Raw genomic sequence first — 57,671 nt, 5'->3', positions numbered from 1 at the left:
GTTTAATGGGTTCAGCTTTTGGGCTTGGGATTGATTGAATGAGCCGTAGCAATGTTTCGGCATTTGCAACGTCAGTGAGATATTTTTTGCCATCAGCTGCCGCTAATTTCAGTCGGTTACATTTTGTAACCGACTGACTACCTTCTTTTTGTAAGCGATTTTTTAACACCTTCCAATAGTTTCTTGCGGCTTGGTAATCGGGTTGTTGTATCAGGGCTTGGACTACATCTACAACTGAAAAAAACCATGTTTCAGTTTCTTCATCATATAAACGTCTAATGTGGTATTGCTCAAAATTGGCTGGGTTACTTTCCATAAAAATTCCTTATTGTTCTGATACTCTTTTGGGTTGGATTATTACTACATTTTCTTGCTGCATATTTTCAATAAGCTCTGACCAGGCATTTAAAGCCTCCTTTCGCTGAGGCAGCATTTCATTTTTATTGTAAGTAGCCATGATCTTAGGCATCTTGTGTCCTAAACATTTCTCAATCACTACCGGATCAACATGCAATGCCTCACCAAGCTGAGTTGCAAAGGTGCGTCTTAAATCATGTGCTGTCCAGTGGGGGATGCCTACTCGTGATTGTATTCTGATTACTGCTCTTGGCATAGCTCGGTCGGATAAAATACTTTGATCATCTGCGCCTGTAATGACGTATTCTGAATCGCTTTGTGCTTTGAGTTCTCTCAATACCTTTTTAGTCATTTCTGTGAGGTGAATTCTCATGACTATGTTGGTTTTGGTATTTTCGGCTGGGATAGTCCATAAGGAGTTTTCAAAATCGAATTCTGACCATTTGGCTACTCGGATTTCTCCTGTTCTTACGCCTGTAAGTAGGATGATTTTTAGGGCTGCTCGGATCTGAAACGAGGTGCCATGTTCTTCACTGTCGAGAAATTGCCATAGAGTTTTTACTTCATCAAGGGTTAAATAGCGTTCTCTGGGTTTTTCTACGCCGCCTATGTCTCTGGCTCGTATGGTCATGGCAGGATTTAGCAGCATTTCGCCTCGGCTTACTGCATAGTTGAATGCTTGCTTTAATGTACTTAGTACTTTGTTCGCATGAACGGGTGAGCCACGTCCTACAATTTTATCGAGAGCTTGGGTGATTTCTCTTGTTTTTAAGTGTTCCAATTTCTTATTACCCAAGAGGGGAATGATATCTACTTTGATGTGTTGCCAAATTTGCAGCGGTTGGGCGCGGTGTTTTTCAATGTAGTTGGTGTACCAGTGGAGTATCAGATTTTTTACGGTACTTTGGTCTTTCTGTTTTTGTTCTGCGATCTGCTCTTTGGGATTTACTTCGCCATGACGAATATCGCTTAAATCGATAAAACGTTTCTTGGCTTCCGATAAACTCATAGCAGGGTAGTGGCCTATAGTAATGAAATGCCTTTGGCCGTTGATTTTATAACGGTATAGAAATGTTTTTAGTCCTTTGGGGGTGACTCGAATACCAAAACCCCCATCTCTGAATTCTTCATAGCGAGAAGATCTTGGTTTTAGCGATCGAATATAGGCGTCTGTAAATTGTCTTTCCATCATTGCACCACTTAAAAATTAGGTGTACTTCTAGGTGTGCTTTCGTGAGATCTCACATGAAATCGTTTGATATTTTTTGAAGTATAGCACATGGTGAAAATATATAAAATACAATGAGTTAGTGTTACTATTTGATATCAAATGATACCGTTTGAAAACGGTCTTTTTAAGAATGGGGTGCTAGTGGTCGAAGGTTCAAATCCTTCCGTCCCGACCAGTCAAATCAAAGTTTCTAATCCCTCATAAAAGTTTGGTGCTACTCGGTTACCGATACAAATGATACTATCAGTCAGTGAAAACTAATGACTATTAATAACAAAAGTACAAATGTTATCTGATCCTATTATATGTGGAAAATACATACATTATAAAAATGAAAAATTATATGAAGTCATTGGCCAAGCGCGTCATAGTGAAACAGATGAAGAGATGATAGTGTATAGGGCTCTATATCGTTGTGATCAATTTGGGGATAACCAGCTTTGGGTTCGCCCTATGAAAATGTTTTTTGAAAATGTCATTCATCATGGAAAAACAGTTCCTCGATTTAAACGAATAGAATAGCGAGTAGCCTAGTCGACACATCAGTGGCAGCCTGGTTTATCTACTGCTTCAACAAACATAGCTGCATGTCTAATGTTAACTTTTTGGTCAAAGCCACACAGTCTCTCTTAGTTTGAGTCATTAATCACCGGGAAATTTAGAAGAGAAGCAACACGTTTTATAAATGTTATGACTCAACTTTGAATTTCTAATTTGCTAAAATGTTTTTGGTGATCGAGCAAAGCCGGTTGGGTCGTTTGATCCAACAAACTCTTACTTACGAGCAAATAAAAAATGATCCCAGCTACAGTAAACGTTGTTGCGTATGATCCAAATTGGCCTAATGTATTTAACAAAGAAGCGATTCGTCTTCAAAATATTTTAGGTAATTTTCTTCAGGAAATTTATCATATTGGTAGCACAAGTATTCCAGGTATGTCGGCCAAGCCTGTTATAGACATTATGTTGTCGGTTGATAATGTCGATGATATTGATTTAATCGAAGAAAAATTAATTCAATTGAATTACGCACCAATCAGGCGTCAAATTATTCCTCATGTCAGCTTTTTTACAAAGCGACAGGAATCAACGGTAAGTTTTCACCTGCATTTACATGAAAGAGGAAGTCCTCAAATTAAACGTCATGTAAATTTTAGAGATTATGTGATTCAACATCCTAATGTCGCCTATGAGTATGCTGAGCTTAAGAAGCAGCTAGCGAAGGAATTTCCACATGATATTTCTTCCTATGTTTCAGGTAAAGACAGTTTAGTTCAAGCGATTGACAATAAAGCCAAGCAGTGGGATGGACGGAAAAGGAATTTTTTGCTGCCCAATACCGGTTGCGCCTCAAAAGACTGGTCAGATGAAAAACTGGCAAAGGCAATAGAGGCTAATTTAAATGTGCATATGACGCATTTTGCGCAATATTTAACTCAGGTGGAATTAATAAGAGTACCTGGTTTTACAATAGTTAACTCTGGTCTATCAGATGATACTTTTAATTATGTCATTGATGCTGATTTTTCATCAGAGAATGCTGATAGAAAAATCATTGAGGTTACTGATTATTTCATGAAAAAGAATACTCCTTTCTCATGGTGGATTTGTCCGCAGGATAAACCAGAAAATTTGTCAGTTCACTTGGAAGAGCATGGGTACAAAAATACCGAAAATAATTGTGCTATGTTTTTTGATTTAGATACCTGGGATGGTCAAATTGTATCTATCCCTTCGTTAGAAATTGTTCGTGCGACAGATGAGAAAACCCTACATGATTTTGCACTTGTTCTTGCTAATGATGAAAAGGCATTTAAAACCTATTTTTCATGGATTGCATCGATTTTAACGGATGATGACCCCATTGAATATTATGTCGGCTATATCAATGGAAAGCCTGTAGTACGCGGCTTGTCTTGCTATTTTGCGCAAGCAGCGGGCCTTCATTGGTTATCAACAACTCCCGAGGAGAGAAAGAAAGGCTATGGCACTGCAATGCAACAATATCGATTAAAACGAGCCAAAGAACTTGGCTACCATATCGCGGTGTTACAAGCATCAGAGGGGGGCTATTCTTTATACAAGCAATTAGGGTATAAAGAATGCGGTAGTTTTCGTGAGTACAAAAAAACAAAATAGCAAGTAGGGTCGGGTCATTGAACCAACACACTATATTTCTTATTACTATTTAATTTCCAAGGTGCTTGAACTGGGGTGTCAATTTATACTAAAGGAAAAAGGGTATTTCTATATAACTTTGAAAAAAGGTACGGGAAGTTCTAGAACAAGGTTTACGCTATGAAGGTACTATTAAAAAAATCATAGTTATCAAACCTTGGACTTCATCCCACTGTAGTAATTTTGCACTAAAAGTTTTTCAATACACCTTGGTAAAAGGGCGCGCTACTAACCGAGATATCACCCGAAAATGGGTAGTCGAAACTTAGCGCTAAAGTTAAATTAAACCCAATCACGAGGGCCAAACAAATATTAGCCAGGATACGTATTGCTCCACCTTCATGCGCTTTTAAAAGACTCGATAAAAAGACGATAACGATGGCGCCTAAAATTAATGCAGTTCGCAGCTCATTATTGAGTATGCTATGAACAGTAATTAAACGATCGCGACGCTCTTTTAAAAAGGAATCCATGTGGTTTAATATTTGTCGATAATATAATCCTTGCTTTGCTGTTTGAGGCGTATAATTTTGAAACGTTTTTAACATCGCATATACAGCCTTCCATGTTTTATCGCTCTCCTTTCCCAGACGCATTTGCTGCCATTCATCAGTTTGTATTGCGTGTAAATATTCTTTAAGACTGTTCTCCATTGGCGCTCTATCCTTAGGAGGAATAACAGCAAGATAGCGCACGACTACACTTATGTCATCAGCTTCTTGATAGACATTTTTTTGTACGTACAGATAATGATTCCACAGGGTAATAATTACAAAACCCAAGAAAACGCCATATCCACTTCCCATGATATTGAGAATACTATCTGTACTACGAGAATATTCATTATCGACAGATTCTTTAGGTATTAAATAGTATGCAATATAGGTGGCTAAGGCTGAAAATGAAAGCAATAAAACGAGGATAATTAGAAAAAGTTGCCATACGCTTAATACATTAATTATATCACGAAACATAAACTGCCTCCAAGGTATTCTCGGGTTGTTATCATGCAACATGATTTATAACTAAATAATAATACTATAGTTAATTATCTGCCGTGACGAGTATTCTTGATACAAAGGGTAATTACTACCGCTTTTTATTGGCCTGCCCGATAGCTTCAAGATAAAACAAGGGTTTGGGGTATCCTGCATATTCAATTGTCGTAGCCATTCCCCCCATGAAATGATAAAGATTATGACAATGGTTTAGCCAAATACCGGGATTATTGGCATCAAATTGAATTTTAACCGTGCTGTTAGGTTGTACTAATACCGTGTCACGCAGAGCGCCATTTGAAAGTTTTGTCCCATCCACCTCAGTGACTTGAAAGACATGCCCATGAAGATGCATAGGGTGGGACATGGTATTTTTATTGGTGAAGATCATTTCTACTCGTTGCCCTTTTGTAATTCCAAGAGGAATGATATCAGGCCAAGCTTCACCGTTCAGAGTCCAGCGATAACCCTCCATTGTTCCCTCTAATGTATAGTTTAAACTGACATCTGGTTTTTTCTTGGCTAAAGGATTCAATGTGTGGAGTTGTTTTTCCAATTCATAGTAGGAAACACGGCCCAAGGGTTGTGAGGCTTCGGGATTAAATTTGGGAATCGGTAAATTGGCTGTAGCAATAACAAGCCCTGTTTGTTGAACAGTACCTTCGACTTGAGCCAGTATGGGAAAAACACCCCCGCCTTTTGGGATATTAACTAGAATATCAAGTCGGTTGCCAATACCAATAGGGAATTGGCTGCCAGAAATGGGTTTTATCTGTTCCCCATCCACAGCGATTAAACTGCCTTTTAATTTCCCTAAGTTAATTTCAAAATTGGTAGACGCTGACGCATTAATAATGCGAAGTCTTACGGTTTGGCCGGCGGTGACAGGTTTAATTTTTGGATTATCAAGTGTTGCTTTATTCGTAAGAAATGCATCGTATTTAATGTCATCATAATCCGTATCCATTTTCATGCTATCGGATTTGCCCATTTGCATGGGTGCCATAGGTTTATTACGTAACTCTTGAAACAACTTATACGGCTCTTGATAGGTAAAATCCTGCAGAAACATAATAATTTCTTCGCTGTTATCCTTTTTTTTATCGGGTTCATGAATGATAAAAGGTGCTGATAATTGCTGCTGTTCTTGAAAACCCTCGTGTGAATGCATCCAATAAGTCCCTGATTGCACGAGTTTGTATTGATAGGGACGACTTTCTCCTGGCTTAATTGGTGTTTGAGTAACCTCGGGAACACCATCCTGATCATTGGGAACTATAAGACCATGCCAATGAATAGTAATAGGCTCTTTGGTTTTATTCACAACCATGACGTTAAAAAGTTCGCCCTTGGTTCCAAAATAGCCCTCTTGAGTTATTGAACCATCAGGGTATTTGAATAAAAGTTCAAAAGCTTTGGCAGCTTTGCTTTGCCCATTAAGTTGAAATGCTTTGTCCGAGACTTCAATAATAGTTTTGTCTGCTTCAGCTGATGAGGCTTTTTCGGCGATAGCAAAATGTGGAGTTATGGCCAGGGTGAGAATAGAAATAAAAGCCATCAGCAAATAGTGTCTAGTCAATTTCTCCCATGATTCCATATAAGAGAGCCTTAATTTGGGGCTTAATTATTCTAAAAATAGTATAATATGGCACAAAATGACAAATTTATAATCAATTAATAGAAGCACGATTAAAGCGATAGATTTTATTTTTTAGGGGATTTCTCTGAGTGACGTATCCTCATCATCAGCTGTGTTTGCTCCTTTCTCCTCGGTAACAATTGACGCTCGCTGGCTATTTGAACTTGTAGAGGAAAAAAAGCTATAAGGGCTGTACCCTTTAGATAACGTGTTTTGTGCATTTTGAATAAGATTATTCAGTTCTTTCTTTGTACTTGAGTTACCGTATAAACCAAAAATGAATCGTATGAACCAGAAAGTGCTTCGTAACTGGCTAATAAAGAGGAATTCTGGTTTACGGGCCATGTAGGAGGAGCCGTTGAGATCAATTTTAAAGAGAGCTAGTTCTTCGGGTTTAAGTTTATGAATATGGTTTTCTACTACCTGCAGCGTAATATTTTTCTTGGTTTTCAAGGTGAGCGAGTTATCGCTACCTATCGTCGTGATAAGGTCAGATAAATCAGAATAATTATTTACCTGCCATTGTAGATATTGAGAGTTGAATTGATAGGTATGAATATTTATATTCTTTTCCTTCAATAATTCTTCGACTTTAGGGGTCATCTTAGCCCCATTTTGCAGTAAATGCTTTATAACGCAAAAAGGGTCTTTGCTGGGATTCACCTGCTCTGAAAAAGGATCATAGTCAGTTGCATACGCAGCGGCGATATCAATAGGCAATTCTTTCGAGCCATTTTCTCTGCCCACATATCTTAAGTGGCTTTTTTCAAAACGATAATCGCCTAACCGAATTGCGGCATGAAGCGGGGTATCTGTAGAAAAGGGTTGTTGTTGAGCTATATGTTTATAGTGATCGGTTTGTACCTCTAAATCCCTAAGAATTTTATTCTTTACCTCTTCTGCTATCCCAGTGATTTCATTAAGGTGATTCCCTAATTCTTGCATGCAATCGAAAAGGTCTTTTTCACCATCCTCACTCGTTAAATATTGATTAAAATGAGAGGTTGAGAACAAAACAGCTCGTAATTTGGAAACACGTTCCTGCATAGCCTGACTAATCAGATTAATCTCAGAGAGGTCTTGATAATTGGATGATTCTAAATGCATCAAAATCGCATGCCGAACTAACTCATCAGGTATCAGTATACTTTTTAGGAGATGCTTCCATTTATAACGATTAAATTCATCATCGGCTTGCAGCCGTTTAAATGCGTCCCGATCGGCAGAGTTTGAGTAAATTTTGTCATCCCCGATCTTAACAACGAAGCGTCTGCGGGTTGGCCAATAGTAATTTGAGCTGTCTCTAAGATCTGGAAAGTGAAGTAAATCATGCCTGGTAATATTAAAATGATCTTGACGATTGCTTAAATTCTGAAATCTTGAGTCGTAAAAAGAAGTTATACTATCTGTGAGCAATAAGTCATGATCTATCTTAAAGAAGGTAACATGAGGTTTGCCGTCTTTTTCAGTAACATAATACCCTATATTACCTTTATGTAAATCATCTTCTTCCAGAAAATAAGAGCATGTTAGAACACTTGCCAGTGATTCCATGTCAATGGAAAGCCGCTCTTCATCTCTTTCTTTCATTAAATGAGCGAAAAAACCGCCTGGCATCTGGTTTAGAAATCCGAATGAAATGTCGGTTGAGAGTTGAGTAGGACTCGTTAGATCCGTTGCATAGGATGCATCTCTAATCTTATAGAATTTTGTACTTCCAATCTTTTCTCGTTTCGCTATCGACATGGCCATGTTATCTACAGCAGTGCCCACGATTTGGCGAGAGCCATTGATGACAATGTGCTGAGGAGGTGTTAGATGAGGCGCCATAAGAAGACGAGCGAGTTCACTAAAAACAGTTTCTCGAACGGAAGCGATAGGTTTACCGCCCTTGTTTTCCTTATAAACAATAGGTACTTTTTTTTGATTTTGCTCATACTCAACAAATTGTACGGTATGGGCAGATTTTCTAGTAACCTGGCTGCCGTCTAATAAGCCTACAATCTGTTCGTAATTATAGAACTGAACCATTATTTATAAAATTAAACATATGTATGCTTTATATTTAAGCATTTTATTCTTAATTTATTCTTAAGAAAGTGCATTAAATGCGAAAAAAATTTACTTTTTAACCATATTAAGCATCTTTGATGCGAAATTGTGGCAGGAAAGCATTAGGAGTTATGCGAAAATCGTCTCTAAGCTAAAGATTGAACAACGTAATTGCTGTAAACGTTAAATAATGATAAGAAACCTGATTTTATATCTCGAGCCAGCATTTTTTTGGATGCCTCGGTCAAACCAAGGCACCTGGGGTGGTTAACTGTCAATAAAAATAACTCGTATATTCTGACTTATTAATTCGATTAGGTTTACATTATCGAAATCAATATATTTTCTCAGATACTTTCTACGTGCCTTGGCTTGTGCGAGGCATCCAGTTGGAGCACTGACCTTGGTATATATAATTTGGGATGATATCGACCCTTAATCATTTAAAGATGCTATATCAATTACAAAGCGGTAACGCACATCACTTTTTAATACGCGTTCGTAAGCGTCATTAACTTTTTGTATTGGGATTAATTCAATGTCTGAGGTGATATTGTGCTTACCGCAGAAATTTAGCATCTCTTGAGTTTCAGGAATACCACCAATTAACGAACCTGCCAGACTTCGGCGAGCAAAAATTAGAGGTACGGCATTAACTGGGACATTGTCATCTGGTACACCAACTACAACCATAGTTCCGTCATGTTTGAGTAAAGCTAAATATTGATTCCAATCAATACCTGCGGATACAGTACAAACGATCAGATCAAAAGTATTTGCTAATTTTTTAAATGTGGCGGAATCAGATGTTGCATAAAAATGATCAGCGCCAAGTCGCTTACTATCCTCTTGTTTCTTGGTAGAATGGCTAAGAACGGTGACGTCTGCTCCCATTGCATGGGCAATTTTTACACCCATATGACCTAAACCACCTAAACCAACAATCGCCACTTTTTTACCCGGACCTGCGTTCCAGTGGTGAAGTGGAGAGTACAGAGTAATTCCGGCACATAAAAGTGGAGCAGAGGCATCAAGGGGTAAATTGTCAGGGATATGCAGCACAAAATCTTTATTAACAACAATTTGTGTAGAATAACCACCTTGGGTTAGACGAGTGCCATCACGTTCCATGCCATTATATGTAGCAGTGAATCCTTCTACACAAAACTGTTCCAGTCCCTCCTGACAACTATCACACTGACGACAAGAATCCACCATGCAGCCGACACCCACATGATCACCGGCTTTAAAATTGCTAACGTTATTGCCAACACGATTTACAACACCAGTAATTTCATGGCCAGGTACCATTGGAAAAAGAGCACCACCCCATTCATCACGAGCCTGATGAATATCAGAATGGCAAATACCGCAGTAGTGAATATCAATTAATATATCATCGTCGCCAACATTTCGTCGGTCAAACGAATAGGGTTGTAAGGGAGCCTTGGCTGCCGATGCCGCGTAGCCTTTTACCGGAATCATGCGATTGTCCTTATCTTGGGATTTTTGAATTAACAATATTAGGCTTTACGCTTACGTTTTGCAAAGATAAGGCAACAGAAATGGTTATTATTGCTGATAAGTAGTAAAGTACAGCTTTTTGATAAGTTAATTATGGCAAAACTTTATTTTTATTTTGCTGCAATGAATGCAGGGAAAAGTACGGTATTGTTGCAAGCAAGTTACAACTATCGTGAGCGTGGCATGCAGACTATATTGTATACTCCTGCTATTGATACACGTTATGAACAAGGACTTATCCGCTCTCGCATTGGCCTATCAGAACAAGCCTCTGTCTTTAAACCTGGCGATAATTTATTTGAAGCCGTAAGCAAGCAGCAAAAAGAGAAGGCTTATGCTTGTGTTTTGCTAGATGAAGCGCAATTTTTGACCCGTGAGCAAGTGTACCAGCTTACAGAGATTACCGATCGTTTAAAAATTCCGGTGCTAACTTATGGTTTGCGTACTGACTTTCGAGGCGAATTATTTGAAGGAAGCCAATATTTATTAGCATGGGCTGATGAGCTTATAGAACTCAAAACAATTTGCCATTGCGGTCGTAAAGCAACGATGAATTTACGGATTGACGAAGCCGGCCAGGTCATTTCGGAAGGACATCAGGTTTTAATCGGCGGAAACGAAGCCTATGCTGCAACTTGCAGGCTCCACTTCAAGCAGCAGCAGGTAAAATAATTTTTTTGATGAATTGTGCAATAAAGGTACCAATTCGGTACGATTTTTGCTATAATTTGCCGCAATTTTGCGGGGCTGTGCTTAAGGAGTGACGTTGTCTGATTCTATTGCTGTGGATTCCGAGGTAGTTATACTTCGCAGTAGCATGATGGCATGGTTGGTATGTCTATCAGCAGGGTTATTTTTCTTTTACGAATTTTTTCAGTTGAATATCTTTGATGTGATTAATCAGCCTTTGCGAGATGATTTTCACTTGGACGCTGCCCAACTGAGCTGGATGTCGAGTACCTACCTCTGGGCCGATATTTTATTTCTCCTTCCTGCCGGTATTATTCTCGATCGTTTTTCAACGCGCAAAGTCATCTTAACTGCAATGTTAGTATGCGTGATTGGTACGGTCGGTTTTTCTGTGACAAATTCGTTCGCTTTAGCTTGCTTCTTTCATTTCCTTTCAGGAATTGGCAATGCGTTTTGTTTTCTCTCTTGCGTTGTTTTAGTGGCTCAATGGTTTCCTCCTCAACGCCAGGCATTAGTGATAGGTTCTCTAGTGACAATGGCATTTTTAGGGGGAATGATGGCGCATACTCCTTTTGCTCATTTAAATGAATATTATGGTTGGCGTCGTTCATTATTCATTGATGGAGTCATTGGCGCGATATTATTGCTGTGGATTTATTTCATTGTCCAGGATACACCAAATCGTTTTGATAGCCGCAAAAATGAAGAGCAGACCCCTATAATCCCAAGTTTTATGCAAGCTCTAGGTAACCGTCAAAATTGGCTGGCCGGCCTTTATACTTGTTTCCTTAATCTACCGATTATGGTGCTTTGTGCCTTATGGGGTGCCAGTTATTTGCAAACAGTGCATCATTTGCCCGATATGGCTGCAAGTAATGTGATTAGTCTTATATTTATCGGAAGTATTGTTGGTTGTCCTCTTGTTGGTTGGCTCTCCGATCGTCAGGGGCGTCGCAAGCCTTTAATGATTATAGGGGCGATAGCAACCTTACTCACCGTAATTCCTTTATTCATGGATATTTCTTTATCCCAAACTGCACTGAGCGTTCTATTTTTTGGGTTAGGGTTATTCACAAGTACACAGGTGATTAGCTATCCGCTTATTGCAGAAAGCAATTCGTTAGAGCATACAGGAGCCGCAACCGGGATTGCCTCTGTTCTTATCATGGGCGGCGGTGGTGTGGGTCAAGTATTATTTGGTTTACTCATGCAAGATCATGCAGGAGCGTCCACCCAAAATTATGCTGCGGCTGATTTTCAATATGCAATGTGGATGTTTCCTCTTACAGCAATAGTTGCCTTATTGGCGGTACTTTTAACCCGCGAAACTTACTGCAAACGCTAGGATTTAGGAGTTATATATGCAGATGGTTGAAGAATACAAAGAAGACCGACTATCCTCTTCATTACTACCTTGGTTAGTATGTTTTAGTGCATCTCTATTCTTCTTTTATGAGTTTATTCAAGGCAATATGTTTGCATCAATTGCCGATAACATCATGCATGATTTTCATGTCCAAGCTGATAAAATGGCCTATTTATCAAGCATTTATTATTTGTCGAATGTAATTTTTCTCTTTGTGGCAGGTTTTGTGCTCGATCGTTTCTCAACCAAAAAAACAATTTTATTTGCTATGTTTCTGTGTGTGATGAGTACGTTTATCCTCGCTCATGCTCAGTCTTTTTACCTGGCTTTATTTTGCCGGTTTGTTACAGGTATTGGCAGTGCCTTTTGCTTTCTAGGGCCGATTCGCCTTGCTTCACGCTGGTTTCCACCGCAGAGAATGGCGATGGTGACCGGGGCGATAGTCACGATGGCGATGACTGGGGGTATGTTGGCGCAGTATCCATTAACAAGGCTAGTTTCACAAATTGGTTGGCGTGATGCATTAATGCAGGTAGGTTGGCTTGGTACCGCAATGCTAATTTTTATGTCTTTTGGGATTATTGATAAAGCAAAAGTTGCTGGTCATAAACTTAGTCAAAAAATTTCAATTATCGCTGCAGCCAAGAAAGCTTATTTGAATCCTCAAACGCTTCGAGCGGCGTTGTATACCAGTTTAATGAATATGGCCATTGCTGTTTTTGGAGCAATGATGGGCTCCCTTTATCTGGTTCAACGATTGGGTATTGCTAAACAGGATGCTTCTGTAGTGAATACGATGCTGTTCCTTGGAGCAATCATTGGGGGGCCTGTAATAGGGTGGTGCTCTGACAAATTAGGTTTACGTGTGTTGCCCATGAAAATTGGTGGCATTGCTTCGCTAATTACTCTATTGGCTGTTTTGTATGCTCCTGTTTCATTGCCAATAATGAATGTATTATTTTTTCTATTAGGTTTCTTTACTGCATCACAAGTGATTAGTTATGCCTTGGTGGCTGAAAGTAGTTCGCCTTTAATGACAGCTACTGCAGTGAGCGTGGTGTCTATTTTGACTCAAGGCGGTTATATCATTTACCAAAACCTGTATAGCATTTTGTTAATGGGACATGGAGAAATGCAAATGGTCAATGATGTTCCTGTTTATTCCTTGGGTGATTATCAATTTGCTGCTGCCATTTTACCTTTAGGATTAATTCTGGCTTTATTAGTTTTGCTAGGCTTAAAAGAAACACATTGCCGACATATTGAGGAATAAGAATGCCAGGACGTGCTTGCATTTTATTAATGGATTCTTTGGGTATTGGGGCAAGCCTTGATGCACATCGATATGGGGATGAAGCAGCCAATACTTTTGGCCATATTCATCTTGCCTGTAGTGAAAATCGTGCCAATAAAGCAGGATTGCGCAGTGGTGCCTTGCATATTCCCCATTTAACGAAAGTAGGGTTATACCATGCAGCAATCGCCAGCTCCGGTATGCCATTAATAGATCTATCAACTCTCGCTGAACCAACTGGATATTATGGCTATGCCGTTGAACAGAGTTTAGGGAAAGATACGCCAAGTGGTCATTGGGAGTTAGCGGGAGTTCCTGTACTTTTCGATTGGGGATATTTTCCCTATGAAGAACCTTGTTTTCCCAAAAAACTCATCGACGAACTGATTAAAAAAGCGGATTTACCTGGTGTTCTGGGAGAGAAGCATGCTTCTGGAACAACGATCATTGAAGAGTTAGGTGAAGAACATATTAAAACAGGCAAGCCTATTGTTTATACCTCGGCGGATAGTGTATTCCAAATCGCAGCTCATGAGACACACTTTGGCCTACAACGTTTATATGATATTTGCGAAATAGCGCGTGAACTTGTTGACGACTATCAAATTGGGCGTGTTATTGCCAGACCTTTTATAGGTTCGCCAGGTTCATTTACTCGCACTGGCAATCGGCATGACTATGCCACCCTACCTCCTGCCCCTACTTTATTGGATGAGTTGAAAAATGCAGGTAGAGAAGTCATTGCCATCGGAAAAACAGCAGATATTTTTGCTCATCAAGGTATTACACAAACAATCAAGGCAGATGGTAATATGGCATTATTTGATGCCACGTTGGTGGCGTTGAAAACAGCACCTGCAGGGAGTTTAATTTTTACCAATTTTGTTGATTTTGATTCGTCCTATGGTCATCGTCGCGATATAGCAGGCTATGCTGATGCTCTTGAGCAGTTTGATGCTCGTCTGCCGGAGCTACTTCAACTACTGAACGCTGATGATGTGGTGATTATTGCTGCTGATCATGGTTGTGATCCTACCCAGCCTGGTTCTGATCACACTCGTGAGCATATTCCCGTTTTAATGTTTGGTCCGTCTTGTCCCAGTCAATTTATTGGTCGGCGAGAAACCTTTGCTGATGTTGGACAAACCTTGGCAGAGCATTTAGCTATTCAACCTATACTTCATGGTGTATCTTTTATTAATAGTAAGGAAGAGTGATTTGGTAATCACTGATAATCGCTTCACTTATTGGATATCTATGGGAAATTCATGATTTATCCGGCCCCTTTCGTTACTTATTGCGCCGCAGTCGAACTTAAATTGACCTCACTGCGTAAAAGTGTTTTATTCATATTGTGGGAAAGCCAAAAGCCCCTAAAAGCTTATGAAATACTGGATAAATTAATATTGACTAAACAAAATGCAACCCCGCCTTCAGTATATCGTGCGCTGGATTATTTTACTGAATACGGTGTTGTTCATAAAATTGAGTCCATTCAATCTTATACACTTTGTCATGAGCCTGAAAAGCATTTGCCTTCTGAGATTTTAATGGTTTGCAATAATTGTTACCAAGTACAAGAAGTTTACAACAATGCTATTCATGCGTTGGCGAAACAATTAGCCAACGACAATCATTTTCATCTTGGACAAAGCACTATTGAATTCAAAGGATTTTGTGATAAATGCTGTATAGTATTGAAACAAGGCGCTCACAAAGAAGAATAAAATTTTCCTTTTTATCTATTGATTTTCACAATCTAATCCCCATTTACAGCAAATTCTATCTTTAACTAAGGATATTTTATTTTGGAACAATATCGCGGCACAACGATCCTCTCTGTAAGACGAGGCAATAAAGTTGTCATCGGCGGAGACGGACAGGTCACCATGGGTAATACGGTGATGAAAGGGAATGCTCGTAAGGTTAGGCGGTTGTATAAAGATAAGGTAATTGCAGGTTTTGCTGGTGGTACTGCCGATGCGTTTACTCTTTTTGAGCGTTTTGAACGCAAACTGGAAATGCATCAGGGACATCTAGTAAGAGCCGCAGTTGAACTCGCAAAAGATTGGCGAACCGATAAAATTTTACGCCGTCTAGAGGCTCTATTAGCAGTAGCTGACAGCACAGCTTCCTTAATAATTACCGGTAATGGGGATGTCATTGAGCCTGAAGAGGGTTTAATTGCCATTGGTTCTGGTGGCCCTTTTGCCCAATCTGCGGCTCGAGCCTTATTAGAAAATACAAAATTATCAGCGGTTGAGATTGTTCGCAAAAGTTTAATGATTGCAGGCGACATTTGCATTTACACCAACCACAATTTAACAATTGAAGAATTGGATAGTAACGGTGAATAATACAGTAATGATGACTCCTCGTGAGATAGTACAAGAATTAGATAAGCACATTATCGGTCAAGATGAAGCAAAAAGGGCAGTTGCCATTGCGCTTCGTAATCGCTGGCGTCGCATGCAAATCAAAGATGTTGCATTGCGTAATGAAATCATGCCTAAAAATATTTTAATGATCGGTCCAACTGGTGTAGGTAAAACAGAAATTGCCAGAAGATTGGCTAAATTAGCGAAAGCACCATTTCTTAAAGTTGAGGCAACTAAATTTACTGAAGTAGGCTATGTTGGGCGAGATGTGGATTCCATTTTACGGGATTTGATAGATATATCCGTAAAGCAAGAACGTGAATTAGCCATGAAAAAAGTCGAGCATTTGGCTGAGGATGCCGCCGAAGAACGTGTTCTTGATGTTTTATTACCTCCTCAAAGAATGGGTTTGACTCCAAGCGAAAAAGATTCCTCCACGCGTCAGATTTTTCGAAAACAATTGCGTGAAGGTGTTCTGGACAACAATGAAATCGAAATTGAATTATCTGCTGCACAAGTTGGTGTAGAAATTATGGCGCCACCTGGTATGGAAGAAATGACTAACCAGCTGCAATCCATGTTTCAACAAATTGGCACCGGCCGTACCAAGACACGTAAATTAACAGTTGCCAAGGCGATGAAAATTTTACGTGAAGAAGAAGCATCTAAGCTTATTAACGAAGAGGATATCAAAACTCGTGCTATCGAAAATGTTGAGCAAAATGGCATTGTCTTTATCGATGAATTGGACAAGGTGGCCAAGCGTGCTGAGCAAGGTGGAGGCGGTGATATTTCACGTGAAGGGGTTCAGCGTGATCTCCTCCCTCTTGTTGAAGGAACAACAGTGTCCACTAAATACGGGATGATTCGTTCAGATCATATTCTGTTCATAGCTTCTGGTGCTTTCCACGTTGCCAAACCCTCTGATTTAATTGCAGAGTTGCAAGGTCGACTGCCAATCAGAGTTGAATTGTCGGCACTCAGTGTAGAAGATTTCGTGCGTATTTTAACAGAGCCTAGTGCTTCTTTAACGGAGCAATATGCCGCGTTAATGGAAACTGAGGGATTAGAGTTAACCTTTGATAAAACAGGGATTCGCCGTATTGCCGAAGTGGCTTGGAAAGTCAATGAGCGTACTGAAAATATAGGGGCTCGTCGCTTGTATACGGTTATGGAGCGTCTGCTTGAAGTGATTTCTTTTGAAGCGACGGACAGGCCAGGTGAAAAAGTTCATATCGATGCGGCTTATGTAGAGAAACATTTAGGTAAGCTTGTCGATGATGACGATTTGACGCGTTACATACTATAATTATTCGGGTTAACCCACCATTTTGCAGCAAAGGCATAGAATATCATTATACCTTTGCTGCATTTTCACATATTGCCTCGATTTATTGCTGTTTAAATAATTTTTCTTACTGAGCATAACTATAGCCAGAAAGGACTTTTTCTCTCGTTTGAAGAAAATATATTGTTCATAGTGTGTTAATTTAACGGTTTTTGTAAATATTTATCGCAAAACCGTTAAGAATTCAGATACAATAAGGCAATTTGACTAACACAAAGTGATATCATGATTGCTGTATTAGAGGCTTATCGAGCAGGATTGTTGCAGCGCCATCATTGGTTGAGCAATATTATTTCAGGCATTATTGTTGGTGTGGTTGCGCTTCCGCTTGCAATGGCTTTTGCCATTGCCTCTGGTGCAAAACCCGAACAAGGTCTATATACGGCTATAGTCGCTGGTTTTTTGGTATCTCTTCTTGGTGGTAGTCGTCTACAAATTGCCGGTCCAACTGGTGCTTTTATTGTTATTCTGTCAGGAATCACCGCCAAATATGGTATCGAAGGCTTGCAAATAGCGACAATTATGGCGGGAATAATTTTACTTTTTCTTGGCATTATTCGATTAGGCTCCGTCATTAAATTCATTCCTGATCCAGTCATCGTCGGCTTTACCGCAGGTATTGCTGTCATTATCTGGGTAGGACAATGGAAGGATTTTTTTGGTTTACCTGCTGTAACAGGGGAACATTTTCATGAGAAATTTTGGCATCTTTTACAGGTTTTCCCACAGCTCAGCTGGACAACAACCGCTCTGGCTATCTTGTCGTTAGTGTTAGTTAAATACTCTTTCAAATTACCGGGGTTAAAGCGCGTACCGGGACCTCTGGTAGCTTTAGCAGTGGCCACAAGCTTACAGACTCTATTTCATTTTCAGGGTGTTGCCACCATCGGTAGTACTTTCGGGGGAATTCCTCAAGGGTTGCCCAGTTTTCATTGGCCCGAGATTACATGGGCTCGATTAAATGAATTGATGGGGCCGGCTTTTGCCATTGCAATGCTCGGTGCTATTGAATCCTTGCTTTCAGCGGTTGTCGCTGATGGTATGGCTGGGACTAGACACAACTCTAATCAGGAATTAATTGGTCAGGGTATAGCAAATATTGCTGCTCCCTTATTTGGTGGATTTGCGGCAACGGGCGCTATTGCGCGAACTGCAACCAATATTCGTAATGGAGGAAATAGTCCATTAGCAGGTATTGTGCATGCGCTTACCTTAGTTGTCATTATTATTTTTCTTGCCCCTCTGGCGGTGAATGTTCCTTTAGCGGTATTAGCAGCAATCTTGTTTATCGTTGCATGGAACATGAGTGAAGCGCGGCATTTTGTAAAAATGCTTAAGCGTGCACCACGTGCTGATGTAGCAATTTTATTAATTACTTTCTTTTTAACAATTGGCGTTGACCTAGTCATCGCTGTTTATGTAGGTGTATTGCTGGCGATGATCCAATTTTTGCGCCGCATGGCATCGAGTGTAGAAGTGCAGGCTGTCAGTGCTCAGGAATTGCAACAGGAATGTCAGAGTTATGGGTTATCCGTTTTACCACAAGATATTTTGGTGTATGCCGTTGAAGGTCCTTTTTTCTTTGGTGTTGCCGAGAAGTTTGAATATGCGCTTGAAAATACGCACACAGAACCTAAATTTTTGATTATTCGTTTAGGTTGGGTTCCTTTTATGGATATCACCGGCTTGCAAACACTCGAGGAGGTAATTGCTAATCTGCAAAAACGTCAGGTTCATGTGATGTTGACTGGTGTTAACTCCTTAGTACAGACGAAGCTCAAAAAAGCAGGCATCATTGAGTTAATTGGAAAAGAAAATGTTCTCCAGGATTTTGAGCAGGCACTTAAAATTTGTTCTCAACAACTTAGCTCCTCGGAGTCGACGAAACTTGAGCCGAATCTGCAGGGTGCAGGTTAAAGAGTTCACTTAAGCTAAGTGAGAGTGTTTTTTGCAGTTCAATGTCTGTTTGACTTAAGACTTTTTGCCATGGCGCATGCGATGCTTCTCTTTCTAATTCGTCATGAGTTGGCAGGCGATACGATAAATGTTGGGTTAGCCAGTAAAGGCTAACCTCATTTAAGTTACGACTCAACATCAGTTCATCAGCTTCAGTATTATGAATTAAGCCTGAACTAATTAATTCGTTAATCATATCATCCACATTGACCGCAAAAGGTTGTGAGCTGGCAGAAATTAATGCTTCACGACTCAAACCATGACCATACTTTTGAGCAATCCAAAGTTGATGTAACCAAAGCAATGCATGAGAAAAACCATCAATCGGAATTCCAGGGCGCCTTTTATAATGTACTGAGAATGCATAACTAATTTCTGCGCCTAAAAGAGTAATAACCCAGACCCAATAAACCCAAATAAAAAAAATGGGAACTGTTGCGAAGGCTCCATAGAGTAGCTGATAAGTATCGTACTGGGTCAAATAGTAAGCAAAAGCCTGCTTGGCTGATTCAAACAAAATGGCCGCTATTATTCCACCCCAGAGTCCATGAGTAATTTTAACAGGACAATTTGGCACAACCACATAAAGAAAAGTAAATCCAACAAGTGAGAGAAAAAAAGGAATACTGTTTAGAAAAAAAACGGGTGCTTGATGCGTTTGAATAAAAGGGATCGATAACACATAAGAACTAGCCGCTAAACTTAAACCAAGTAGCACAGGGCCTAACGATAAGATGGCCCAATATAATAAAAAAGCAGCTACTCCACGTCTGGATGTATGGGTTTTCCAAATTTTATTCATGGCCTTTTCGATGGTAACCATGACTAGTAAGGCGGTTACAAATAAAAAGGCTACACCCCAAATGGATAGTTTTGATACTTGCGCTGAAAATTGTTGTAAATAATCCTGAATGATTTTTCCGGTTGCGGGCACAAAATTTTCAAATATAAAATTCTGAACAGGTCCTGATAAATTTTGAAATACTGGAAAAGATGACAAGAGTGCCAGTCCCACGCTCATGAGAGGAACTACTGCAAGAAGACTCGTAAATGCTAAGGCTGAAGCTCTATAGGTACAATCATCATTAATAAAATGTTCAATCACAAATAAAACAAAACGTTTTGCTTCATAGAATTTGGTGATAGCAAGAGTCTTCCAATCCCTGAAAAAATTAGCCATATCCTTGTCTCATTGTAATGCTTTCTTAATAAAGGTTTTTGTAAATATAGTGCATAAGCTGAGCCAAGATCGCCAGTGTTTGTTAGGTCGATGTGCTCTTACTTTTCATGCAATATTTAAGAATCTGCAGCAAAAGCTATTTCAACCACATTGTTGGCTCAAATATTGAAATGTTAAAATCTTCAGGTCTGGATTCAGCGTTTTGATTCCATGAAGGCAAGTCTTGTCCATAAAGCACTATATCTTTGATAATTCAAGCTGTCAGAGGCTTAAGCACCTTTATAAATACCTACTAATATTACAACTTAGAAATAGACTAAAAAGATAATTAGATAAATATGAATCTACCTTCCGGTTTCATATACAGGCCCTCATTTCTTAATGAAGGAGATGAATCTAAGTTGCTAAAAAAATCTATCAAGCGGGTATCCAACTTATTTCAAAGGAAATTCTGGAGATAGACCTTACACCACAAAGAGTTCAAATACAATTTTGTGACAATGAAACAGTTTATTTTGATTGTCTTTACTCAGCATTGGGGAGTATAAAAAATAGCAAACTAGCTATTGAGTTGAATGCAAAACAAAAAAAAGGATCTTTAGTAGTTGATAATCACCAACAAACTTCGGTAGAGGGTCTATATGCAGTAGGGGATATTGTTTCTTGGCTTAATCAGCTTTGTGTTGCTGAAAGTCAAGCTGCCATTGCTGCTACAGCGATTCATAATCGTTTCGAGGTGATTTCCTGAGCGAGTACTATAATTAATAAAGATAATAAGGAGATTACTATGGGTTATATTATTGGCTGGTTATTAGGCATTCCAATTAGTATTTTGATATTAATTTGGCTTATCTCTCATATTTAAAAGGAATTATTATGAATACTGAAAATTCTGGTTTGATTGAAGAGCATTGTCCACATCCTCGACCCCGTGTTTGTTGGTCTGCTATTTTTACCGGCGCCTTTATAGGCGTTGGCTTAGGTTTTTTACTCCATCTTTTTAGCATTGCAATAGGATTAAGCGCCTATAGTTCAACGAGTAACGGAGCTACCGTTATTGCTATTGGGGGGATTTTGGGACTACTCATTGGAGTTATTGTATCAATGGGTTTAGCAGGTTTTGTAGCAGGTTATTTGGGGCGATTTCATTATTGTCATTGCCATGGTGGAGTGATTTATGGATTTTTAACCTGGAGCATAGCTTTGCTACTCAGTGCAGTTTTTGTTATCCCTTTAACTCACTATATCTCAACTTACACAAGAAATTTAGCTCCAGCAATAGTCACCAATCAAGTCGCACAAACTTTAGATGAATCCACGGTAGCTAATGAAGCTACTCCCAGTGTTAAAAATAAACAAGCAACTACCACACAACCTATTCCTACAGAGAGTGAGAAGAATGTTTTGGCTTGGAGTGCTTGGGTTGTATTCATACTATTCTTTATTGGAGCACTGGCTAGCTGTATAGGTGCTTGTTTAGGAATGGGATGTAAACGCAACCATGAAATACATCATTCAGATATTGATGATACTGATGTTCATTGATTATAAGTAAATGAGGGGTAATCTACTTTACTCCTCATTTACCGGAAAGACATATAGCTCAAATAAAACAAGGAGGTTTATATGAGTATTTATACTTATTTAAAAAAGGACCACCACAAAGTTAAGAACTTATTTCTAGAATTGAAGAATTAGACTCCGCGCAAACTGAGAAAATAGACAAGTTATTTAATGAATTAAAGCAAGAAATAATTATTCAAAGTAAAGCTGAAGAAATAATATTTATAAACCCCTTGCGGACGAACCTGATACAAAAGATGAAATTCCTCATGCAAAAAAAAACACGCCGAAGTAGAACAAAGTGTTTCGGAGAAATATGTGAACAATTAGCTATTACTCGGGCGATTTTTTATAAATATTTACGTTCTCGTAACGTTATAATTTCTTTCGAAAAGCAAAGAAAAAGATGTCAGTCCTCTCTCTTTTTACATTTGTGAGATATAAATGGCTGAAGTTTGAAGTGTGTAAATTAAATAATTATGTAATACAAAATAGTGCTCTGAGCAAGCGTTGATTCAAACCATGCATTTGTCTCAAGATATTTAAGTGAGGTAGTGAAGGGATTCTTGCCTTCGCAGCTCTTCCTCAAAATTTAACTCATCTTGGAGTTTAGTATTTATAGGGATTAAAAATTGAACATGACCTTTTTACCAGGATCCCGGCCAGGGGGCAAGTAAACAAAAAGTGTCTTAGTTCATAAGGTGAGATAGAGCGTTTAATACCCGCGAGCTTAGTATATATGATCAGAATTTTTCTAATCCAGCGATAAGTATAGTGACGACGAAATCCGGATTCAAATCCCTTAGCGCAGTCTGTTTGACTTGAAGGAAGCCAATATAACAAGTATAATGATCAAATCTAGGTCTTAAAGTTTTATTATGAAACAGAATATTCAAGAATTGATTGCTGATTTAGTATCAGGAACAGAAGTTAATACTTCGGATATAAGCAGTCAAGCGAAATCAGTATTAAGAACAATGCGCGATGAGTTTGAAAAGTTGAAGACTAGCAATGATGCTGATAAGCAGGCTAAGATGATTGCTTTGTTTATGGGGGGGGTTATTCTTGCTTTAAAGCAAGATGATTGGAAATACTATTACGACAGTAATTTTAAACTTTATCCCGAGTGGCTTACTAAATTAGTGTGTATAGAAGCTAGTAATATAACTATTCTGGAAAGAATCTATTCAATGGGACGACAAGTGCTGCAACATCTACCAGAGACCTTTAATAGTAGTTTCTTTACATCCAAGTATCGAGTCATAAACTCAGATAAAATGGCCGTGTTTTTTCCTCAATTAGAGACTAAGGCTTCTGCAATTAATATTCTAACTCAGTTTTGTATAAATCATTCCAATGATCTGGAATGCCCCGAAATTGAAATAGATGATTATCAGAACATTCATTTTGAAATCGCAACTCCAAAAAGTAAAATGGATGAACTACTGGATTTATATTTGAAAAAACGAGAAGGCATAACTAATTCTAAAGGTGAAACTAAGGAATACTTCTATCCATTTTTTGTTCTCGGACAAAAGAGCTTTACACAAAAGAGTAACGCTATTAAGGACTTAAAAAAAGCCTTAAATGGAGAAGATGTAGACTTAACTCAACATTTGTCTATTTATAGAAATGGTAATTTAGGTGATTCTCTCAGGGGCTTTATTAAAGCTTCTATTGCCGATGAAATAGTTGGCAAAGAAGTGACTACGATTAGCGAATTTATTGCAGCACTACAAAAAAAAGTTTCCACTTCGCCTAAGATATAACTCCAATGAGCTGTGATTTCTCACAGCACATGCATGATGCGTTTTTAACTCCTTTAATTCAAGGATTATACCGATTTCTAAGTTTAGAATATTCTTTTGGATTTGGTTAAAAAGGCATTAGATTGATAATATGACTGTCCTTAATTAAGTTATTTTCTCCATAAAAAGCAAACATCCTCTTTCCCCGAACAAAGTTATGAAATTAGATTCATTTTGACCTATCCCTCAGAACTAAGACCATGACATTGATGAGATTTCCGATAAACTACAATCAATGGAGATCTCAGAATGAAAAAACGTTATACAGAAGAACAAATTATCAAAGCAATCAAATCCCATGAAGCCGGTATAAAGGTAGAAGAGATTTGTCGAGATTATGGAATTTCGACAGGAACGTTTTACAATTGGCGAAGCAAGTATGCTGGTCTTGAAGTGAATGAAGCGAAGCGTCTTCGTGAGCTTGAGTCAGAGAATATTAATCTTAAAAAACTGTTGGCAGATAAGCTCCTGGAGTTAGAGGCAATGAAGGATGTGCTATCAAAAAAGTGGTGAAGCCAGCAGCAAGAAAGTCGATTATCCAGCACCTAATATCTTTCTTTAAGTTAAGTGAGCGAGTGGCTTGCAAGCTGGCAGGATTGAGCCGAACAGCGTTTCGTTATCAATGTAAACCACGTACGGATGAGCAAGTCAGAGCACGGCTCAAAGCTCTGGCCGCACAATATCCGGCCTATGGTTATTTACTTCTTCATGGATTACTTAAGGCAGAGGGTTTGGTTAAGAACAAGAAACATACTTACCGATTATACACTGAGGAGGGACTTCAGGTTCGAACAAAGAAAAGGAAAAAACTGATTCGTCCTCGCCAACCGATGGACGTTCCTTTTGCACCAAACCAACGCTGGTCGATGGACTTTGTATCTGATCAACTCAGTAATGGAAGGCGATTTCGGATATTGAACGTGGTAGATGATTATTCTCGTGAGTTGGTTGGCCAGTTGGTATCTACCTCAATCAGTGGTAAGCAAGTAGCCCGTTTTTTAGAGCAACTTATTGAGCAGCGAAATAAGCCTGCTAAAGTAATTTGTGATAATGGTACAGAATTTACTAGTAAAGCGATGTTTTTCTGGAGTAAAGAAACGAATATCACTTTAGGGTTTATTCAACCAGGCAAACCAACTCAAAATGCGTTTGTTGAGAGCTTAAATGGGAAATTCAGAAATGAATGTCTTAATCAGCACTGGTTTCGAACGATGGAGGAAGCACGATTTGAGATTGAACAGTGGCGTAAACACTACAATAATGTTCGACCTCACAGCTCTCTCAATTATATGTCGTCTGTTGAATACGCAAGGAAGGTAGCATAGGATAAGCAATCTCATTATAGAAGTGGTACTAATTTAGGGGATAGGTCAACCCCAATTTAAAATGGAGCCAATTTATTTTGTTTTAAAAACGCTTGGAAATCCTGTTCACGAGCAGACTCAATTATCTCTGCAGTTACTTTAATCGCTTCAATAGTAAGTTTTTCATTTCCAGTAACTAAGGTTTGAAAGGTGGTTATTTGTTTTAACAATTCTTTCGATAAGTGTCGCTCTTGAGTATTAGTTTCTAAATACTGTTTTAAACTTTTAAACCCTTCACTTCCTTCAAGGCTTTCCGAGAACTCTTTGAAACATTTATATGCCTCAGTATCTTTATACATCGCTGCACGTTGACGATAGCATAATCGTTTAAATTCTTCAGGCGTTTTATCTGTTGGAGTAAACATAAATGCCATTAAGGTTCCAAATTGAATTTGATTTGCTCGTTGATTTAAAACCTCATAGTCTTTTAGTAGTGCTTTTAATAACTCATATAAGTTAGAATCAGTAATATTACTTGTTTTATTGGTTAAATGCCCACTACGAATTAACACATCACGATTATGAGCATCGTCTTTTAATTTTATTGTATCGACGATATAAGATTGTGCAAGAGAACTTAAGGACTTTAATTTAGCATAAACACGAGTGATATTATCAAATTGAAGGTCTCTTAGTTTAGTGAGATTTTCAAAATGCAGGTTAAGTGACTCTTCTCGGGTTTTTTGTACAATTTCTTGCTGTTGTTCTGCAGATAAAGCTAAAGGAGTTTGCTTTAATAATTCGTCTTTTAATTTTTTTTCACTCTCAAAAAAAATTTGTTGCACTTCATTATTTACTTGGAATTGTAAAACCAAATTAATACACGATTGTTCGAGTTTATTAATCTCATCTGCTAACTCTTTCGCTGCGTTTAGATACTTTTCAAATTGGCTGGTCTGCTTTGAGAACATGATAAAACCTATTTTTCAATCATTTATTTTTTTAAGTGTAGCTTAATTCTCTATATTGCATATTATTTAAGTTATCAGCGTTTAATTGTATTATTTGATAAAATTATTTCTTCAAAGAGCGACTGAGACCGTTCAATATCGCTGAAGAGCTAGAGAGGGCTTAATGATTTTTGCTTAGAGTACCTTTTCCTTCCAATGATTGTGACGCCCCTTATATGCAGAGTAACTTTAGTTTTAAATCATGGACAGAACCACAAGGCTTAGACGGGTAGGATTACTCTGTAGCCATTTTTCAAGAAATTGCGCCTATTACAGAGCTGGATTTGATCAAAATAAACAATCAAAAGCCAAAGACCAGTTTTGGATAACATTACAGAGTAATTTTTTAGATATTTCTATAATGGAATGGCTGAAATTATTTGGCAATCATAACGATAAACACCACTGGAAAAAAATCATACATAATTCTGAATCATTTAAAAATGCTATGTTAAATCATTGCAATGTTACACCAGAGGAATTTGAAATGTATCATAAAGAGATGAAATCATACCGGGATCAATTTATAGCACATCTTGATTCTGAACTAACCATGCGAATACCTAACTTAACAAAGATATTATTATGAGATCATTTTTAATGAATTACATAATAAATCAAGAATAAATTTGCCAGAAAATTTAACAAAGTATTACGGATGAATGTTTTAAAGAATCACAAAAATACTTTAATAGCCTATTACCATGATTAGCAAGGAAAGCCTGATAGAGGCATTTATTTATGAAATATATATATATATCATTTTAAGTATTGTTTTTTTAACTTCTTGCTCAGAGCATAATAAGATTCTCTTAAATTGTGTTATGGATCGATCAAATAATGAAGTGGAAATACTATTTGAGATCTATTCAGGACGAGGGGAGAAAGCTTGTCTTATCACTTATTTTTATAATGGCAAAAGCGAAGATACTGAAAAAGCTCTTTTTACTGAGTATGAACTCTTTTACCAATGCGAGTTACCTGAAACAGCGAAGTCACACAAAAGAATTTACAAGATAAATAGGATAACAGGTCGATTAAGAAATGAGATTAGTAATGGTGCTGTGAATACTGGTTTATGTAAGAAGTCAGAAAGAAAATTCTAGCGCAAATAGTTTAATACAGTAACATTGAATTGAGCCTTCAATTTTAAAAACATTTACTCATGTTAATAATGAGCATTTGTAAGTAATCAAATAAAATAATTTCTCTAGTAATACTTTTATTGCCACTGTAAGCCATCTATTAGACCACGTCAGAATTTCTATTCCTTCATTAAGCATAGCATTAATTTATCGAACCATTCCTGATTTTCGCAAGACAGATTTAAAAAGTATGACTAAATGATTAAATGTGAGTATGCCCAAAAGTTTAAAGTGGTTTTAAATAATTAGAACAATAATCTCCCTGCGCTTGTAATAAATTGTGGTGCTAATTCAAATATACTCGAACATGTCATTAAATACATATTTTCTTGACAGCATATGTATTTAATGACATAATTTGCATATGAACTGGGAAATTATATTTCAAGAAGATTTTGATTCGGAATTCGATGAACTAAGTGAAATAGTTCAAAACGAGTGCTTAGCTCATTTAAAAGTTTTAGAAAAATTTGGTCCTGAATTAGGTCGTCCGCATGTAGATACTTTAAAGGGATCAAAATATACCAATATGAAAGAACTAAGATTTAATGCAGATAATGGTGTATGGCGATTAGCTTTTGCATTCGACCCTATGCGAAAGGGAATTCTGCTTATTTGTGGTGATAAGTCCGGAGGAAGTGAAAAACGATTCTATAAAGATTTAATCAGAAAAGCAGATCAAAGATTTGATAAGCATTTATCAAATTTAAAGAAATGAGGTGAATTATGGCTAGATCACTTAATGACAAAATGCGTTCTCTTCCTAAAGGGAGACAGGATACTATTCAGAAGCGAGCTGATCAATTAATTGCCGAGGAAATGACTCTACGCGATTTACGATTAGCTCTTGAGAAAACTCAAGAAGATCTGGGTGCTATTTTGCATATGAAACAAGATGGAATTTCGCGATTAGAAAAACGCTCTGATATGTTAATCTCAACATTAAGTAAATATATTTCAGCAATGGGTGGCTCCTTAAAACTAATGGCCGAATTCCCAGACAGAGCTCCCGTTGAAATTCATGGAATCGCTGACATTAAATCTCATTAATGAAAGTAGTTAATATTGTTCCGCTTCCTTAAGTCTGATTAATTCTAAACTCAGACTTAATGTTTGAATATATGCCGTGTAGACATCTCAATGACGTCGTTGAGATGTCTAAATATTGAACATAAATGATTTTTTACTAGTTAAGTACCCATATTTTTAAGTAATTCAAAATAATAAGGAGCAGTAGTTCCTCTATGGAAATCTTTGGGGTTATCTTTAATTCCTTTTTTCGTATATTTGTAATGAACCTCCTTTAAATAATCCGTAACTACTTTTTTTGACTCAGGCTCTAATAGATTTTTACCTGTTCCTTGATAACCTATTGATAATGGACCAAATAAATAACTATCCAAATCTGAATCATTAGCTTTACGTAACTCTTCTACGATAGATTTTATGTAAATACTTTGTAGTTCTTTTGATTTAAATACTAAAGAATATTTCAGCATAATAGATGGATAGTGATTTAACGTTAAGAGCCATTTATTAACAAGGTCAAGATTAGCGATAATTTCATCTGGAGAACTTGTATCAATGAATCCTCTAAGTGCATCATCTGTGGTGTGAGGGGTTAGTGATTTTGAGTTTAATAGTTCTGCAAAAAAAGTTTTTAGAAGGGGCTTATCATTTTCTATATAAACTTTGATATTTCTATGTCTTTGGTTATACAGCATTAAACCCTCAACTATTTTATCTTTTACCTCAGGACTTTGTGTTTCATTATACAATTTTAGTAATTTTCTGACTAAATCAGGCTCAGCATCTTCTGCAATAAGTCGATCAATCATAACTCCTCTTTTTGCTTCATTTAAATTTGAATCGTATGCAAATTGCATCTGCACCGTCGAAGGAGAGGTTACATAGTGCATCGGAGGGGAATCCATAATCATTTGAAACTCCTCATATGGCATTTCATTAAGTTCTTGAGCCGTCACATTTTCTAAATTTCGATTTTGCTGAAAATCAGGTGATTTTGCAGACTCTAAAAGTTATTGATTAAGTAATTTGGCCTACTGGAATTTCTTTAAGCACTTCTATTACTTGATCAGCATCTTTAAGCATCCCATCTTGTGACATCATACATGTTGTTGAAATACCAACATGACCCAGCCAGCCAAAACCAGGATAATGTAAATCCCTTTCCAAAATTTCTACTGGATAAATATGTTTTGGGTATGCTGATAAACTGTGTAGAGAGACCAAAAAGAGTTACTAACATAATATTATTTTTTTTTCATCATTCCATTACTTCTGGAAAAAAATAGGCAGGATAAAGAAAAAAATAATTTGTCCAGTTTAAATTAAAATAGATAAAAGAGCAGGGTATCGAGTGCCCATGAAATCCACGTTAAGTCGGGTTACTGTGTTATTCAAAATTAATAACGTTATGTAACTGGCCTAAAAGGAAAATAAAAAAAGAGAAATTAAAAAATGTTGCTAAGAAAAATCAGGTTTCCTTTTATTCGTTACTATATTTTTATTAAAAATATAACATTAATTACCATTTTGGAATGGATGCGGTAAAGCGCTCTCCGGTAAGGTGTGAATTGCTCTATTCTATGATGGAGAATGAGTTGAAGCCGCCGGGGGATTTTCATAAAAATGCAGCGCTTTTTGTCGGTAATCATCAACTATTGTATGCAAGGTTTGACTGTAGACCGCAAGCTCTTGTTCATTAGTAGGAAGCACAATCTGCTGCATCAGCTCTTTAGCCTTGGTATAATAGATATTTTCACTAAATTCGTTGATATGAATGAGTATTTCGTTAGGTAAAACAGGATTAATAGTCCCACCGTTTAAGCTAAAAAAACGATACAATGGTAGAGTTTGAGGCAAGTTCTTTAAAGTTTTTAATTGTTCTCCTGAAGGGCCAGAATTTTTTGCGTCATTGCAAGATACAGAACCTTCGCCTGCAATGGCTGGGAAGCAATTGTGTAATACGCGTTCTTTGTTCGATATTTAGACTATTGATAAAAACACTATCTATGGAGCAATATTTAAACGCTTCGTATGCAATAGAACAAATACTTTCAGGAAGAACAATTTGTTGTAGTTTTTCACAACCAATAAAGGCCTCATCGGCAATTGTTATCAATCCTTGAGGGAAGGTAATCTGCCTCAGTGCCGTGCAATAATAAAAAGCATCGCTTTCAATCCTAGTCAATCCCGGGGGGGAAGGAATATAGAAATTAATTCCTCGCATTCATAAAAAGTCTTCTCTTCAATGCACTCTATTCCTTGTGCAATACGTACGTGCTTTAATCGTGTACACCCAGCAAATACCGCCCCTTCAAAGTAACATGTTTTATTCAAAAGTGTGACATGTTCCAAAGCTACACATCCTGCAAAAGCCTTGCTCTCAATCCGAGTTACATTAGATGGAATTCTAACTTTCTTTAAGCTAATGCAAGCAGAAAATGCACCTTCAAGGATATTCAACAAAGATTCGTGGAGAATTAGATATTCGAGATTACTGCATTCATTGAAAGCATTAGTATTTATATCTGTAACTCCCTCGGGGGATAGTAAGTGTTTTTAATCGGTCGCAAGCGTTAAATGCGAGGGAGTCAATGATAGTTATTCCTTGTGGAATACGAAGAGTGCCCTCTGAATTGATGTCCTCATCAGATATCCACATAACTGTTTCCCATCGATGCTTCAAAATAGATATAATCAGGCACACTAACCAAATATGATTAAATATTATACAGGTATAGTTTTAACAATGTGTATTGGTAGAATTACCCAATGGCATTTTTTAGTTAATTGGAGATAATAGCGTTGAAAATGGACGCGTCATCGAGTTTAAATCAACTTTGCACAGAATGATTCGATAAACTACTAGCACTTTATATATTTAGTGTAAAGACATTACATTTTGCTAGTTGTGCATTCTTCAATTGTGAATCGTTACCTTTTGCGTAATCAGGACAATGAGTTTCTTATCATGGGCTGCATCTGTATAATTTCGTGAAGTGTGGTTTTTCAACTTCACCAAAGGGGTATATATCGTCATAATTTGGCGGTATTGATCTCACACTAGTTAAAAACGGATGTAAGTAATTTGACGAGCGTGGCCGTTGAACCTGATTAAAAGGCGTTGTTTTCCCTATGAAGATAAGAAAATTAAGCTACTCAGAATTTGAAGCTGAAAAACAAAATGTATTGGCTGTATTGCTTGAATGGCAAAAAATGCAAGAAGAGCACACCTCAAAAAATCTATTTAAATCAACTAACTCCAATTTGCTATATCATTGGAAAGAGTCCGTTAAAGATATGATAGCTTATTTAAAAAAAGAGATTTCTAATGAGGGCGCTATTAGATTTAAAAAAAATGGATTCTGTTTCCTTATTGCCGAAGAGAATGATGAAATACAGGGTATGGCTTTAGGAGTTGGGTTATGCACTTATAAGTCGCAAGCAAATGAGTTTTTTGGCGCGAGTGGTTTGTATTTTGATATAAGCGATATGCTCATTTCGGCATCCTGCATGCTATCCCGATGTTATCCACAAGAGACTGAGCAAGCGCATAAAAGAGTGGGAAAAGAGTTGTTAAAAGCAATGGTTAATCACGTCAGCTCTATGGAGAAACCCTGCCGTGTCCTGGCAAGACCACATTTTAATAACGAGATCGCACAGCAGTTTTTTGCAAAATACCTTTTTCAGGAGAGTGGTGGATTTTTGGGGTATAGCTTCCACAAGCCATTGCTAAAATGGCAGAATTAAGCCTGATGGTTTCTGAAAGAAGAGATGCACAAAAACCCAGAAAATCAGTTTTCTGAAATTGAAAAACACTGCTTTAAACTCATAATCCAAATGAATGGTCTTTTAAAAAATATAGCGCAAAATCAACTTGATCAGGGCACCGATGAATTTAAAAAATGGGCTGATGCTTCAGTTGAGCGTTATTTTCAGTTAAGGAATGTTTATCCTGATGGACTATAAAAATTATAATTCTAGCTCCCTATTTCTTTGTTTATATTTTTTGGTATATCTTGAGGAAGACAAGCCATATTGATTACGCGCTATAGAACATGCTTGCAAACCTTAGATGTTTATACAATATGCCAGAGGGTTTTAAAACAAGCTTTGGTGTTTTTGCCTGAGAATAAGAAATTGAATTTACTCCACATAAACTGAAGTATTCTTTTTTAAAAAAGTCACCTATAAAACATGGAGTGCATTTTGCTCAGGAATTAAACGGCAATATTTCGATTAAGGAAATTTTTTGTTATGCCAAGCCTAGTCAGTCGGAGGCGACGATAGAAAGTCTTTTTGAGAATTAAGCAGTTTGTATAACAGAGAAGGTAAAATGAAATTTGCGTGTAATATAGATAAAACAGATCGAATAAACCGGACAATAATTGGGGCGGCACTTTGTATTGCGGCACTTTTTGGAATGGGAAAGTATTTTTATATTGTTTTAGGGCTAGCATTGATCATAGAGGGTATTATTGGTTGGTGCTCAATCCCATATACACTGAGTAAGATTAAGCGATTGTTCCAAAAGCGAAATTAAGACTATAAAAATTTGAATAAGTTTATTGTACCATTATTAGTAGACACTTATAGTCGAGCCAACATACGTATCTATGGTTCCGCCAGTAAGTTTTAAGTAAGCGAATGTTAGTGGGGACGCAAATGGAAAATCTGGTAGGAAATGATATTTTTATTGATGAAACAGAGAGTCCAGCAATAAACGCTATCATTAAAAAGGGGATAATTGACTATAACGCCCCATTTTTTGGTTCGACCCCTTCACTACCTTTCACGATTTATATAAAGGATTTCAAATCAAATGTTATTGCCGGTCTTACTGGTTTTTACAGAGAGAAACATGCGCGTGTAGATTTATTTTGGGTTCAGAATGAATTTCGTAATCAAGGGCTTGGTAGAAAGTTGATTTTGAAATTGGAAGAATTCATTAAAACAAAAGGATGCCGCTATATTCAACTGGATACGTTTGATTTCCAGGCAAGACCCTTTTATGAAAAATTAGGGTTTGAATGTATTGGTACTATATCTAAGTGGGTTGAAGATAGGGACTGTCATTTTATGAGGAAAATCATCCCTTAATTGATCTGCACCTTAATTATTAAATAAGTCTATATTGATAGTGGCAATTAATTTGGCTGTTACAAACAATCAATAGGGTGTGAGGTGAAAAATTTAAAATTTCTTAAATAATCATTCCTCGAACACGGATTCGCTCATAAGGAAATTTTTCGTTACGTCAAACCTAGCTAAGTCCACATCTATAAGGTTAATTATTTATCAATTAACGTTAAACGCTCACCCAATATACGACGAATCTCGTCAGAATCAGGCTGATCATCTATAAAACTTACCTCCAGAATTTTTTATAACAGAGACAAAATGGTTAAATAGCGAACAAAAATTTTGTACTCTATTTAACCATAAAACAAGATTCTAGACTCTTACTTGCCGTATCAATAAATACAATTTTCTCATTCCGATATAGACTCTTTGATTACCTCACCGCCATTCAACTTAGATGTCAGATCTTTAAAGAATTCGAAGCCCCTGTTTTTTAAAGGTCACTATTAGATTAGAATCCTTTGTCTTCTTTATATTCATTGAATTGGGATCATACCCATTTGGCAATTTAAAGGACTGGCTATAACTGCGTTGAGAATAACTATAGCTTTTGTTTCCATTCTCAGTATGTGTCGTTTTCTGTATGAGGTGGGTATTAATAATCAATAAGCCATCTTTAATAGAAACATCGACTTTACTATCGGTGCCTTTAGGTTGTTTGATCTTGTAAATGAGCTCGTTTTTTAGTTCTTCCACTTGAATGTCTTGTGAAGAACCCTGAGAATTTTTTGAGTTCATAAAGTTAAACTGGTTATTATTAATGTGTGAAAATTGCTGTTGTATTAACCTATTCATAGTTTGTTGAATTGTCTTGATTTGATTGAATACATCATCATTGGATTGAAAAAATGGATCATCATCAAATGGAAATACAATTGAATTCGTACTTTTTTTCACCTGATTAGTATCTTTGGCATTAACCACCGAGATCATTGCGGTAAGCATGACCACACAAGATAAAAATAGAATGAGTTCTTTTCTCATAACAACCTCCTTCTTTACACAAAATTGACCTTTACCTATTCGAAAATATAAAAATAGGGTAATTTAACTACTAGCCCTGCTTTCGAGAGTCAGTAATCTGAGCTTCGATTAAACCCTCAACTGGCTCGAATCATTAAGTCGCTTTTATAATCACGCAGATAATTAGAGTAGCCCTTATTAAACAACAACTTCTTTTTATAGTGTTTTTCTAATAATTGCTCTATAGCTAAAAAACTATCGCGTATGGCTATGAATAAATTAGGATCCTGCTTTTTACTAATCAGTTCTCTTCCAGGTATAGTTATATTGATGGACACATTATACAATTTGTCTTTGTGTGTGTTTTTTTTAGCTAAATCGATGACAACTCTACATTTATTTATTTTGCTGCAGGTTCTTTCCAGCTTATTAAAATGTCTATCGATATGGTAATTAATTGCTGGCGTTGATGAAATACCACGGACTGTAGTTTGAACTGTTGGCATAGTTTAAATCCTCTTAATTCTAATTTTTATTAAAGGCAAAAAATATAAACAAAATTAAGCTATTTATTTCTAATTACGTAAGTTCATTACTAGCACTAAGCGGTTATAAAGCCCTACATAAAGATGAATGGTGTCTACGACATAAGGCCAAAAAATTCATTTTCAAGAGTGTGTTTTTGAAAATTTTTCTCTGATTCTTTATTTCTTATTCGGACTGATTTTTCCCTATTCCTACAACTAAATCATCGTTTGAAGTTATAAAATGTGTCCCCATTATAAGGTTGAAAATGCTTTAATAGTAAGGTGAAAATAATGTTAAACAATTCTACTTCTGCGACTTTTTGGTAATCGAATTGGCTTGCTAATGCCCTGATAAATTAGAAAAGCGCCAACAGTATTTTACAACGCATCCGTTAATTTCCGGGCGAGTGGCTAGGCTTTTAAAGCCATGTATTTGGAAAATACTTTCCTTAAAATTTTAGGTATCAATCTTGAATTTTATACAAGAATCCCTATATAGGAATTAACCCAAAACATATCTAAGGAGACAGCATGAACACATTAAGAAGAGCATTGCCCATGTACCGTGAAATGGGCCATTTTCTCGATGATTTGTTTAACCTTCAAAAGCAGGACGACTCTTCCTACATTGAAACAAGCACTTGGTCGCCTTTGGTGGACATTAAAGAAGAAAAAGACTGCTTTTTAGTCATCGCAGATATTCCTGGGGTAAAAAAAGAAGATATTAGTATCTCTTTGGAACAACACGTTCTTACTTTAAAGGGTGAACGTCAGTTTGAAAAAACCGAACAACATCAAGGTTATACCCGAAGAGAACGTACTCAAGGTCAGTTCTATCGTCGTTTCAGTCTTCCTCAAACTGCGGATGATGCCAAAATCACAGCGCGCTATACCCATGGGGTGCTTGAAATCAAGATTCCTAAAAAGGAAGCTGCGGCTGAGAAAAAAATCGAAATCAGTGTAGAAGAATAACTAAGTACAAGGGGCCTCTGGGCCCCCCTCCCATATCACTACTGTCTATAATGAGCCGTAATCAAACCGACTCAGAGTAATACTCAAAGTCCCCTCCTTACATTTTTGAATTCACCCACAGCTCCGACGTTTAAAGATTTGATTAAGCAATTGTAGAAGTAGTATTATTAACCCATGTGATTACACTAAGAACACTTATGTATATGTAATCAAGGATAACTAGTATATGAAGTAATAGAGTTTCGTGCGGTCTAGGGCTAAAACTCCAATGTGCAACAAAAAAGGTATAGTGATGGAGAGAGCTTCTAAATATCCACTGCACGGCATTACACTAGAGACTATCTTAAATAGTCTGTTGATTTGTTATGGTTGGAATGGCTTGGCGAAAAAAGTCAAGGTTAACTGTTTTTCTACCAACCCCAGCATCAATTCAAGTCTTAAATTCCTGCGCAAAACACCATGGGCAAGGACTAAAATTGAAACCCTTTATCGTGATTCTTTAAAAAGTAAAGATTGCGACAATTCATAATTACTGGAGTATAAAATAATATGACGGATGTTTTCATTAATAAAGAACCTGTTGAACTCTTTAAAATTCTTAAATTTGAAGGTATCGCCTCCAGTGGAGCAGAAGCTAAGGATATGATTGCTGCTGGCACTGTCTTAGTAAACGGCATAATAGAAAAACAGAAAAGAAAAAAGATGGTTGCAGGGGATACGATTGAATTGAAAGGTCAGATCTTTCGGCTAAAGTTGGTTGCTAATTAACATTTTTTTCACTCAGGCCTAATATAGATAAGTGCAATCTAGAAGGATTAAAGTATTCCAAAGGTATTTTCATGTGTGAGGGTAGGGGCGAGCTAAAAAAATATACTAAGTCTGCGGTAATTAGACCTCATGTCATAACCCGTGTAGAAGTCTACAACACTAAGTATCTAGCACATATTGCCCGTTAGCGTTTAAGACGCTCATCCAATATACGACGAATCTCATCAGGATCAGGCTGAACATCTGGAATATAAAACTTACCTCCAGAAATATTTTTTAAATTATTTTTCTTTAGATTTTCTTTAGTTTGTTTTTTTGATGAATTTGAAGAAGATTTTTTCATAATTACCCTTTAACAAATAAGTTACTCTTTAAGAGTAGTCCAAAATTTAAAAAAGAGTTTAACAGTGTTTCACAATTATATTGATTATGAAAATGAAGCGTTAATAAATTTTTATCAATGTCTCTATCTTTTGCCTGCTCAGTATTCTCTATTTTGTTTTAATCTTTAGAAAATTGATTAATTAATTGCAAAAAATAATTAAAGTGTTGGTACTCTTCGCAATACAAATGGAATTGACTTTCACAAGTTGATGAGACCATGCAGCGCACTTCTGGTATAAAATCAATTAGCGTAGAAATAATAATATGATCTTGGGTTTTTCTTTCAAGCAATAGCTTCACTTGGCTATCCACCATACGAATTATTTCTTTATCATGATCTGAAAGCGTTATAGACATAATTAATGTAATAAAAAACAGTTGAAATTGGAGAGTGATACGACTTTGACCGGTACCTTTCTTTTCAGGATAAACTGATACAAAGAGTATAACCGAAGTATCAATAACGTCTCTTAAGTGACTTTAATATCGATTGTTAAATGGATCATAACAATTACTAGTATAAGTGGCGAGCAAGAATTAAAAAGATATATTCGCTCTCGAGTACGATTATTCAGGAAAAACAATTTCTGCCTTGGAGACCAGTTTAGGAAAATGTGAGTTAGTAATAGAGATTGCAGAGGCAATCTTAAGCTCAACCAAGATCATCCAGCAGTGCCAAGCAAAATTCTTAAAGATCCTAAAAGGCAATTAAATTGAAAAAGAGTGAGAGTCATCCAATTCAATCGGAGGGCATTTAGTTTCTCGCAGCTGCTCTAGATGTTGTTCTTTATCAGCCGTAAATGTAGCCAGTTTATTTAGAAAATAACTCAATGGCTGTGATTTTCGTTTGTTTAATTCAAGAATTAACGTTTTGATCAGCTGTCCTTCTTCTGTCTCAAAACAAGGTTGTTCAAAGTCATATTTGTTTTTCCAGTGAGGGTGTGTAGTTATTTGGGGAGTTGGTAATTTGTGACAGGCTAACTCATATAATGTTGTTGCCAGCGTTTGTCGCTGCAATCGTTCCAAATTAATTTCTTTATCTCTATAGACTGAAGATTGATAATATGCAGGGGTTGTGCTTGTTCTAGAGCTAAGAACCCTTTTTTCAGAGGAAATCACGAGCCCTTTAATATCACTAAGTATAATGCCGCCATCACCACGTAATAAAATGTTGCTTGGTTTTAAATCGGTATACCAAACATTTTGTTGATTCAATGCTACAAAAAATTCTAAAAATTGCTGGGCATACAATAGCACTAGAGGATTTAAATCAACGGGGGTTTTGTCTTTTTTATTTTTTTGCTGATGTAATTCCTGAAACAAGGTTTCAAGACTACCATGTTCATGGTATTCGCTGCATTCTAAATAAGTGACTTCCTGGTAATCATCTTCTATTCGTTGTAATAAGTAGGGTTGGGAAATTTGTTTCATACCCACTAAGCGCTCTCTGGCTGTTTTAGGGGAGAGAGCGTTGGCGTCCTCATGACTATTCAATCTTAAAAAGCGAATTACAAAGTGATGGTCATTAGAAAGGGTAACTTTAACAAGCGGATTATTACCCCCTCCTAATGAGACTGCTTTATATTTAGAATTAACTGTTCTCAGATCGGCTTGAATTAATGAGCGAAAACTATCTTTCCCTTCATAACGTTTATAAATATCCAATAAATTCATTTGTTGAGAGAGCTCAATTATTTCCAATCGCAATGTGTGATTATTGACAATTTGCTCAATTTGCTTTTGTATTTTAAAAAGTGGGTGTGTAGTAAACCAGCTTTTGATCGGCGGTGAGGCCTCTCCTTTTTCAATCGATTTCTTATGAAAACTAACAAGCTTATTGAAATAATAAGGAAGCCGCTCCGGATTAGAAACTTGATAATGATTAATTTTTTTCAAAATTGCATTCAGCAAATTGATTTGCTTCCTTTTTCTGCTTAGCAAACCACCTTCAACGGGAAGTAGGGTAAACATGGCATCTATCCTTGAGCACTCATGATTTTAATATAGACAATAAAATCAAATTTTGCTCAATATTCAAGGGGGGAAGTGGAAACTTTTTGGTTGGAAATGATTGATTGTGTAAAAGATACGTTTGATGAAACTTGATATTTTTACTGGGGTGTGCTGACATTGCTTAACAGTAAAAGAAGGAATAACGATGCTAACTTTATATCATAACCCGCGCTGCTCTAAATCACGAGCTTGCCTTAAGCTACTGCAAGACGCATCGATTCCTGTAAACATTGTTGATTATATTCGGGAAGGACTATCTCTAACACTTCTAAAACGCTTTGCTGACACATTAAGTCTTGAGGCCATTCTGCGAAAAAATGAAGCATTGTACAAAGAATTGAATTTGGAGGGGGCTGATAACAAGACAATTTTAGAAGCGATTGCCGCTCATCCTCAACTTATGCAAAGACCAATTGCTGTGTTGGGTGAGGAAATGATTCTTGCCCGTCCCCCCGAAAAAATATTGGAGTTGGTTAATGAGTAAACCCTATATCCTTGTTCTTTATTATTCTCGCCACGGAGCAACAGCCCAACTGGCTCAGTACCTTGCTCGAGGAGTGGAAACTGTTAATGGCATTGAGGCAAGATTACGGACAGTTCCACCGGTATCTCCAACTTGTGAGGCAGTTGATAAATCTATTCCTGACAGTGGAGCACCTTATGTTACTTTGGATGATTTGCGTGATTGTCACGGTTTGGCACTAGGAAGTCCCACACGTTTTGGGAATATGGCATCCCCCTTAAAATATTTCCTGGACACGACTACACCATTGTGGCTGGCAGGTGATTTGGTGGATAAGCCCGCATGCGTTTTTTCCTCAACAGCGTCTCTGCACGGAGGTCAAGAGACCACCTTGTTAACTATGATGCTACCTTTATTGCATCACGGGATGCTCATCATTGGTTTGCCTTATACTGAGCCGGAATTGAATACGACGCAAACTGGAGGTACTCCTTATGGTGTGACTCATGTTGCGGGTTCGTTGAGTAATAATCCGGTGAGCCAAGATGAAATTACATTGGCGAAGCAATTAGGAAAGCGACTTGCAACAATTAGCATGCGGGTTGATGCATCCAATTAAATACTTGTAATGGGCAAAAAGACTAAGTAAGTTAACTGACCTTTTTAAATCAGGTGATGTCGTGAAGGTAATTACTTTTAATGCAAATGGTGTTCGCGCTGCGGGACGCAATGGATTTTATAATTGGTTGGCTGAGCAAGACGTTGATTTTGTTTGTATTCAAGAAACAAAGGCACAAATGAGTGATAAGACTGCCGAAGAACTTTATTACCCTAAAGACTATCATTGCGAATATTACGATGCACAAAAAAAAGGCTATAGTGGTGTTGCAATCTATGCTCGTCATAAGCCTCTACGAGTAATAAAGGGTTTAGGTTTTGATTATTGTGATAATGAAGGTCGTTACTTGCAATTTGACTATCCCAACCTCAGCATAATCTCTCTTTATTTGCCTTCAGGCACCAGCGGGGAAATACGCCAAGCGGTTAAATTTGATTTTCTGGAACGTTTTGCCAAACATTTGCTAAGCTTGAAAAGCGAGGGTCGAGAATTAATTCTTTGTGGTGATTACAATATTGCCCATAAAAAAATCGATCTAAAAAATTGGCGTGGTAATCAAAAAAACTCTGGATTCTTACCTGAAGAAAGGGCCTGGATGGATGAGCTTTTTGGTTCCATGGGTTTTGTTGACGCGTTTCGTGTGGTCAATCAGGAAGAAGAGCAATATACGTGGTGGTCTTATCGCAGCCCTACAGCACGGGAAAAAAATGTGGGTTGGAGAATTGATTATCAAGTTATTACGCCAGGATTAACTGACAGTGTTGTTCAGGCGAAAGTCTATCGAGATGTACGTTGGTCTGACCATGCGCCCTTAATGATTGAATATGCAGGGGACTTGTATGCCTAAGATTGCAAGTTGGAATGTCAATTCGATTAAAATACGACTTGAACAAATATTAAATTGGTTACAATCAACAGAAATTGATATTTTAGGCGTGCAAGAGACAAAATTAATCGATGAACATTTTCCAACAAATATATTCAAAGAGTTAGGTTATCATGTGGCTTTTACTGGCCAGAAAAGTTATAACGGGGTTGCTCTTATAAGTCGTCATCCAATTTCAGAGGTCATCAAAGAGTTACCTGATTTTGAAGATCCACAACGCCGCTTACTGGCTGCAACAATTGGTGATATTCGTCTTATCAATCTGTATGTACCTAATGGCTCAGAGATACCCTCCGAAAAATACACCTATAAATTGGCTTGGTTGCAAAAAACGATAGCGTTCATTAAACAGCAGTTAATGCTTTATCCAAAATTAATAGTTCTTGGAGATTTCAATATCGCTCCTGAAGATAAAGATGTTCATGATCCTTTAGAGTGGCAAAATTCTGTGATGGTGAGTCCCGCCGAAAGACAGGCGTTTGCGGATTTATTAGCATTAGGTTTAATTGATAGTTTTCGCAAATTTGCACCAGAAGATAAAGAATTTACCTGGTGGGATTACCGAGCTGCTTCTTTCAGACGTAATCGTGGATTACGTATTGACCATATCTTATTAAGTAGCGATTTAAAAGAGGTGTGTAAGGGATGTAGCATTGACAAAGTGCCGCGAAAATGGGAACGTCCTTCTGATCACGCACCCGTTTGGATTGAAATTTCGGGCTGAAAGACTATTATTAGAGGGTCTAAAAACAAAGGAATGAAAAATGTATAAACGAATTGCCAGTGGAATTTTAGCGTTGTCCTGTTCTTTTGCTGGAGCATATGCAGTAACAGCGGAAGAAGTATTAACGATGGGCAAAACAACTTCAGCTGAAACGCAGCAAGCCATGACCCCCAAACAGGCACTGCAACGTCTAAAAGATGGAAATCAACGTTTTTTAAAAAATACAAAGTTAAACCGTGATTATCTGGCACAAGCAAAACGCTCATCCTATGGACAATTCCCCTGGGCAGTGGTTTTAAATTGCATGGATTCACGCTCTGTACCTGAGCTATTATTCGATCAAGGGCTTGCTGATTTATTTATTCTTCGTGTTGCAGGCAATGTTTTAAACGAAGATATATTGGGAAGTATGGAATTTGCGACTAAAGCAGTAGGTTCGCGCTTAATTGTAGTATTAGGCCATACTTCTTGCGGAGCGGTCGCTGGAGCATGTGAGGATGTGAAACTTGGTCATCTTAATCACGTGCTTGATAAAATTAAACCGGTTGTTGGACCTACGGAAAAGGAAACGGGACTTGATAATTGTACAAAACCCGAATTAATCAACGCAATTGCAAAAAATAATGCGTTATTGGTTGCACGTCAAATTCAAGAGCAAAGCCCAATTATTCGTGAGCTATTGGCAAAGGGAGAAATTGGTATTGTTGCTGGAATCCATGATTTGCGAACAGGGAAAGTGACCTTTTTTGAAGAAGGACGCCTTATGCCAACGCAGAAAAATTGATCTATAATTGAAATTCTGATAATGTTGCGCGTCTTCTATAGAGTATGGTGCTTGGCATGGGTTCAGGTGGCGATACTCGATTTTAACTGAGAGAGTAGTAATATGAAAGCGTCTATTCATCCTGAGTACAAAGTGATCAATGTGTCTTGCAGTTGCGGCCACACCTTTGAAACTCGTTCAACTTTGGCTAGCGATTTAAGTATCGAAGTTTGTGCAAATTGCCATCCGTTTTATACAGGTAAGCAAAAACTGGTAGATACCGGTGGTCGAGTTCAAAAATTCCGTGATCGTTATGGCTTTAAGAAAGCGAAGTAAGTTCTCTTAATTTTGGTTAACGATAAGCAAATTGTTACAGGCGCAGGAAATATGCGCCTTTTTTTTGCAAAATGACTGTTCATCGTTAACTTTTTTCTATATGATTTTTCGCCGGGCTGTCCGAAAAGAGAGTAAGTACCTTGGATAAAGATGTATTAAAAGAACGCGCGTTGGAATACCATGAGTTCCCAATTCCAGGGAAACTGGCTGTCCACGTCACTAAATCAACCAATTCGCAAGATGATTTATCGCTTGCTTATACTCCGGGTGTGGCTGAGCCTGTTCTTGCTATTGCTGAAAATCCAGAAGATGCATTCCGCTATACAGGCAAGGGAAATTTAGTGGCCGTGATGACGAATGGAACTGCTGTACTTGGTCTTGGAGATGTTGGCCCCTTGGCTAGTAAGCCAGTGATGGAAGGTAAAGCCGTATTATTTAAACGCTTTGCTGATATTGACGTATTTGATATAGAAGTCGATGCAGAAGACTCTCAAGCTTTTATTGCTACTGCAAAACGAATAGCACCTACATTTGGTGGTATTAATTTGGAAGACATTAAAGCGCCTGAATGTTTTGAAATTGAACAGGCGTTAATAGAGCAGTTAAATATACCGGTTTTTCACGATGATCAGCATGGTACGGCCATAGTTGTGGCTGCGGGTTTGCTTAATGCACTTGAGTTACAACAAAAGAAACTTTCCGACGTGAATATTGTTTGTATTGGGGCTGGTGCTGCAGGCATTGCTTCAATGCGCTTATTAGTCGCTTTGGGCGCTGATAAAGAGAAAATGCTTTTGTTAGATAGTAAAGGCGTTATTCATTCAGGACGGGAGGATCTTAATCCCTATAAATTCGCTTTTGCCCGAAAAACTGAGCGACGGACTCTTGCAGAGGCTTTAGAGGGGGCCGATGTATTCATCGGTGTAGCAAAACCTGATTTACTTGATGCAGATCTATTGCAACTGATGGCTCCGAAACCAGTTATTTTTGCCTTATCTAATCCTAATCCAGAAATACGTCCCGAACTCGCCCATGGTGTGCGCGATGATTTAATCATTGCAACTGGACGTAGTGACTTTCCTAATCAGGTTAATAATGTACTTTGTTTTCCCTATATCTTTCGCGGCGCGCTAGATGTTCGTGCTACGTGCATCAATCAATCAATGCAGATTGCTGCAGTTGAAGCGATCCGTCAACTGGTGCAAGAACCAGTGCCTCAAATAGTTAAGGACAATTATCCCGGTGTTACTGACTGGGATTTTGGCCCGCATTATATTATCCCCAAACCAATTGATCCCCGATTAAAGGAGAGGGTGGCGCTTGCTGTCGCCAAAGCTGCAATAGCAAGTGGTGTCAGCCGGGCAGTTCTTCCTAAAGCATATTAGGAATCAGTATCGTGCTTAACCTAGAAGAAAATGAAGGAGCTCATTTTGCATAAGAATGAAAATAAATACATGTTCATGGCTTGGCTAATTTGTGGTCTAGGCGCAGTGTATTATAGTTACGAGTATTTTTTACGGATTTCGCCCAGTGTGATGGAGCACGCACTGCGTGATCATTTTAATTTATCAGCTACTGGTTTTGGTTTACTCTCTGCATTTTATTACTATGCTTATGTACCTTTGCAGTTGCCGGTTGGTGTTCTGTTAGATCGTTACGGTCCCAGATTGTTAATTACACTAGCTTGTCTCGTTTGCGTCATTGGTACTTTCATTTTCGCTGGAACCACGGTATTTTGGGTAGCTGCGGCGGGACGATTTTTGGTCGGCTTTGGCTCTGCGTTTGCCTTCGTCGGTGTACTTAAATTAGCGACAATATGGTTACCAGAAGATAAATTAGCGATGGTTTCGGGACTGGCGGCAGCCTTGGGTACTATTGGTGCGATGATTGGTGACAACCTCCTCGGTACCCTGGTTATGAAAATTGGTTGGCGTGAAACCGTAAATTTAACTGCTTTCTTTGGAATCGGTTTAAGTGTTGTATTGTGGTTTGGAATAAGAGACAAAAAAAGCCATCAACGCAAAAGTGGTACTGTTGATAACTTCAAAAAGAGTATGATTGATCTTGGTATCATTGCTAAGAACAAACAAATTTGGATCAACGGTATGTTTGGTTGCCTGGTTTACTTACCAACGACTGTTTTCGCTGAGCTTTGGGGTATTCCTTATTTAAAGCATGCTCATAATCTCACACAAGAGGGGGCAGATTTCGCAAATTCTCTCTTATTCTTAGGCTTCACCGTTGGCGCACCTTTAATGGGTTATATCTCAGATAAACTCAAACGCCGTAAAGCGCCTATGTTATTCGGCGCTACCGGAGCTGGAATTGTCATGATGATAGTTCTCTATATGCCCGGTTTATCAGCAACACACATCAATGTACTAATGTTTCTTTTGGGTCTACTATATAGTGCTCAATGTATCGTATTCGCCGTAGGTCGCGAACTTAGCCCAAATGAGGCTGCTGGTACGGCGATGGCAATGACGAATATGATTGTGATGCTTGGTGCAATGTTCTTGCAACCTCTGGTCGGACGATTGTTGGATTTAAGTTTATCAACACATCTTGCTAATATACCTCTGCAAGATATACCTGTGGATAAATTGCAGCAAATGTATACTGCCGATGACTATCAGTTCGCATTATCAATAATTCCTATCGGGATTATTATTGCCGCTATCTTAACCTTTTTCCTAAAAGAAACTTATGCTAATGCAGATAACTAATACTTCCATCGGTAGAAGACAAGCGCTATTTGGCAGCTTAATGTGCGCAGTAGGTGCTTTCTTCTACTGTTATGAATTTGTCTTGAGGATTATTCCTGGTGCTTTGCAAAGCGAATTAAGTGCCGCGTTTGGTCATATTTCTGCAACAACGTTTGGCCAAATCTCTGCACTCTATTATTTTGCCTACTCACCCATGCAGTTGCCTGTTGGCATGCTTATGGATCGTTTTGGTCCAAGGCGCCTTCTGACTTTTGCGTGTTTCTGCTGTGCTATAGGTTCATGGATGTTTTCCATTACCTCATCAGTCTTTATTGCAGGATCAGGACGTTTTCTCGTTGGTTTTGGCTCTTCCTTTGCGTTTGTTGGTGTTCTATCGCTGGCTATGCATTGGTTACCACGGCGCTATTTTTCATTAGTTGCCGGGTTGATCACCACTCTTGGCATGTTGGGATTGGTCTATGGTGAAGTAAAAATTACTAATATCGCTGTAACCATGGGATGGCATCATGTTTTAAACCTTATGGTGGTGATAGGTGCTATTCTTACCTTGGTTACATTTTTTGTAGTTCGTGATGGTCCTGAAGGTTATTCCCCCCATAAATATGCCCTGCCAGAGTTTTTTGCAAATGTCTGGTCTGTGTTGACCTCCCCACAGGTATGGTTAATTGGTTTCGTAGGCGCGTGCTTATACACCTCCTTATCAGTGTTTGGGGAATTGTGGGGCAAAAGTTACCTTGAGCAGGCACATCACCTAACAAAGGTAGAGGCAGCTAGAACAGTTTCCGCCATGTTTTTAGGCTGGGCTGTGGGCGCACCAATTGCCGGGTATTTATCTGATCGCAGTGGACGCCGAGTTCTTCCATTAACGATAGGTGCAGTTCTAGCATTAATTTGTATTTGCTTTGTTTTGTATTATCCGGGACTTTCTTATTTCTGGTTAAATGTATTGTTATTTTTATACGGTGCATTCAGTGCGACAGAAATTATTGTTTTTATCATGGGTAAAGAAAACAGCGGTGCAAAATTATCGGGTACGGTATTCGCTGCAGTAAATATGATAGTTACCCTGGGTGGCGTAGTATTCCAGCCACTTGTCGGTAAATTGCTAGATACTTTTGGCGATAGTGGAATTGTTGGTGGTGAGCATATTTATACTGTTGTAGACTACCAGATAGCGCTTTCTATCCTACCCATCTCTTTATTGCTGGTTACCATCCTTGCTTTTTTCATGAAGGATGTTAAGGCTACTCATTAAAGTTTTTCAGGCTATAACCTTATCGTTGTGAGGTATCTTCAGCCTGTTCCCTTATCCTGCATCCCGCGCTTCTCTGAGCGAGAAGTTTTATAGCAAACATTCTAGATCCTGCGGACAAGCCGCAGGACGTAGGGAGGAAAGTGTGTTGGTTTACTGAAAGTGGCGCTCAACATCTATTAAGTCAAATTACGTCTCTTCAGATTTATAGTCTCAACTTAGATCTAGAAATATTTCGTTATCTGTTAATAAAAAATAACTTAACTAAATATCGCTACAAGCTCTTGTGCAGCTTGTCGTTTGGAAGCATTGCAACTAATCAAGCGGGTTACCGGAAAAGAAATGATTTTACTATCACGATAGTGGTGCCTGGTAAATTCTGTATCATGGTTCGATATAATGACTGTGATACCGCGAGCAGCACTTTCCATAGCTAAGAGTGCGAGATCAATTTGGTCGGCTTCTTTGAATTTTTTATTGGTATACGATGCAAAATTTGCACTTGGGGAAAGGGGCACATAGGGGGGGTCACAATAAATTAAATCACCCGCTTTTGCTTGTTTAAAAGTTTGACGAAAATCACCTAAACAAAATTCTGCCTGGCTACTTTTCTGATAAAAATAATGCATCTCATTGCGAGGAAAATAAGGCTTGCTATATCGCCCAAAAGGCACATTATAAATACCTCGCTGATTATAACGACACAATCCATTATAGCCATGTCTATTTAAATAGAGAAAAAGCGCTGCCTTATAGCGCAAGTCAGTGCTCTTATTAAATTGTTCACGAAAATCATAATATTTTTCTTCGCAGTTGTTCGCAACAGAAAAAAACTGAGCACAGTAATCAATGAAAGAGATGCCTTCTTTTTGAAGAAATTTAAAGAGCAAGACAAGGTCGTTATTCTCTTCAGCTAATAAATAATTGGGATAATCTGAATTGATAAATATGGCGCCAGAACCTGTAAAGGGTTCTATAAGCCGTTTTGCTGGCGGCAAAGAACTTAATATTGTATCAATGCAGCGGTATTTATTGCCCGCCCATTTAAGAAATGGTTTTGTTTTATTCATATGGAAAGCATTCATTAATCCGTCTGAAGTATTACTCAATATCGTTCAAATGAACAGAGGGAGTAGCAATGTTTTAATCACAATGAATGTATTTGAGGTTGACGCTATCCAGTGGCTCTGGTTATGATGCACGCAAATCAAATAGACGCTGGATTAAGTGACGTGGACGAACTTAGCGAATTACTTAGAGCATCCTGGGGCTCTGAGCAGTGGATTTTAGAGGGTTGGAATCAGATTACTGCTGATGAGAAAGCTCTGATAAAGCATCGTATGGACAAGTTATTTAAAAATGGCCTCCCTTTTGATTTAAAACATGACAAAATCCTCTACATTTACACATTTTCAATGTTAGCTCAGCTGGAAGTTCTGGCTATACAAGTCCCTCTTAAATTTGAAACCAAGATGTCTTCAGTCGAACATCGCCAACTTATGCGCGCACAGTTGTTGGATGAAATTTTCCATGGCATGGTTTTCACAAAAATTGTTTATTTGTTAAGTGCACCTCACGCTCTGCCTCCAGCATACAATGAAGAAATAGAAATTTTATGCAATTTTATTCGCAATGAAGATTGCCCGAAGATTGCAGTTGTCTTATTAAATTTAATTGGCGAAGGCTGGATAGAAGAGATCTTTGAAAGCTTGCATAAGGCAAATATTGCGCCTGAAATATTTGAAGCTATTCTTGAGGATGAACATCGTCATGTTTGTGAAGCAGATTTATACAAAGAAATTGGCTTGCCTGATATGGATGTTGTGCGCCGTAAACTTGAGTTTTTAGAAAAACAATTAATTACGAATATCTTTTTACAGTATAAATATATGTTTTCTATTTCCACCCTTCTGGGTGTGGATGGGGTTCTTGAGTTTCTCCGTAATTTACATAATAAACACTTGGAGCAGCTCTCCAAGATTAATATTAAACCCAGCGAAGATTGGATTTTCCTGATGAAAATTTGGGAGGAGGTTTTTCCTAAGATTCAGGATTATACACAGAATTGTTACGAAGTAGAGATGCCCCCTATTCGTAAAGTATTCATGACCCAATGGGAGAATCCAAGCGATCCTACCATGGTGGGTGAGTTTAGCATTAATGTCAGTTGCATTGATTTTTTTAATAAGAAATTTCCTCCAGAAACATTAACAGCATTAATGATGCAAACGATTAGCAAAGGTTTAGAAGAAAATGTTTCCTGGCGTTCATTTTTAAGCCATGGAAAAATGTATCAAAGTAAAGAAGCCTATGTCGGACTGATAGTAAGGTTGCCAGATTGCGACGATCACATGGGGACCATTGTTTTTGAAAATTGTCATACCACGACTGTGCAACAGCTGTCCTTAAATATTAGAAATATTCTGCAGATGATGGTTTATTGTTTTAAAAAGCGGGAGCAATTAGAGAAAGATCATCCTTTTTTAAAAGATAGTCTTAATAAATCGCTTTATGAATACAGAAATGGTTTCTATCCATATCCTATTCCTGGCAATTCTGTCGTGTCTCTAAGTAATATTGGTATCAATGGATATACAGGAACAAAATCACCACTTCGTGTTAATGAAGCCATGAAGTATACCATTTTAGAAATTGAGCGTAGACCTGTGTGGAACAAAAAGACGCACAATTTTGAACCACAGGATATGTTGCCCGTTTCAATTAGTGCGGATCACCGTATTTTTGATGGTGGGTCACCAGTGCCTCGATTGGTGCAAAAGTATTTTGATGAAATGTTTGCAAAAATGCTAAACGAACGTTCTATTGCCCCTAATGCGCCACTTAATCCTGATAAAAAATTTATAAAAATGTGTGACCAGTTGGTAGCAAATAATTTAGAGCTTGGCTACAAATCACTACTGATACTTCAGACTTACTGGATGGATCCAATGCGGTTTGAACATTTGCTTGATAGTAATTTTGCGAAAAAGATGTTAGCTCATTTTAAATGGCAGGAATTAGCTCAGTAATAAAACTAACGCGGCTTCGCCGCGTTAGCAAATCTGCTTTAGACCGCGATAGTCAATAAACCAATAGCGACCAATGTGATAAACGCTAAACTTAGATTGCCCCCTGGAACTAATCGAATTCCGCCAGCAGGATCAACTGCGCGGGCTCGCCAAGTCATGATGGCTGGTAACAAGAGTAACAAAATCACACAACAAATACCGGCATAGCTTAATGCATGAAGGTAAATGCCTGGATTGACCAAGACGACAACTAAAGGTGGAACGAATGTAAGAGCAAGTGTCCATTTGCCTTGGATTCCTGATTTTTTTAACGCGAGACCGTCCGCGAGAAAATCAAATAACCCGATCGAAACCCCTAGGAAAGCGGTGACCATACAGATTGAAGTAAAGAAGCCAAAGAAACCTGTAATCCATTGACTATTTACAGCATTGGATAGGGCATTAGTTAAACCACTGGTGGCGTGGTCATTGGTCATTAAAGCAATAAGGCCCTCTCTGCCTTCGCGTTGTACAACGCCCATAATGACAGCATCCCAGAGAATATAGCAAGTCAAAGGTATTAGAGAGCCAAGAAGGATTACTTTACGCAATGTTTTTGTATCGTCATTGAAATATTCGCGCAAGCTAGGAACTATCGAAGCAAAGCCAAAGGATGTCACTAGAATCATTAAACTTCCGGTGATAGCTCTTAATGATCCACCACTTAGGCTGCTGACATCAACATGAGGACTGATAATGACTACCAATAAAGCATAGATCCCAAGTTTACCAAACATAAGGCCACGATTCACATAATCAACGGCACGAATTCCTGCGTAGACAACGAGACTAAAAATGGCTGTAAACATAAAGGAAGTAAACCAGCTCGGTAAATTAATATGCGCTTTTTCTAAAATACCACCCAGTACATCACTACCGCCTGAAATATAAGCAGCAAGTAGCGTATAAAGAAGAAAAAGATAGGTAATCCATGCGATGACTTGTCCTGGTAATCCCAATGTTGATTTAGCCATTGAGACCATATTACTGCCTGATGGCAAGCGTAAGTTAACTTCAAGAATGAGTAAGGCTCCTACCGTCATAATGAGCCAACACATAATTAGGAAAAAGACGGAGTTTGTAAATCCTACTTCCGCTGTTGATACTGGTAATGCTAGCATCCCGCCACCAATTGAGGTGCCAACGATTAATAAAATACCACCGATGAATTTTGAGTCAGGCACGATTACATCCATTTGTAAAAAATTTAAACAATATGATAAATTAAAAAGCCAATTGTTGTCAATACACCATGGCTATCTAAGCTAGCATACACAGTTAGGCAATTAATTGCCAAGCTGTGTTGGCTAGTAATCCAATAGAAAAAAGAATTACTATCCACTGGGAAAATTTACCACCAGGTACTGTATAACGAGAAGAGAATTTTCTTCGTCCTCTAACAGTCATTAATGCTGGCAATAGGAGTAATAAAATGACACAAAATATACCAGCATAATTTAAAGCGTGTAGATAAGCCCCGGGATAATAAATCACGATGACAAGAGGAGGGAGGAAGGTTAGTAAAAACAACCCTAGCCCCTGCCGTCCTTTCTGCACCATATTTAAACCATCTGCCAAAAAACTTATGAGACAAAGAGAAACGCCTAAAAATGCTGTCAACATACAAATCGATGTGAAAAAGTTAAAAAGTGAACTAATGAGAGTATTGTTAACTGTATTTGAAAGATTCATTGCCAAGGCACTGGTCGTATGAGGGTCTTTAATTAGCGCGGTTAAACCATTGTCGCCGTCTGCCGCTAAACTGCCCATTATTACGGCATCCCACGCCAGATAACAAAAAAGAGGGATTAAAGAACCAATAAGCACCACTTTTTTTAAGGTTTGCACGTCGTCATTAAAATAATCACGCAAATTGGGGACAATAATTGCAAAACCGAACGAGGTAATTAAAATCATTATCGTGCCCGCAATATAACGATAATCACCTCCTTGAAGATGGTGAATGTTGATATGAGGAGCGATTAAGACGACCAGTATGAAATAAGCCGCCAATTTTCCAAACATTAAACCACGATTTACTAAGTCAACACGACGAATACCGCTATAGACTACCAAACCAAAAATTAGTGTAAAAATTACACTGGACTGCCACTCACTCAGGGAAATGCCAATTCGGCTAAACAAACTACCAAATACATCAGCTCCCCCTGAAATATAAGCTGACAGTAAGGTATAAAGTAAGAATAGGTAAGTCAACCAGGCTGTAATGAGTCCTGGTCCCCCAAGGGTTGCTGCGGCCATTGAAACCATGTGTTTACCAGGAGGCAAATAGAGATTTGCTTCGAGAATAAACAAAGCACCCAAAGTCATGATTGCCCAGCAAATCAACAAAAACAGAGAGGACTGCCAAAAACCCGTGGCAGAATTTGCGACAGGTAATGCAAGCATCCCGCCACCAATAGAGGTTCCTACAATTAAAAGAATACCACCAATAAACCTGGATCTCATAAATACCTACCACTTAAGCCAAAATTACTTGATATAACCAACATAAGGTGCTGGTTGCGGTGCTTGCGTTGCACAGCTATAGAAAACCTGAATTTCCAGGCGTCTATTTTGTGCGCTACCGTGGACAAGCCGGTTATCTGAAACAGGATGCTTATCGCCATAGCCTTCCGCGCTCAAGCGTTGAGCAGGAATATCATTAGCCCATAAAAATGTCAGCATGGCTTCAGCTTGAGCTTGTGTCAACTTATTTTTGTGGTAACGGGAACCAACGTCATTGGTAAAACCTGCAACGTAAATAGGACAACAGGGAGGAAAGGTTTTTAATAATTTAATAAGAAGTGCTAAACCTGGGAAACAGAGTTCATTAAGCCTTGGGCTATTAAACATAAAATAACGGTCGGTGGGGACTACGAATGTAACCGTGTCACCGTATTGAATATATTGAATTTCATGTTGCTGAATTTGTCTGATAAGAGAGCGTTTGCTGTCTTTATAACCGCCGACTCCTGCCCCCATTGCAGCTCCAATTGCAGTACCTGCTATTACAGGCCCTCCGGCTGCTGCCATTGCCGCTGTCCCTGCAAGTGCTCCAGGAGGTGTAGTTACATAAGTGCGTCGATAAGGTTTAAAGTTATTATAAGGAGGATGGTACTTATAGCAACTGCTTAGAACAAACGAAATTAAGCTAATGAAGATTAAAGGCTTCATAGCATGCCTATGTAACATTCCTACTCCTTATACTAATCAATTTTTTCATTATTAAGCATCCCTCTTTTTTTCGCAATCTGCAGATACAGATTTAATTTAATCGCAGAAGAGATAGAAATATAAATAAAAATCTACGCAACTATCGTTTGTTTGGTTATAGTGAAAGCAGAAAACAAAAAAGAATAATGATATGACAAATAAAAATTTTTCCTTTCCATTGGCATTAGGGGCTTTAGGTGTTGTCTATGGTGATATAGGAACTAGCCCTTTGTATGCTGTGCGTGAAACCTTAAGTGGTCTTCCTATTAATACCATTGATGTATTGGGTATTTTGTCATTAATCGTTTGGTCATTGATTATTGTTATCTCAATTAAATATTTAGTTTTTGTTTTCCGGGCTGATAACGATGGTGAGGGAGGAATACTCGCTTTATTAGCTTTACTCAAACAAAAAAAGACAAAACATGAATATTTGTTTTACCTATTAGCTATTTTTGGGGCGGGGCTGATTATTGGGGATGGTATGTTAACACCTGCTATCTCTGTTACTTCTGCGATTGAAGGTTTAAAAATAATTTCATCACGATTTGATGATTTAATTGTTCCTCTGGCATGCATCATTTTAGTTTTCCTTTTTGTGATGCAGTCTAAGGGAACAGGAAAAATTGGGAGAGCGTTTGGCCCCATTATATTGATATGGTTTATAACCATAGGGATTTTAGGACTTATTCAAATAATCAATAATCCAGTGGTTCTCAAAGCAGTAAATCCGTTGTATGCATGGCATTTTTTCCAGACCAATGGATTAAAGGGATATTTTTTATTGGGAGGTGTTTTCCTGGCTATCACAGGAGGAGAAGCTCTTTATGCTGATATTGGGCACTTTGGAAAGAATGCAATTCGCTACAGTTGGTTTTTTGTTGCTTTGCCGGGACTACTTCTGAATTATTTTGGTCAAGCTGCTAATTTATTACTTCACCCTGAAGCCATTGAAAACCCATTTTACATGCTTGCGCCCGATTGGTTTTTTATTCCTTTATTAATACTTTCTACGGCAGCCACTGTGATTGCTTCTCAAGCAGTCATTTCTGCTACTTTTTCTATTACAAGACAAGCTGTATTGCTAGGTCTTTATCCTAGACTTCCAATTATTCAAACCTCTAAAGAGCATGTAGGGCAAGTTTATATTCCGCAAGTGAACTTTTTTCTTTTAATCGGAACATTAATTCTTATTCTTACTTTTAGAAGTTCCAGTGGAATGGCTCATGCCTATGGTATTGCTGTAAACCTTGATATGCTGTTGGTGAGCACAATGGTTGCTTATGCAGCACGAAAAGTTTGGCATTGGTCGTGGACGCATATCTTTGCCGTATTTAGTCTATTTATTTTCGTAGACTTGGCATTTCTAGGGGCAAATTCGTATAAATTTTTAACAGGAGGCTGGGTGCCTGTTTTGTTTGCATTTGCAGTTGCTGTGGTTATGTTTACTTGGAACAACGGTATGCAGTATCTGCGAAAGAATTTTTACCTGCAAAAAGACGACATAACTAAAATTCTCAAGCAGCTACGCTATAAATCATTTAATCAATTGCCTGGGGTAACGGGTATTTTTATTACAGATACCTATGATCAGAGTGGGGGCAGTTTTCTTCATTTTTTAAAATTAAGTTATGCAGTGCCAGAAAATATTCTTATTGTAAATTATAAAGTTGAGAACAAGCCCCACGTTAATGAGAAACGCAGATTTAAGTTTAATGAATTGGCTCCCAGAATTTGTCAATTGACACTGCATTATGGTTTTATGGATACAATTTCGATTCCTGACGCCTTAATGTCTCTTAATAAGAGAAAATTACTATCATTTGAACTGGATGTTCAAAATGCAACGTATTTGGTAGAAATTCCAAATGTAATGGCTTCGAAAGCTTATAGAACACTCATGTTTTATTGGCAGGAGAAGTTGTTCGCTTTTTTAATACGTAACTATTCGGCCAATTTAAATATTGAGTTTTATAAATTACCTTATAACCGAACAATTGCAATCGGTACGTATTGCATAATTTAGTCAGCATTTCTGCCGACTAATTATACCAAGACTAATTTGTTGAGGAGCAGCCATTGGGCAATGGGGCTTGTGGGACAACTATTTGTACGTTAATTCCTTTAATAGTCGGACTATTTAAAGCTTCTTTTAAATAATCAATCATAGGAACATCCACTACCTGACCATAAACTGAGGAGGCTTCCCTAAAATAAAGTACGCCATTTTTCCAAAAAGCAAAGCCTAAATGAGAAACATTTAAATTAGTCCCTATAGCCTCTTTGAGGTTCCAATTTGGACGAACAATTTCAATGATTGAAGCATTTGGAATTTGCGAAAATAGAAATTGATTCGCTGCTCCCTTGGCATCAAATAACGCTGTTAAAGGAATGTAAGGTAACTGAGAGTTTGTTTTAGGCAGGATATTCCCTCTATTCTTTAAATCAGTGAGGCGAAGTAATTGCTCTTTTTCATCGTTCTGAGGGTATAAACGAATATTTTTAATAGAGAGATGTTGATACCAGGATGGTTTATCAATAAGGGCTGTTGCAATTAAGGCGACAGGCTTATTATTAGCGTCTTTAAAATTAGTAGTAATATCTTTGACAAAACCTTGAAGTTGATTATTTTTATTCCAATCCAAAGAAGTGAAATGATTGCGATTGGTATAGGTAACATGACCATTTTCATAACGAATTCGACACATGCATTGTTTGAAATTATTCGTGTCACTGGCTAACGCAATCGCTAAAACGGTAGTTACATACGTATCGCAATCAAAGGCATCTGTTCGATAGCGAGGAGCCTGATCAAAGCGTGCTTTTTTTCCCTCACCTAATGCTCCAAGAAGATATTCTTTCCCTAAAAATTGAGCACTGATCGCTTCCAAACGGGCCGCCATGTCGGATTTCGGTATATTGTTCAAATTGTGATATAGTTCGCTGATTGTTTTATTGGCTTCTTCTTGTTTTGGATGAACATCGGCGATAGCTTTAAAAGATAAAATGCTTATAAAACCAAGGAATACGATTCTTTGGAACAACTTTCCACAAAAATAAAATGAGTCCATAGCGTTCCTATTTGACAAAAAGGACACATTTTAACCTGTTAGGGATTGGAGTACAACAATGCTGAATGCCATATGGTTATCAATGATTTTACTTTCTGTAATTGTTGGCGTAGCTCAAGGACGCCTTGATCAGGTCGTACATTCAGTTACAGATTCAGCAAAACTGGGGTTTGAGATTGCTTTAGGCTTAACGGGGATCATGACCTTATGGCTAGGTATCATGGGAATCGCATCAGAGTCAGGCTTGGTGAATCGCTTTGCCAAATTTTTGAAACCTGTTATGCGCCCTCTGTTTCCTGATGTTCCAGTTGAACATCCTGCTATGGGAGCAATGATTTTGAATATTGCTGCCAATATGTTGGGATTGGCAAACGCAGCTACCCCGTTTGGTTTGCAGGCCATGAAAGAATTGCAAAAACTGAATAATAATGCCCAGGAAGCAAGTAATGCAATGTGTACTTTCCTTGCAATAAATACATCTAGCGTCCAATTAATTCCAGCAACAGCGATTGCATTTCTTGCTGCAAATGGTAGTACACAGCCAAGTAGCATAATAGTGAGTGCTTTGGCAGCAACAACAGTCTCAACGATCGTGGCCATTGTCGCTGTAAAGCAATTAGCAAAACTACCTGCTTATCGAATTAAAGGACAAATCATCAATGAGTAATATTGCCAATCAAATTTCAAATTGGTTATTTCTGTCGTTTATTGTAGGAATACCTTTGTATGGGGCGATTAAAAAGATCGATGTTTTTGATGCGTTTACTACAGGTGCAAAGCAAGGTTTTGAAACGGTTATCAGTATTATCCCTTATTTAATTGCAATGCTTGTGGCAATAGGGATGCTGCGAGCCTCAGGTTTTTTTGAATTACTTAGTCACATTTTAAGCCCAGTTCTAGCCGCTATAGGTATGCCTACAGAATTGTTGCCGCTAGCGCTAATTCGACCTTTTTCAGGGAGTGCCTCAACCGGTATTATGGCTGAAGTAATTCACCAAAATGGCGGGGATTCATTAATTTCAAAAATGGCGGCGACCATGATGGGAAGTACGGAAACGACCTTTTATGTGATTGCTATTTATTTTGGTGCTGTTGGGATTAAGCGAACTAGACATGCCATCCCAGCGGGATTATTGGCAGATTTAGCAGGAATTATTGCCAGTGTCGTTATATGCCGTTATTTATTTGCCTAGCATTTTGCCAAATGAAATGAGATATTTAACTTGTTTCCAGTGATTTTATGTGGCTGCTAATCTGCAATGCAATATTCGATTAGCGTTTAGCTAAACGTCCGGCCTCATTGAGTTGTTTTAACAAGGCAGCTGATTTTATTTTAAAGCTAGTCATTTCTCTACCTGCAATCGGAAATCCTCTTGGTAAGTCAACTGTGGTAGGATTTCGTGGTTGTCTATTAAGGTGGAATTCATAATGGCAATGGGGTCCTGATGCCAAGCCTGTTTGTCCGACATAACCAATGACTTGGCCTCGTTTAACATAAGTGCCACGAGACAATCCTTTTTGAAATTTCAACATATGACCGTAAATGGTGCTATAGGTTTTGTTATGACTAATTTTAATCATATTTCCATAACCGCTTTGACGGCCAATTATCTCAATACGTCCATCTCCTGTTGCGCGGATTGGGGTACCAATAGGTGCTGCAAGATCAACCCCTTTATGGGCTCTACGATAATGTAGTATTGGATGGTAACGAGATAAACTAAAAGTTGA

At 38.0% G+C, this 57,671-nt stretch carries 62 protein-coding genes (2 of these 62 running past the window's edge); 38 read left to right on the top strand and 24 right to left on the bottom strand.

All coding sequences use genetic code 11. From position 1 onward, the window contains the following. Both LHA_RS13255 and LHA_RS13250 read right to left on the bottom strand, forming a co-directional pair. Positions 1 to 316 carry the beginning of a BRO family protein gene (locus LHA_RS13255; protein WP_045106963.1) on the bottom strand. The gene continues 521 nt to the left of window position 1, outside the view, so only the first 316 of its 837 coding nucleotides appear in the window; it begins with the start codon at positions 314 to 316; its stop codon lies off the left edge, out of view. A gap of 9 nt (positions 317 to 325) precedes the next feature. Next, complete coding sequence (locus LHA_RS13250; RefSeq protein ID WP_082060358.1) at positions 326 to 1,549, bottom strand: tyrosine-type recombinase/integrase; 1,224 nt, start codon at positions 1,547 to 1,549, stop codon at positions 326 to 328. Positions 1,550 to 1,873: 324 nt separating this feature from the next. On the opposite strand from LHA_RS13250, the gene LHA_RS13245 reads away from it, so the two are divergent. Together LHA_RS13245 and LHA_RS16220 are read left to right on the top strand one after the other, a co-directional pair. Next, entirely contained in the window at positions 1,874 to 2,110 is a 237-nt protein-coding gene (locus LHA_RS13245) for a DUF1653 domain-containing protein (protein ID WP_045106961.1), read from the top strand. A gap of 273 nt (positions 2,111 to 2,383) precedes the next feature. After that, entirely contained in the window at positions 2,384 to 3,727 is a 1,344-nt protein-coding gene (locus tag LHA_RS16220) for a bifunctional GrpB family protein/GNAT family N-acetyltransferase (RefSeq protein ID WP_052673727.1), read from the top strand. Between the two features lie 227 nt (positions 3,728 to 3,954). Here LHA_RS16220 and LHA_RS13235 read toward each other — a convergent pair whose 3' ends face one another. From LHA_RS13235 to LHA_RS13220, 4 genes are all read right to left on the bottom strand, one after another. Beyond that, positions 3,955 to 4,740, bottom strand: coding sequence for a bestrophin-like domain (locus tag LHA_RS13235; protein ID WP_045106960.1), 786 nt, complete (start codon positions 4,738 to 4,740; stop codon positions 3,955 to 3,957). A gap of 115 nt (positions 4,741 to 4,855) precedes the next feature. Then, positions 4,856 to 6,343 carry a multicopper oxidase family protein gene (locus tag LHA_RS13230; protein WP_158644250.1) on the bottom strand — a complete coding sequence of 496 codons (1,488 nt, stop codon included), beginning with the start codon at positions 6,341 to 6,343 and terminating at the stop codon, positions 4,856 to 4,858. Positions 6,344 to 6,475: 132 nt separating this feature from the next. Next, on the bottom strand, positions 6,476 to 8,434 hold the full coding sequence (gene ankK, locus LHA_RS13225) for a Dot/Icm T4SS effector AnkK/LegA5 (RefSeq protein WP_045106959.1): 1,959 nt from the start codon (positions 8,432 to 8,434) through the stop codon (positions 6,476 to 6,478). A 456-nt stretch (positions 8,435 to 8,890) separates the two neighbouring features. Next, the gene (locus tag LHA_RS13220; RefSeq protein ID WP_045106958.1) at positions 8,891 to 9,940 is read right to left on the bottom strand and encodes an NAD(P)-dependent alcohol dehydrogenase; all 1,050 of its coding nucleotides are present in this window, start codon (positions 9,938 to 9,940) and stop codon (positions 8,891 to 8,893) included. 132 nt (positions 9,941 to 10,072) lie between these two features. Here LHA_RS13220 and LHA_RS13215 point away from each other — a divergent pair, with 132 nt between their 5' ends. The 8 genes from LHA_RS13215 to LHA_RS13180 all read left to right on the top strand — a co-directional run bounded on the left by LHA_RS13215 (position 10,073) and on the right by LHA_RS13180 (position 18,972). Continuing rightward, positions 10,073 to 10,651, top strand: coding sequence for a thymidine kinase (locus LHA_RS13215; RefSeq protein WP_045106957.1), 579 nt, complete (start codon positions 10,073 to 10,075; stop codon positions 10,649 to 10,651). Between the two features lie 94 nt (positions 10,652 to 10,745). Further along, a complete protein-coding gene (locus LHA_RS13210; protein WP_045106956.1) occupies positions 10,746 to 12,014 on the top strand; it encodes an MFS transporter in 1,269 nt (422 codons plus the stop codon). Positions 12,015 to 12,030: 16 nt separating this feature from the next. After that, positions 12,031 to 13,308 carry an MFS transporter gene (locus tag LHA_RS13205; RefSeq protein WP_045106955.1) on the top strand — a complete coding sequence of 426 codons (1,278 nt, stop codon included), beginning with the start codon at positions 12,031 to 12,033 and terminating at the stop codon, positions 13,306 to 13,308. Positions 13,309 to 13,310: 2 nt separating this feature from the next. After that, a complete protein-coding gene (locus LHA_RS13200; protein WP_045106954.1) occupies positions 13,311 to 14,546 on the top strand; it encodes a phosphopentomutase in 1,236 nt (411 codons plus the stop codon). 51 nt (positions 14,547 to 14,597) lie between these two features. Further along, positions 14,598 to 15,056 carry a transcriptional repressor gene (locus LHA_RS13195; protein ID WP_052673726.1) on the top strand — a complete coding sequence of 153 codons (459 nt, stop codon included), beginning with the start codon at positions 14,598 to 14,600 and terminating at the stop codon, positions 15,054 to 15,056. A gap of 81 nt (positions 15,057 to 15,137) precedes the next feature. Continuing rightward, a complete protein-coding gene (gene hslV, locus LHA_RS13190; protein ID WP_045106953.1) occupies positions 15,138 to 15,686 on the top strand; it encodes an ATP-dependent protease subunit HslV in 549 nt (182 codons plus the stop codon). A gap of 10 nt (positions 15,687 to 15,696) precedes the next feature. After that, complete coding sequence (gene hslU, locus LHA_RS13185) at positions 15,697 to 17,016, top strand: ATP-dependent protease ATPase subunit HslU (protein ID WP_045107593.1); 1,320 nt, start codon at positions 15,697 to 15,699, stop codon at positions 17,014 to 17,016. 264 nt (positions 17,017 to 17,280) lie between these two features. After that, positions 17,281 to 18,972, top strand: a complete 1,692-nt coding sequence (locus tag LHA_RS13180) for a SulP family inorganic anion transporter (RefSeq protein ID WP_045106952.1) — start codon at positions 17,281 to 17,283, stop codon at positions 18,970 to 18,972. On the opposite strand, the gene LHA_RS13175 is transcribed toward LHA_RS13180, so the two are convergent. Next, positions 18,920 to 20,191 carry a YihY family inner membrane protein gene (locus LHA_RS13175; protein WP_045106951.1) on the bottom strand — a complete coding sequence of 424 codons (1,272 nt, stop codon included), beginning with the start codon at positions 20,189 to 20,191 and terminating at the stop codon, positions 18,920 to 18,922. The two genes, LHA_RS13180 and LHA_RS13175, sit on opposite strands and share 53 nt — an antisense overlap. Positions 20,192 to 20,603: 412 nt before the next feature. Between LHA_RS13175 and LHA_RS16670 the strand changes: the two genes are divergently transcribed. From LHA_RS16670 to LHA_RS13150, 4 genes are all read left to right on the top strand, one after another. After that, entirely contained in the window at positions 20,604 to 20,939 is a 336-nt protein-coding gene (locus LHA_RS16670; RefSeq protein ID WP_082060356.1) for an FAD-dependent oxidoreductase, read from the top strand. A gap of 128 nt (positions 20,940 to 21,067) precedes the next feature. Continuing rightward, positions 21,068 to 21,736, top strand: a complete 669-nt coding sequence (locus LHA_RS13165; protein WP_045106950.1) for a DUF4199 domain-containing protein — start codon at positions 21,068 to 21,070, stop codon at positions 21,734 to 21,736. Positions 21,737 to 22,632: 896 nt separating this feature from the next. Next, positions 22,633 to 23,523 (top strand): hypothetical protein, encoded by an 891-nt coding sequence (locus tag LHA_RS13160; RefSeq protein WP_045106949.1) that lies wholly within the window; start codon positions 22,633 to 22,635, stop codon positions 23,521 to 23,523. A 288-nt stretch (positions 23,524 to 23,811) separates the two neighbouring features. Further along, positions 23,812 to 24,887 (top strand): IS3 family transposase gene (locus LHA_RS13150; protein WP_102046655.1). Its coding sequence is split into 2 segments (ribosomal slippage): positions 23,812 to 24,061 and positions 24,061 to 24,887, totalling 1,077 coding nucleotides; the frame shifts between segments, so codons are not numbered across the junction. Between the two features lie 56 nt (positions 24,888 to 24,943). On the opposite strand, the gene LHA_RS13145 is transcribed toward LHA_RS13150, so the two are convergent. Beyond that, positions 24,944 to 25,837, bottom strand: coding sequence for a magnesium transporter CorA family protein (locus LHA_RS13145; RefSeq protein ID WP_045106946.1), 894 nt, complete (start codon positions 25,835 to 25,837; stop codon positions 24,944 to 24,946). A gap of 241 nt (positions 25,838 to 26,078) precedes the next feature. Here LHA_RS13145 and LHA_RS13140 point away from each other — a divergent pair, with 241 nt between their 5' ends. From LHA_RS13140 to LHA_RS13125, 4 genes are all read left to right on the top strand, one after another. Then, positions 26,079 to 26,465 carry a hypothetical protein gene (locus tag LHA_RS13140; RefSeq protein WP_045106945.1) on the top strand — a complete coding sequence of 129 codons (387 nt, stop codon included), beginning with the start codon at positions 26,079 to 26,081 and terminating at the stop codon, positions 26,463 to 26,465. A 235-nt stretch (positions 26,466 to 26,700) separates the two neighbouring features. Continuing rightward, the gene (locus LHA_RS13135) at positions 26,701 to 26,982 is read left to right on the top strand and encodes a hypothetical protein (RefSeq protein WP_147292364.1); all 282 of its coding nucleotides are present in this window, start codon (positions 26,701 to 26,703) and stop codon (positions 26,980 to 26,982) included. Between the two features lie 403 nt (positions 26,983 to 27,385). Beyond that, entirely contained in the window at positions 27,386 to 27,739 is a 354-nt protein-coding gene (locus LHA_RS13130) for a type II toxin-antitoxin system RelE/ParE family toxin (protein WP_045106943.1), read from the top strand. 8 nt (positions 27,740 to 27,747) lie between these two features. Beyond that, entirely contained in the window at positions 27,748 to 28,071 is a 324-nt protein-coding gene (locus LHA_RS13125; RefSeq protein WP_045106942.1) for a helix-turn-helix domain-containing protein, read from the top strand. A 140-nt stretch (positions 28,072 to 28,211) separates the two neighbouring features. Here LHA_RS13125 and LHA_RS13120 read toward each other — a convergent pair whose 3' ends face one another. From LHA_RS13120 to LHA_RS17695, 5 genes are all read right to left on the bottom strand, one after another. Beyond that, positions 28,212 to 29,006, bottom strand: a complete 795-nt coding sequence (locus tag LHA_RS13120; protein ID WP_231861929.1) for a hypothetical protein — start codon at positions 29,004 to 29,006, stop codon at positions 28,212 to 28,214. A gap of 61 nt (positions 29,007 to 29,067) precedes the next feature. Then, positions 29,068 to 29,217: a hypothetical protein gene (locus LHA_RS17415; protein ID WP_231861928.1), complete on the bottom strand. Its 150-nt coding sequence runs from the start codon at positions 29,215 to 29,217 to the stop codon at positions 29,068 to 29,070. 411 nt (positions 29,218 to 29,628) lie between these two features. Further along, positions 29,629 to 29,907 (bottom strand): hypothetical protein, encoded by a 279-nt coding sequence (locus tag LHA_RS13115; RefSeq protein WP_045106941.1) that lies wholly within the window; start codon positions 29,905 to 29,907, stop codon positions 29,629 to 29,631. Positions 29,908 to 29,956: 49 nt separating this feature from the next. Further along, positions 29,957 to 30,274, bottom strand: a complete 318-nt coding sequence (locus tag LHA_RS17700; protein WP_045106940.1) for a leucine-rich repeat domain-containing protein — start codon at positions 30,272 to 30,274, stop codon at positions 29,957 to 29,959. Further along, positions 30,232 to 30,573 (bottom strand): leucine-rich repeat domain-containing protein, encoded by a 342-nt coding sequence (locus LHA_RS17695; protein ID WP_082060355.1) that lies wholly within the window; start codon positions 30,571 to 30,573, stop codon positions 30,232 to 30,234. The genes LHA_RS17700 and LHA_RS17695 overlap by 43 nt, the downstream gene beginning before the upstream one ends. Before the next feature lie 609 nt (positions 30,574 to 31,182). On the opposite strand from LHA_RS17695, the gene LHA_RS13105 reads away from it, so the two are divergent. From LHA_RS13105 to LHA_RS13090, 4 genes are all read left to right on the top strand, one after another. Then, entirely contained in the window at positions 31,183 to 31,797 is a 615-nt protein-coding gene (locus LHA_RS13105; RefSeq protein WP_045106939.1) for a hypothetical protein, read from the top strand. Between the two features lie 24 nt (positions 31,798 to 31,821). Then, the gene (locus tag LHA_RS13100) at positions 31,822 to 32,016 is read left to right on the top strand and encodes a hypothetical protein (RefSeq protein WP_045106938.1); all 195 of its coding nucleotides are present in this window, start codon (positions 31,822 to 31,824) and stop codon (positions 32,014 to 32,016) included. A 367-nt stretch (positions 32,017 to 32,383) separates the two neighbouring features. Further along, complete coding sequence (locus tag LHA_RS13095) at positions 32,384 to 32,590, top strand: YgaP family membrane protein (protein WP_045106937.1); 207 nt, start codon at positions 32,384 to 32,386, stop codon at positions 32,588 to 32,590. Positions 32,591 to 32,712: 122 nt separating this feature from the next. Further along, on the top strand, positions 32,713 to 33,147 hold the full coding sequence (locus LHA_RS13090) for a GNAT family N-acetyltransferase (RefSeq protein ID WP_045106936.1): 435 nt from the start codon (positions 32,713 to 32,715) through the stop codon (positions 33,145 to 33,147). A 450-nt stretch (positions 33,148 to 33,597) separates the two neighbouring features. Here the strand turns inward: LHA_RS13090 and LHA_RS13085 are convergent, their stop codons facing one another. Then, a complete protein-coding gene (locus tag LHA_RS13085; protein ID WP_045106935.1) occupies positions 33,598 to 34,173 on the bottom strand; it encodes an Hsp20 family protein in 576 nt (191 codons plus the stop codon). Between the two features lie 116 nt (positions 34,174 to 34,289). After that, positions 34,290 to 34,658, bottom strand: coding sequence for an HPF/RaiA family ribosome-associated protein (locus LHA_RS13080; protein WP_045106934.1), 369 nt, complete (start codon positions 34,656 to 34,658; stop codon positions 34,290 to 34,292). 552 nt (positions 34,659 to 35,210) lie between these two features. Here LHA_RS13080 and LHA_RS13075 point away from each other — a divergent pair. The 3 genes from LHA_RS13075 to LHA_RS13065 all read left to right on the top strand — a co-directional run bounded on the left by LHA_RS13075 (position 35,211) and on the right by LHA_RS13065 (position 36,419). Then, positions 35,211 to 35,651 carry an Hsp20/alpha crystallin family protein gene (locus LHA_RS13075; protein WP_045106933.1) on the top strand — a complete coding sequence of 147 codons (441 nt, stop codon included), beginning with the start codon at positions 35,211 to 35,213 and terminating at the stop codon, positions 35,649 to 35,651. 268 nt (positions 35,652 to 35,919) lie between these two features. After that, positions 35,920 to 36,180, top strand: a complete 261-nt coding sequence (locus LHA_RS13070) for a VF530 family DNA-binding protein (RefSeq protein WP_440589931.1) — start codon at positions 35,920 to 35,922, stop codon at positions 36,178 to 36,180. 20 nt (positions 36,181 to 36,200) lie between these two features. Continuing rightward, positions 36,201 to 36,419: an RNA-binding S4 domain-containing protein gene (locus LHA_RS13065; RefSeq protein WP_045106931.1), complete on the top strand. Its 219-nt coding sequence runs from the start codon at positions 36,201 to 36,203 to the stop codon at positions 36,417 to 36,419. A 184-nt stretch (positions 36,420 to 36,603) separates the two neighbouring features. Here the strand turns inward: LHA_RS13065 and LHA_RS16995 are convergent, their stop codons facing one another. The 3 genes from LHA_RS16995 to LHA_RS13055 form a co-directional block, all read right to left on the bottom strand. Next, positions 36,604 to 36,762 carry a hypothetical protein gene (locus LHA_RS16995; RefSeq protein WP_156413566.1) on the bottom strand — a complete coding sequence of 53 codons (159 nt, stop codon included), beginning with the start codon at positions 36,760 to 36,762 and terminating at the stop codon, positions 36,604 to 36,606. A 158-nt stretch (positions 36,763 to 36,920) separates the two neighbouring features. Continuing rightward, positions 36,921 to 37,160: a hypothetical protein gene (locus LHA_RS13060; protein ID WP_045106930.1), complete on the bottom strand. Its 240-nt coding sequence runs from the start codon at positions 37,158 to 37,160 to the stop codon at positions 36,921 to 36,923. 351 nt (positions 37,161 to 37,511) lie between these two features. Continuing rightward, entirely contained in the window at positions 37,512 to 38,774 is a 1,263-nt protein-coding gene (locus LHA_RS13055; protein ID WP_045106929.1) for a protein kinase domain-containing protein, read from the bottom strand. Between the two features lie 187 nt (positions 38,775 to 38,961). Between LHA_RS13055 and LHA_RS13050 the strand changes: the two genes are divergently transcribed. From LHA_RS13050 to LHA_RS13010, 9 genes are all read left to right on the top strand, one after another. Next, positions 38,962 to 39,300, top strand: a complete 339-nt coding sequence (locus tag LHA_RS13050) for an ArsC/Spx/MgsR family protein (protein WP_045106928.1) — start codon at positions 38,962 to 38,964, stop codon at positions 39,298 to 39,300. After that, positions 39,293 to 39,898: an NAD(P)H:quinone oxidoreductase gene (gene wrbA / locus LHA_RS13045; protein ID WP_045106927.1), complete on the top strand. Its 606-nt coding sequence runs from the start codon at positions 39,293 to 39,295 to the stop codon at positions 39,896 to 39,898. Before LHA_RS13050 ends, wrbA begins: the two co-directional genes overlap by 8 nt. 61 nt (positions 39,899 to 39,959) lie before the next feature. Further along, positions 39,960 to 40,745 carry an exodeoxyribonuclease III gene (locus tag LHA_RS13040; RefSeq protein WP_045106926.1) on the top strand — a complete coding sequence of 262 codons (786 nt, stop codon included), beginning with the start codon at positions 39,960 to 39,962 and terminating at the stop codon, positions 40,743 to 40,745. Next, on the top strand, positions 40,738 to 41,508 hold the full coding sequence (gene xth / locus LHA_RS13035) for an exodeoxyribonuclease III (RefSeq protein ID WP_045106925.1): 771 nt from the start codon (positions 40,738 to 40,740) through the stop codon (positions 41,506 to 41,508). Before LHA_RS13040 ends, xth begins: the two co-directional genes overlap by 8 nt. Positions 41,509 to 41,548: 40 nt before the next feature. Then, entirely contained in the window at positions 41,549 to 42,292 is a 744-nt protein-coding gene (locus tag LHA_RS13030; RefSeq protein ID WP_045106924.1) for a carbonic anhydrase, read from the top strand. Positions 42,293 to 42,394: 102 nt separating this feature from the next. Then, the gene (rpmE, locus tag LHA_RS13025) at positions 42,395 to 42,607 is read left to right on the top strand and encodes a 50S ribosomal protein L31 (RefSeq protein WP_045106923.1); all 213 of its coding nucleotides are present in this window, start codon (positions 42,395 to 42,397) and stop codon (positions 42,605 to 42,607) included. Positions 42,608 to 42,747: 140 nt separating this feature from the next. After that, positions 42,748 to 43,992, top strand: coding sequence for a malic enzyme-like NAD(P)-binding protein (locus tag LHA_RS13020; RefSeq protein ID WP_045106922.1), 1,245 nt, complete (start codon positions 42,748 to 42,750; stop codon positions 43,990 to 43,992). Positions 43,993 to 44,061: 69 nt separating this feature from the next. Next, entirely contained in the window at positions 44,062 to 45,333 is a 1,272-nt protein-coding gene (locus tag LHA_RS13015; protein WP_102046654.1) for an MFS transporter, read from the top strand. Then, the gene (locus tag LHA_RS13010; protein ID WP_045107590.1) at positions 45,320 to 46,588 is read left to right on the top strand and encodes an MFS transporter; all 1,269 of its coding nucleotides are present in this window, start codon (positions 45,320 to 45,322) and stop codon (positions 46,586 to 46,588) included. Before LHA_RS13015 ends, LHA_RS13010 begins: the two co-directional genes overlap by 14 nt. A 257-nt stretch (positions 46,589 to 46,845) precedes the next feature. On the opposite strand, the gene LHA_RS13005 is transcribed toward LHA_RS13010, so the two are convergent. Further along, positions 46,846 to 47,655, bottom strand: a complete 810-nt coding sequence (locus LHA_RS13005; RefSeq protein WP_045107589.1) for a Dam family site-specific DNA-(adenine-N6)-methyltransferase — start codon at positions 47,653 to 47,655, stop codon at positions 46,846 to 46,848. A gap of 123 nt (positions 47,656 to 47,778) precedes the next feature. Here LHA_RS13005 and LHA_RS13000 point away from each other — a divergent pair, with 123 nt between their 5' ends. Then, positions 47,779 to 49,614 carry a 2-oxo acid dehydrogenase subunit E2 gene (locus tag LHA_RS13000; RefSeq protein ID WP_231861926.1) on the top strand — a complete coding sequence of 612 codons (1,836 nt, stop codon included), beginning with the start codon at positions 47,779 to 47,781 and terminating at the stop codon, positions 49,612 to 49,614. Between the two features lie 38 nt (positions 49,615 to 49,652). Here LHA_RS13000 and LHA_RS12995 read toward each other — a convergent pair whose 3' ends face one another. From LHA_RS12995 to cmpA, 3 genes are all read right to left on the bottom strand, one after another. Further along, positions 49,653 to 50,837, bottom strand: a complete 1,185-nt coding sequence (locus LHA_RS12995) for an amino acid permease (protein WP_082060354.1) — start codon at positions 50,835 to 50,837, stop codon at positions 49,653 to 49,655. A gap of 94 nt (positions 50,838 to 50,931) precedes the next feature. Beyond that, positions 50,932 to 52,122 carry an amino acid permease gene (locus LHA_RS12990; RefSeq protein ID WP_045106920.1) on the bottom strand — a complete coding sequence of 397 codons (1,191 nt, stop codon included), beginning with the start codon at positions 52,120 to 52,122 and terminating at the stop codon, positions 50,932 to 50,934. A 24-nt stretch (positions 52,123 to 52,146) separates the two neighbouring features. After that, positions 52,147 to 52,848, bottom strand: coding sequence for a C-OmpA-like family protein CmpA (gene cmpA, locus LHA_RS12985; protein WP_045106919.1), 702 nt, complete (start codon positions 52,846 to 52,848; stop codon positions 52,147 to 52,149). A 172-nt stretch (positions 52,849 to 53,020) separates the two neighbouring features. On the opposite strand from cmpA, the gene LHA_RS12980 reads away from it, so the two are divergent. Next, on the top strand, positions 53,021 to 54,895 hold the full coding sequence (locus LHA_RS12980; RefSeq protein WP_045106918.1) for a potassium transporter Kup: 1,875 nt from the start codon (positions 53,021 to 53,023) through the stop codon (positions 54,893 to 54,895). Positions 54,896 to 54,926: 31 nt separating this feature from the next. Here LHA_RS12980 and LHA_RS12975 read toward each other — a convergent pair whose 3' ends face one another. Next, positions 54,927 to 55,940 carry an N-acetylmuramoyl-L-alanine amidase-like domain-containing protein gene (locus tag LHA_RS12975; RefSeq protein WP_052673722.1) on the bottom strand — a complete coding sequence of 338 codons (1,014 nt, stop codon included), beginning with the start codon at positions 55,938 to 55,940 and terminating at the stop codon, positions 54,927 to 54,929. Positions 55,941 to 55,998: 58 nt separating this feature from the next. Here LHA_RS12975 and LHA_RS12970 point away from each other — a divergent pair, with 58 nt between their 5' ends. Continuing rightward, entirely contained in the window at positions 55,999 to 56,607 is a 609-nt protein-coding gene (locus LHA_RS12970) for a nucleoside recognition domain-containing protein (RefSeq protein WP_045106917.1), read from the top strand. Then, positions 56,600 to 57,133 carry a spore maturation protein gene (locus LHA_RS12965; RefSeq protein ID WP_045106916.1) on the top strand — a complete coding sequence of 178 codons (534 nt, stop codon included), beginning with the start codon at positions 56,600 to 56,602 and terminating at the stop codon, positions 57,131 to 57,133. The genes LHA_RS12970 and LHA_RS12965 overlap by 8 nt, the downstream gene beginning before the upstream one ends. Before the next feature lie 79 nt (positions 57,134 to 57,212). Here the strand turns inward: LHA_RS12965 and LHA_RS12960 are convergent, their stop codons facing one another. Further along, a protein-coding gene (locus LHA_RS12960; RefSeq protein WP_045106915.1) for a peptidoglycan DD-metalloendopeptidase family protein crosses the window boundary here: on the bottom strand, positions 57,213 to 57,671 show its final stretch. Its footprint extends 1,023 nt past the window's final position; 459 of the gene's 1,482 nt are visible here — the last part of the coding sequence; the start codon falls outside the window, past its right edge; it ends in the stop codon at positions 57,213 to 57,215.

The sequence above is a fragment of the Legionella hackeliae genome (assembly GCF_000953655.1).
GTDB lineage: Bacteria > Pseudomonadota > Gammaproteobacteria > Legionellales > Legionellaceae > Tatlockia > Tatlockia hackeliae.
The sequence above is the reverse complement of the archived record's forward strand: the minus strand, read 5'-3'. Positions and strand labels throughout refer to the sequence as shown.

Bases quoted from the DNA above. Each gene is read 5' to 3' on its own strand.
- LHA_RS13250 (WP_082060358.1), bottom strand. From the start codon at position 1,549: ATGATGGAAAGACAATTTACAGACGCCTATATTCGATCGCTAAAACCA.
- LHA_RS13245 (WP_045106961.1), top strand. From the start codon at position 1,874: ATGTTATCTGATCCTATTATATGTGGAAAATACATACATTATAAAAAT.
- LHA_RS16220 (WP_052673727.1), top strand. From the start codon at position 2,384: ATGATCCCAGCTACAGTAAACGTTGTTGCGTATGATCCAAATTGGCCT.
- LHA_RS13235 (WP_045106960.1), bottom strand. From the start codon at position 4,740: ATGTTTCGTGATATAATTAATGTATTAAGCGTATGGCAACTTTTTCTA.
- ankK (WP_045106959.1), bottom strand. From the start codon at position 8,434: ATGGTTCAGTTCTATAATTACGAACAGATTGTAGGCTTATTAGACGGC.
- LHA_RS13220 (WP_045106958.1), bottom strand. From the start codon at position 9,940: ATGATTCCGGTAAAAGGCTACGCGGCATCGGCAGCCAAGGCTCCCTTA.
- LHA_RS13215 (WP_045106957.1), top strand. From the start codon at position 10,073: ATGGCAAAACTTTATTTTTATTTTGCTGCAATGAATGCAGGGAAAAGT.
- LHA_RS13205 (WP_045106955.1), top strand. From the start codon at position 12,031: ATGCAGATGGTTGAAGAATACAAAGAAGACCGACTATCCTCTTCATTA.
- LHA_RS13200 (WP_045106954.1), top strand. From the start codon at position 13,311: ATGCCAGGACGTGCTTGCATTTTATTAATGGATTCTTTGGGTATTGGG.
- LHA_RS13195 (WP_052673726.1), top strand. From the start codon at position 14,598: ATGATTTATCCGGCCCCTTTCGTTACTTATTGCGCCGCAGTCGAACTT.
- hslU (WP_045107593.1), top strand. From the start codon at position 15,697: ATGACTCCTCGTGAGATAGTACAAGAATTAGATAAGCACATTATCGGT.
- LHA_RS13180 (WP_045106952.1), top strand. From the start codon at position 17,281: ATGATTGCTGTATTAGAGGCTTATCGAGCAGGATTGTTGCAGCGCCAT.
- LHA_RS13175 (WP_045106951.1), bottom strand. From the start codon at position 20,191: ATGGCTAATTTTTTCAGGGATTGGAAGACTCTTGCTATCACCAAATTC.
- LHA_RS13165 (WP_045106950.1), top strand. From the start codon at position 21,068: ATGAATACTGAAAATTCTGGTTTGATTGAAGAGCATTGTCCACATCCT.
- LHA_RS13160 (WP_045106949.1), top strand. From the start codon at position 22,633: ATGAAACAGAATATTCAAGAATTGATTGCTGATTTAGTATCAGGAACA.
- LHA_RS13145 (WP_045106946.1), bottom strand. From the start codon at position 25,837: ATGTTCTCAAAGCAGACCAGCCAATTTGAAAAGTATCTAAACGCAGCG.
- LHA_RS13140 (WP_045106945.1), top strand. From the start codon at position 26,079: ATGGACAGAACCACAAGGCTTAGACGGGTAGGATTACTCTGTAGCCAT.
- LHA_RS13135 (WP_147292364.1), top strand. From the start codon at position 26,701: ATGGATCGATCAAATAATGAAGTGGAAATACTATTTGAGATCTATTCA.
- LHA_RS13130 (WP_045106943.1), top strand. From the start codon at position 27,386: ATGAACTGGGAAATTATATTTCAAGAAGATTTTGATTCGGAATTCGAT.
- LHA_RS13125 (WP_045106942.1), top strand. From the start codon at position 27,748: ATGGCTAGATCACTTAATGACAAAATGCGTTCTCTTCCTAAAGGGAGA.
- LHA_RS17700 (WP_045106940.1), bottom strand. From the start codon at position 30,274: ATGCGAGGAATTAATTTCTATATTCCTTCCCCCCCGGGATTGACTAGG.
- LHA_RS13105 (WP_045106939.1), top strand. From the start codon at position 31,183: ATGAAGATAAGAAAATTAAGCTACTCAGAATTTGAAGCTGAAAAACAA.
- LHA_RS13100 (WP_045106938.1), top strand. From the start codon at position 31,822: ATGCACAAAAACCCAGAAAATCAGTTTTCTGAAATTGAAAAACACTGC.
- LHA_RS13095 (WP_045106937.1), top strand. From the start codon at position 32,384: ATGAAATTTGCGTGTAATATAGATAAAACAGATCGAATAAACCGGACA.
- LHA_RS13090 (WP_045106936.1), top strand. From the start codon at position 32,713: ATGGAAAATCTGGTAGGAAATGATATTTTTATTGATGAAACAGAGAGT.
- LHA_RS13085 (WP_045106935.1), bottom strand. From the start codon at position 34,173: ATGAGAAAAGAACTCATTCTATTTTTATCTTGTGTGGTCATGCTTACC.
- LHA_RS13080 (WP_045106934.1), bottom strand. From the start codon at position 34,658: ATGCCAACAGTTCAAACTACAGTCCGTGGTATTTCATCAACGCCAGCA.
- LHA_RS13075 (WP_045106933.1), top strand. From the start codon at position 35,211: ATGAACACATTAAGAAGAGCATTGCCCATGTACCGTGAAATGGGCCAT.
- LHA_RS13070 (WP_440589931.1), top strand. From the start codon at position 35,920: ATGTGCAACAAAAAAGGTATAGTGATGGAGAGAGCTTCTAAATATCCA.
- LHA_RS13065 (WP_045106931.1), top strand. From the start codon at position 36,201: ATGACGGATGTTTTCATTAATAAAGAACCTGTTGAACTCTTTAAAATT.
- LHA_RS16995 (WP_156413566.1), bottom strand. From the start codon at position 36,762: ATGAAAAAATCTTCTTCAAATTCATCAAAAAAACAAACTAAAGAAAAT.
- LHA_RS13060 (WP_045106930.1), bottom strand. From the start codon at position 37,160: ATGTCTATAACGCTTTCAGATCATGATAAAGAAATAATTCGTATGGTG.
- LHA_RS13055 (WP_045106929.1), bottom strand. From the start codon at position 38,774: ATGTTTACCCTACTTCCCGTTGAAGGTGGTTTGCTAAGCAGAAAAAGG.
- LHA_RS13050 (WP_045106928.1), top strand. From the start codon at position 38,962: ATGCTAACTTTATATCATAACCCGCGCTGCTCTAAATCACGAGCTTGC.
- wrbA (WP_045106927.1), top strand. From the start codon at position 39,293: ATGAGTAAACCCTATATCCTTGTTCTTTATTATTCTCGCCACGGAGCA.
- xth (WP_045106925.1), top strand. From the start codon at position 40,738: ATGCCTAAGATTGCAAGTTGGAATGTCAATTCGATTAAAATACGACTT.
- LHA_RS13030 (WP_045106924.1), top strand. From the start codon at position 41,549: ATGTATAAACGAATTGCCAGTGGAATTTTAGCGTTGTCCTGTTCTTTT.
- rpmE (WP_045106923.1), top strand. From the start codon at position 42,395: ATGAAAGCGTCTATTCATCCTGAGTACAAAGTGATCAATGTGTCTTGC.
- LHA_RS13015 (WP_102046654.1), top strand. From the start codon at position 44,062: ATGTTCATGGCTTGGCTAATTTGTGGTCTAGGCGCAGTGTATTATAGT.
- LHA_RS13010 (WP_045107590.1), top strand. From the start codon at position 45,320: ATGCAGATAACTAATACTTCCATCGGTAGAAGACAAGCGCTATTTGGC.
- LHA_RS13005 (WP_045107589.1), bottom strand. From the start codon at position 47,655: ATGAATAAAACAAAACCATTTCTTAAATGGGCGGGCAATAAATACCGC.
- LHA_RS13000 (WP_231861926.1), top strand. From the start codon at position 47,779: ATGATGCACGCAAATCAAATAGACGCTGGATTAAGTGACGTGGACGAA.
- LHA_RS12990 (WP_045106920.1), bottom strand. From the start codon at position 52,122: ATGAGATCCAGGTTTATTGGTGGTATTCTTTTAATTGTAGGAACCTCT.
- cmpA (WP_045106919.1), bottom strand. From the start codon at position 52,848: ATGTTACATAGGCATGCTATGAAGCCTTTAATCTTCATTAGCTTAATT.
- LHA_RS12980 (WP_045106918.1), top strand. From the start codon at position 53,021: ATGACAAATAAAAATTTTTCCTTTCCATTGGCATTAGGGGCTTTAGGT.
- LHA_RS12975 (WP_052673722.1), bottom strand. From the start codon at position 55,940: ATGGACTCATTTTATTTTTGTGGAAAGTTGTTCCAAAGAATCGTATTC.
- LHA_RS12970 (WP_045106917.1), top strand. From the start codon at position 55,999: ATGCTGAATGCCATATGGTTATCAATGATTTTACTTTCTGTAATTGTT.
- LHA_RS12965 (WP_045106916.1), top strand. From the start codon at position 56,600: ATGAGTAATATTGCCAATCAAATTTCAAATTGGTTATTTCTGTCGTTT.